The sequence below is a fragment of the Methanococcoides burtonii DSM 6242 genome (genome assembly GCF_000013725.1).
In the GTDB taxonomy this organism is placed as follows: Archaea; Halobacteriota; Methanosarcinia; order Methanosarcinales; family Methanosarcinaceae; genus Methanococcoides; species Methanococcoides burtonii.
This window is the reverse complement of sequence record NC_007955.1, coordinates 1,609,756-1,667,426: the sequence shown is the minus strand read 5'-3', so window position 1 is coordinate 1,667,426 and position 57,671 is coordinate 1,609,756. Positions and strand designations below refer to the sequence as shown.

At 41.5% G+C, this 57,671-nt stretch carries 55 protein-coding genes, 2 tRNA genes and 1 pseudogene (2 of these 58 only partly in view); 30 read left to right on the top strand and 28 right to left on the bottom strand.

Annotated elements, in window-relative coordinates; all coding sequences use genetic code 11:
- The 9 genes from MBUR_RS08190 to asnB all read right to left on the bottom strand — a co-directional run.
- Window positions 1-228, bottom strand: the beginning of a protein-coding gene (locus MBUR_RS08190) for an acetyltransferase (RefSeq protein WP_011499636.1). It extends 411 nt beyond the left edge of the window; the window shows 228 of its 639 coding nt (coding positions 1-228); its start codon is at window positions 226-228; the stop codon falls past the left edge of the window.
- 51 nt (window positions 229-279) lie between these two features.
- Window positions 280-1,389, bottom strand: coding sequence for a UDP-N-acetylglucosamine 2-epimerase (neuC, locus tag MBUR_RS08185; RefSeq protein ID WP_011499635.1), 1,110 nt, complete (start codon window positions 1,387-1,389; stop codon window positions 280-282).
- Window positions 1,386-2,420, bottom strand: coding sequence for an N-acetylneuraminate synthase (neuB, locus tag MBUR_RS08180; protein ID WP_198003720.1), 1,035 nt, complete (start codon window positions 2,418-2,420; stop codon window positions 1,386-1,388). Before neuB ends, neuC begins: the two co-directional genes overlap by 4 nt.
- Window positions 2,404-3,120, bottom strand: a complete 717-nt coding sequence (locus MBUR_RS08175) for a cytidylyltransferase domain-containing protein (RefSeq protein ID WP_011499633.1) — start codon at window positions 3,118-3,120, stop codon at window positions 2,404-2,406. The genes neuB and MBUR_RS08175 overlap by 17 nt, the downstream gene beginning before the upstream one ends.
- A 282-nt stretch (window positions 3,121-3,402) precedes the next feature.
- On the bottom strand, window positions 3,403-4,104 hold the full coding sequence (locus tag MBUR_RS08170; protein ID WP_048063605.1) for a nucleotidyltransferase family protein: 702 nt from the start codon (window positions 4,102-4,104) through the stop codon (window positions 3,403-3,405).
- 4 nt (window positions 4,105-4,108) lie between these two features.
- A complete protein-coding gene (locus MBUR_RS08165; protein ID WP_011499631.1) occupies window positions 4,109-5,101 on the bottom strand; it encodes an SDR family NAD(P)-dependent oxidoreductase in 993 nt (330 codons plus the stop codon).
- Entirely contained in the window at window positions 5,085-5,975 is an 891-nt protein-coding gene (locus tag MBUR_RS08160; RefSeq protein ID WP_198003719.1) for an NAD-dependent epimerase/dehydratase family protein, read from the bottom strand. Before MBUR_RS08160 ends, MBUR_RS08165 begins: the two co-directional genes overlap by 17 nt.
- Window positions 5,965-7,044, bottom strand: a complete 1,080-nt coding sequence (locus MBUR_RS08155) for a glycosyltransferase family 4 protein (RefSeq protein ID WP_011499629.1) — start codon at window positions 7,042-7,044, stop codon at window positions 5,965-5,967. The genes MBUR_RS08160 and MBUR_RS08155 overlap by 11 nt, the downstream gene beginning before the upstream one ends.
- An 18-nt stretch (window positions 7,045-7,062) precedes the next feature.
- On the bottom strand, window positions 7,063-8,967 hold the full coding sequence (gene asnB, locus MBUR_RS08150; protein ID WP_011499628.1) for an asparagine synthase (glutamine-hydrolyzing): 1,905 nt from the start codon (window positions 8,965-8,967) through the stop codon (window positions 7,063-7,065).
- Between the two features lie 172 nt (window positions 8,968-9,139).
- On the opposite strand from asnB, the gene MBUR_RS08145 reads away from it, so the two are divergent.
- The 4 genes and pseudogenes from MBUR_RS08145 to MBUR_RS08130 all read left to right on the top strand — a co-directional run bounded on the left by MBUR_RS08145 (window position 9,140) and on the right by MBUR_RS08130 (window position 14,057).
- A complete protein-coding gene (locus tag MBUR_RS08145) occupies window positions 9,140-11,614 on the top strand; it encodes an oligosaccharyl transferase, archaeosortase A system-associated (RefSeq protein ID WP_011499627.1) in 2,475 nt (824 codons plus the stop codon).
- A 78-nt stretch (window positions 11,615-11,692) separates the two neighbouring features.
- Window positions 11,693-12,184 carry a 3-isopropylmalate dehydratase small subunit gene (locus MBUR_RS08140; protein WP_011499626.1) on the top strand — a complete coding sequence of 164 codons (492 nt, stop codon included), beginning with the start codon at window positions 11,693-11,695 and terminating at the stop codon, window positions 12,182-12,184.
- The gene (locus MBUR_RS08135) at window positions 12,185-13,045 is read left to right on the top strand and encodes a DUF7714 family protein (RefSeq protein ID WP_011499625.1); all 861 of its coding nucleotides are present in this window, start codon (window positions 12,185-12,187) and stop codon (window positions 13,043-13,045) included. It begins immediately after the preceding gene.
- A gap of 16 nt (window positions 13,046-13,061) precedes the next feature.
- Window positions 13,062-14,057 (top strand): annotated as a pseudogene (locus MBUR_RS08130) (isocitrate/isopropylmalate family dehydrogenase).
- Between the two features lie 55 nt (window positions 14,058-14,112).
- On the opposite strand, the gene flaJ reads toward MBUR_RS08130, so the two are convergent.
- From flaJ to MBUR_RS08090, 8 genes are all read right to left on the bottom strand, one after another.
- Window positions 14,113-15,768, bottom strand: coding sequence for an archaellar assembly protein FlaJ (gene flaJ / locus MBUR_RS08125; RefSeq protein WP_011499624.1), 1,656 nt, complete (start codon window positions 15,766-15,768; stop codon window positions 14,113-14,115).
- Between the two features lie 9 nt (window positions 15,769-15,777).
- Window positions 15,778-17,427, bottom strand: a complete 1,650-nt coding sequence (locus tag MBUR_RS08120; RefSeq protein WP_011499623.1) for a type II/IV secretion system ATPase subunit — start codon at window positions 17,425-17,427, stop codon at window positions 15,778-15,780.
- Window positions 17,428-17,450: 23 nt separating this feature from the next.
- Window positions 17,451-18,146, bottom strand: a complete 696-nt coding sequence (locus MBUR_RS08115) for an ATPase domain-containing protein (RefSeq protein WP_011499622.1) — start codon at window positions 18,144-18,146, stop codon at window positions 17,451-17,453.
- A gap of 11 nt (window positions 18,147-18,157) precedes the next feature.
- Entirely contained in the window at window positions 18,158-18,661 is a 504-nt protein-coding gene (locus tag MBUR_RS08110) for a flagellin (protein WP_011499621.1), read from the bottom strand.
- Window positions 18,662-18,704: 43 nt separating this feature from the next.
- Window positions 18,705-19,145: a flagellar protein F gene (locus MBUR_RS08105; RefSeq protein ID WP_011499620.1), complete on the bottom strand. Its 441-nt coding sequence runs from the start codon at window positions 19,143-19,145 to the stop codon at window positions 18,705-18,707.
- On the bottom strand, window positions 19,135-20,421 hold the full coding sequence (locus MBUR_RS08100) for a FlaD/FlaE family flagellar protein (RefSeq protein WP_011499619.1): 1,287 nt from the start codon (window positions 20,419-20,421) through the stop codon (window positions 19,135-19,137). The genes MBUR_RS08105 and MBUR_RS08100 overlap by 11 nt, the downstream gene beginning before the upstream one ends.
- A gap of 184 nt (window positions 20,422-20,605) precedes the next feature.
- Complete coding sequence (gene pyrH / locus MBUR_RS08095) at window positions 20,606-21,310, bottom strand: UMP kinase (protein WP_011499618.1); 705 nt, start codon at window positions 21,308-21,310, stop codon at window positions 20,606-20,608.
- Window positions 21,311-21,448: 138 nt separating this feature from the next.
- Window positions 21,449-21,625, bottom strand: coding sequence for a 4Fe-4S binding protein (locus MBUR_RS08090; protein WP_011499617.1), 177 nt, complete (start codon window positions 21,623-21,625; stop codon window positions 21,449-21,451).
- Between the two features lie 371 nt (window positions 21,626-21,996).
- Here MBUR_RS08090 and MBUR_RS08085 point away from each other — a divergent pair, with 371 nt between their 5' ends.
- The 9 genes from MBUR_RS08085 (at window position 21,997) to MBUR_RS08045 (ending at window position 29,501) form a co-directional block, all read left to right on the top strand.
- Window positions 21,997-22,638, top strand: coding sequence for a type IV pilin (locus MBUR_RS08085; RefSeq protein ID WP_011499616.1), 642 nt, complete (start codon window positions 21,997-21,999; stop codon window positions 22,636-22,638).
- Between the two features lie 45 nt (window positions 22,639-22,683).
- Window positions 22,684-24,864, top strand: coding sequence for an ATP-dependent DNA helicase (locus tag MBUR_RS08080; protein WP_011499615.1), 2,181 nt, complete (start codon window positions 22,684-22,686; stop codon window positions 24,862-24,864).
- Window positions 24,865-24,981: 117 nt separating this feature from the next.
- Entirely contained in the window at window positions 24,982-25,374 is a 393-nt protein-coding gene (locus MBUR_RS08075; RefSeq protein WP_011499614.1) for a GerW family sporulation protein, read from the top strand.
- A gap of 41 nt (window positions 25,375-25,415) precedes the next feature.
- Window positions 25,416-26,066 carry a DUF2953 domain-containing protein gene (locus MBUR_RS13035; RefSeq protein ID WP_011499613.1) on the top strand — a complete coding sequence of 217 codons (651 nt, stop codon included), beginning with the start codon at window positions 25,416-25,418 and terminating at the stop codon, window positions 26,064-26,066.
- Between the two features lie 72 nt (window positions 26,067-26,138).
- Entirely contained in the window at window positions 26,139-27,098 is a 960-nt protein-coding gene (locus MBUR_RS08065) for a beta-ribofuranosylaminobenzene 5'-phosphate synthase (protein WP_011499612.1), read from the top strand.
- Window position 27,099: 1 nt separating this feature from the next.
- On the top strand, window positions 27,100-28,113 hold the full coding sequence (locus tag MBUR_RS08060) for an NOP5/NOP56 family protein (RefSeq protein ID WP_048063320.1): 1,014 nt from the start codon (window positions 27,100-27,102) through the stop codon (window positions 28,111-28,113).
- A complete protein-coding gene (locus MBUR_RS08055) occupies window positions 28,114-28,806 on the top strand; it encodes a fibrillarin-like rRNA/tRNA 2'-O-methyltransferase (RefSeq protein WP_011499610.1) in 693 nt (230 codons plus the stop codon).
- Between the two features lie 27 nt (window positions 28,807-28,833).
- The gene (locus MBUR_RS08050; RefSeq protein ID WP_011499609.1) at window positions 28,834-29,076 is read left to right on the top strand and encodes a DUF2769 domain-containing protein; all 243 of its coding nucleotides are present in this window, start codon (window positions 28,834-28,836) and stop codon (window positions 29,074-29,076) included.
- Entirely contained in the window at window positions 29,073-29,501 is a 429-nt protein-coding gene (locus MBUR_RS08045) for a rhodanese-like domain-containing protein (protein WP_011499608.1), read from the top strand. The genes MBUR_RS08050 and MBUR_RS08045 overlap by 4 nt, the downstream gene beginning before the upstream one ends.
- Window positions 29,502-29,508: 7 nt before the next feature.
- Here the strand turns inward: MBUR_RS08045 and MBUR_RS14415 are convergent, their stop codons facing one another.
- Together MBUR_RS14415 and MBUR_RS14410 are read right to left on the bottom strand one after the other, a co-directional pair.
- Window positions 29,509-29,859 carry a hypothetical protein gene (locus tag MBUR_RS14415; protein ID WP_232221886.1) on the bottom strand — a complete coding sequence of 117 codons (351 nt, stop codon included), beginning with the start codon at window positions 29,857-29,859 and terminating at the stop codon, window positions 29,509-29,511.
- A 6-nt stretch (window positions 29,860-29,865) separates the two neighbouring features.
- Complete coding sequence (locus MBUR_RS14410) at window positions 29,866-30,138, bottom strand: hypothetical protein (protein ID WP_232221885.1); 273 nt, start codon at window positions 30,136-30,138, stop codon at window positions 29,866-29,868.
- 442 nt (window positions 30,139-30,580) lie between these two features.
- Between MBUR_RS14410 and MBUR_RS08035 the strand changes: the two genes are divergently transcribed.
- A complete protein-coding gene (locus MBUR_RS08035; protein WP_048063601.1) occupies window positions 30,581-30,973 on the top strand; it encodes a response regulator in 393 nt (130 codons plus the stop codon).
- Between the two features lie 105 nt (window positions 30,974-31,078).
- Complete coding sequence (locus MBUR_RS08030) at window positions 31,079-31,777, top strand: HAD family hydrolase (protein ID WP_011499606.1); 699 nt, start codon at window positions 31,079-31,081, stop codon at window positions 31,775-31,777.
- Here MBUR_RS08030 and MBUR_RS08025 read toward each other — a convergent pair.
- Window positions 31,763-32,170 carry a PaaI family thioesterase gene (locus MBUR_RS08025; protein WP_011499605.1) on the bottom strand — a complete coding sequence of 136 codons (408 nt, stop codon included), beginning with the start codon at window positions 32,168-32,170 and terminating at the stop codon, window positions 31,763-31,765. The genes MBUR_RS08030 and MBUR_RS08025 overlap by 15 nt on opposite strands.
- Window positions 32,171-32,601: 431 nt before the next feature.
- On the opposite strand from MBUR_RS08025, the gene MBUR_RS08020 reads away from it, so the two are divergent.
- The 4 genes from MBUR_RS08020 to MBUR_RS08005 all read left to right on the top strand — a co-directional run bounded on the left by MBUR_RS08020 (window position 32,602) and on the right by MBUR_RS08005 (window position 35,643).
- Entirely contained in the window at window positions 32,602-32,952 is a 351-nt protein-coding gene (locus tag MBUR_RS08020) for a hypothetical protein (RefSeq protein WP_011499604.1), read from the top strand.
- Between the two features lie 112 nt (window positions 32,953-33,064).
- A complete protein-coding gene (modA, locus tag MBUR_RS08015; RefSeq protein WP_011499603.1) occupies window positions 33,065-33,865 on the top strand; it encodes a molybdate ABC transporter substrate-binding protein in 801 nt (266 codons plus the stop codon).
- Window positions 33,865-34,533 (top strand): molybdate ABC transporter permease subunit, encoded by a 669-nt coding sequence (gene modB, locus MBUR_RS08010; protein WP_011499602.1) that lies wholly within the window; start codon window positions 33,865-33,867, stop codon window positions 34,531-34,533. The genes modA and modB overlap by 1 nt, the downstream gene beginning before the upstream one ends.
- Before the next feature lie 9 nt (window positions 34,534-34,542).
- Entirely contained in the window at window positions 34,543-35,643 is a 1,101-nt protein-coding gene (locus MBUR_RS08005; RefSeq protein ID WP_011499601.1) for an ABC transporter ATP-binding protein, read from the top strand.
- A gap of 71 nt (window positions 35,644-35,714) precedes the next feature.
- On the opposite strand, the gene MBUR_RS08000 is transcribed toward MBUR_RS08005, so the two are convergent.
- From MBUR_RS08000 to MBUR_RS07985, 4 genes are all read right to left on the bottom strand, one after another.
- Window positions 35,715-35,789 (bottom strand) — tRNA-Arg (locus MBUR_RS08000).
- Window positions 35,790-36,014: 225 nt separating this feature from the next.
- A complete protein-coding gene (locus tag MBUR_RS13030; RefSeq protein ID WP_198003718.1) occupies window positions 36,015-38,381 on the bottom strand; it encodes a PQQ-binding-like beta-propeller repeat protein in 2,367 nt (788 codons plus the stop codon).
- 246 nt (window positions 38,382-38,627) lie between these two features.
- Window positions 38,628-40,598 carry a PGF-pre-PGF domain-containing protein gene (locus tag MBUR_RS13025; protein ID WP_011499599.1) on the bottom strand — a complete coding sequence of 657 codons (1,971 nt, stop codon included), beginning with the start codon at window positions 40,596-40,598 and terminating at the stop codon, window positions 38,628-38,630.
- Window positions 40,599-40,696: 98 nt separating this feature from the next.
- Window positions 40,697-42,304 (bottom strand): DUF4430 domain-containing protein, encoded by a 1,608-nt coding sequence (locus MBUR_RS07985; RefSeq protein ID WP_048063319.1) that lies wholly within the window; start codon window positions 42,302-42,304, stop codon window positions 40,697-40,699.
- A 333-nt stretch (window positions 42,305-42,637) separates the two neighbouring features.
- Between MBUR_RS07985 and MBUR_RS07980 the strand changes: the two genes are divergently transcribed.
- From MBUR_RS07980 to MBUR_RS07935, 11 genes are all read left to right on the top strand, one after another.
- Window positions 42,638-43,753: an ABC transporter substrate-binding protein gene (locus MBUR_RS07980; RefSeq protein ID WP_083754959.1), complete on the top strand. Its 1,116-nt coding sequence runs from the start codon at window positions 42,638-42,640 to the stop codon at window positions 43,751-43,753.
- 16 nt (window positions 43,754-43,769) lie between these two features.
- On the top strand, window positions 43,770-44,942 hold the full coding sequence (locus tag MBUR_RS07975) for a FecCD family ABC transporter permease (RefSeq protein ID WP_232221884.1): 1,173 nt from the start codon (window positions 43,770-43,772) through the stop codon (window positions 44,940-44,942).
- Window positions 44,935-45,741, top strand: coding sequence for a heme ABC transporter ATP-binding protein (locus tag MBUR_RS07970; RefSeq protein ID WP_011499595.1), 807 nt, complete (start codon window positions 44,935-44,937; stop codon window positions 45,739-45,741). The genes MBUR_RS07975 and MBUR_RS07970 overlap by 8 nt, the downstream gene beginning before the upstream one ends.
- Before the next feature lie 226 nt (window positions 45,742-45,967).
- Window positions 45,968-46,498: a hypothetical protein gene (locus MBUR_RS07965; RefSeq protein ID WP_011499594.1), complete on the top strand. Its 531-nt coding sequence runs from the start codon at window positions 45,968-45,970 to the stop codon at window positions 46,496-46,498.
- 101 nt (window positions 46,499-46,599) lie between these two features.
- Window positions 46,600-47,478: a branched-chain-amino-acid transaminase gene (gene ilvE / locus MBUR_RS07960; protein WP_011499593.1), complete on the top strand. Its 879-nt coding sequence runs from the start codon at window positions 46,600-46,602 to the stop codon at window positions 47,476-47,478.
- A gap of 48 nt (window positions 47,479-47,526) precedes the next feature.
- On the top strand, window positions 47,527-48,744 hold the full coding sequence (gene glp / locus MBUR_RS07955; RefSeq protein WP_011499592.1) for a molybdopterin molybdotransferase MoeA: 1,218 nt from the start codon (window positions 47,527-47,529) through the stop codon (window positions 48,742-48,744).
- Between the two features lie 50 nt (window positions 48,745-48,794).
- On the top strand, window positions 48,795-49,886 hold the full coding sequence (locus MBUR_RS07950; RefSeq protein WP_011499591.1) for an OBG GTPase family GTP-binding protein: 1,092 nt from the start codon (window positions 48,795-48,797) through the stop codon (window positions 49,884-49,886).
- 49 nt (window positions 49,887-49,935) lie between these two features.
- Window positions 49,936-50,008: transfer RNA gene (locus MBUR_RS07945), tRNA-Gln, on the top strand.
- Between the two features lie 140 nt (window positions 50,009-50,148).
- Window positions 50,149-50,295 (top strand): hypothetical protein, encoded by a 147-nt coding sequence (locus tag MBUR_RS13860; protein WP_157196682.1) that lies wholly within the window; start codon window positions 50,149-50,151, stop codon window positions 50,293-50,295.
- Window positions 50,296-50,817, top strand: a complete 522-nt coding sequence (locus MBUR_RS07940; RefSeq protein ID WP_011499590.1) for a GNAT family N-acetyltransferase — start codon at window positions 50,296-50,298, stop codon at window positions 50,815-50,817. It abuts the gene before it with no gap.
- Window positions 50,818-51,393: 576 nt separating this feature from the next.
- Complete coding sequence (locus tag MBUR_RS07935) at window positions 51,394-53,103, top strand: DNA cytosine methyltransferase (RefSeq protein WP_011499589.1); 1,710 nt, start codon at window positions 51,394-51,396, stop codon at window positions 53,101-53,103.
- Window positions 53,104-53,108: 5 nt separating this feature from the next.
- Here the strand turns inward: MBUR_RS07935 and MBUR_RS07925 are convergent, their stop codons facing one another.
- The 4 genes in view from MBUR_RS07925 to MBUR_RS07915 are tightly spaced (at most 7 nt apart) and all read right to left on the bottom strand, a layout consistent with a single transcriptional unit that may run on beyond the window.
- Window positions 53,109-53,516: a hypothetical protein gene (locus tag MBUR_RS07925; protein ID WP_048063317.1), complete on the bottom strand. Its 408-nt coding sequence runs from the start codon at window positions 53,514-53,516 to the stop codon at window positions 53,109-53,111.
- Between the two features lie 2 nt (window positions 53,517-53,518).
- The gene (locus tag MBUR_RS07920) at window positions 53,519-55,492 is read right to left on the bottom strand and encodes an AAA family ATPase (protein WP_011499588.1); all 1,974 of its coding nucleotides are present in this window, start codon (window positions 55,490-55,492) and stop codon (window positions 53,519-53,521) included.
- Window positions 55,489-55,650: a hypothetical protein gene (locus MBUR_RS13855; RefSeq protein WP_157196680.1), complete on the bottom strand. Its 162-nt coding sequence runs from the start codon at window positions 55,648-55,650 to the stop codon at window positions 55,489-55,491. Before MBUR_RS13855 ends, MBUR_RS07920 begins: the two co-directional genes overlap by 4 nt.
- Before the next feature lie 7 nt (window positions 55,651-55,657).
- Window positions 55,658-57,671: the 3' portion of a DEAD/DEAH box helicase family protein gene (locus MBUR_RS07915; RefSeq protein ID WP_011499587.1), read on the bottom strand. It continues 185 nt past the right edge of the window; only the last 2,014 of its 2,199 coding nucleotides appear in the window; its start codon lies off the right edge, out of view; the stop codon is at window positions 55,658-55,660.

Genomic DNA, 57,671 nt, shown 5'->3' with positions numbered 1-57,671 from the left:
CCTTATATGATTATCACCAATTGCAACAATTCCACGATCAATCTTATCAATAATATTCGAAACCATGGAAAAATCCCCAATGATGTGAATTCCATCCACACGTTTTCCGTGTAAATTGGAATTATCATCAATAAATCCAGTAATTTCTATATTTTCATTCTGCTGTAATACATCAAGCACAACTTTACCATGCCCGCTTGCCGCTATTATTACTGTTTTCAGAGTCACTTGACATCTCCGTTAATAAACAATCTTCTTTTGCAACAATTCAGGCGTTATCTATATACTTTCAAGAATTTCTGCAATTGCGGTGCCTGCATGACCATTTCCATATGGACTTATACACTTGCTTGCCTTACGTTTAAAATCTTTATCATATAATCCTACTTTAATTGCCTTTATAATCTCATCTTTGTCGTAATCCACATCAATTGTATTTTGTCCTCTCTGTCTGCCGGTTTGACGAGTGCCTATATTAACTACCGGTAAACCGAAAGATGGAGCTTCAATTATTCCGCTACTGGAATTTCCAACCATTACATTTGTGGTTCTCATCAAACTCAAATAATCAACATGCCTGATATTTTTAAATATCTTGATAAATGCATAATTTCGGTACTGTTCAATGGTTTCAATTATCTTTCGACCACCTGCATCGGCATTTGGATAAATTACAACAGTTTGTTCACCAAGTTCAACTACTGCATCCATGGTCTCACGGATATGTCGTTCAACAGCACCAACCTCGGTTGTAACAGGATGCTGTACAACCAGTATAATTGGTTTGTTTATGTCAATATCGAAAAAGTGTCCCATTTCTTCTTTAGGAACAAATGTTTCCGATAAAATTGTATCAAGTGCAGGTGCACCCACAACGTAAATTCTAAACTCGTCCTCGCCCAAATTCCGTATTCTTTCAGCACTTTCTTCGGTTGCCGGAAAATGGATATGTGATAATTTGGTTATGGCATGCCTAATCGATTCATCGACCGTTCCACTAACCTCACCGCCATGCAGATGTGCCACAGGTATATTCATGTAAATTCCTGCAATAGTCGTAGCCAGCATCTCTCCACGATCCCCTAGTACAAGAAGTATATCTGGCTTTATTTTTTTAAGAGCATCGGTTAGACCCAATATGCATATTCCGACATCAAGAGCCATAGATGCACCACTATCTTCTAACAATCCTAATGGGATTTTAGCATCAATACTAAATCCATCTTTTTCAATCTCATCCACAGTATGCCCGAATGTTTCAGATAAATGCATTCCTGTAACAATAAGCGATAAATCCAATTTTGAAGATCTCTGGATGGCTTTCAAAACCGGTAAATAAATTCCATAATCTGCACGAGTTCCTGTGACCACTGCAATTTTCCGCTTCATATTGTCTCAAACATTTCGAAATTGATTAAAGAATCTTTTTTAATTTCTGAAATTGGTACCTTACCAATTAGTCTGTCCAGATATTTTGGAGGCATCCCTACACCTGGACGCTTAAACGCTAGCAGATCCTCAGCGATGACAGTGCCCGCAGGAATGTTAACCTTTGCCACGATGCTCCTTCTTACAATATCCCGCACCTCAAGTTCCGACTCTACTGGAGCTTTTACTGAAGAACCCCGCGCCTTTTCGACCAAACGTATGCCGCGCACCATTTCCTCTAGTTCAGTGGGTTCCAATGATGCCATGTGATCTGGACCGGTGAGGTTCTTATCAAGTGTGAAATGTTTCTCGATCACACACGCTCCCATGGCTGCAGCAGCCAGTGGCACACAAATACCGGAAGTGTGGTCTGAATAACCAACCTGGACATCAAATACATCTGCCATGGTCTCCATGGTCAGTAGGTTGCAGTCCTCCACACGTGCGGGATAGCTTGATGTACAGTGGAGGAGGGTAAGATCCTCGCATCCTGCATCTTTTATAACCGATACTGCCTCTGCCACTTCTTCAAGTGTGGACATGCCGGTTGAAAGGATGATTGGAATTCCTTTTCTTGATATGTATTTCAGTAATGGATGGTTTGTGATCTCACCAGAACTGATCTTTATTAACGGAACCCCGAGTTCTACCAGCAGGTCAACGCTTCTCTCATCGAAGGGCGTGGAAAGAAACATGATGTTTTTTTGCTCAGCATGTTTCATCAATTCTTTATGGTCTGTTTTTGAGAGCTCCAGTTTCTTGATCATCTCAAATTGGGATTCGGAGGACTCAGTTGTATGCTTTTGGTATTCTGCTTTTGGGGTATTAATGCTTACGACATCTTCTGTGACAAAGGTCTGGAATTTTACGGCGTCTGCGTTGGATTTGGCTGCTACGTCGATTAATTGCTTGGCCAGTGCTATGCTGCCGTTGTGGTTCACGCCGGCTTCAGCAATGATGAATACGGGGGCATTCTCACTTATTCGATCCATTTTTTGCATTTTTTGTATACTCTTGGATTAGCAGTTCTGCAAGTTTGAAGTCGATTTCGTCATCAATGTCTACACTTCTTTCCGCTGGCATGATATATGGAATAATCTTATCGCAATAAAAACCATTGTTCTTGTAGAGGTTTTCGATTGTGGTTATGTATATTGCACCATTTGGTCGGTACACCTCAGGCAGTTCTTGCCTGCGCATTTGTAAACATTCGTTCCCGAAAAGCGATTTAAATTTATCACCCTCATATTTGAAACTCCAGTATGGTGAGTGCTCCACTTTGCACATGCTTATTACAGAATCGCAGTCCGTTTTCATGAACATGTCGAGTGCCTTATCAATATCAGCGGCATTTCTCAATGGAGATGTGGGTTGTAAGAGAATTATAATTTCGGTGTCATATGCATTTTTTATGGTATCTATAGCGTGAAAAATCGCATTAATTGTAGGGGATTCATCTTCGGCAAGTTCAGCAGGTCGATTTATGATTTTGGCACCACATTGCTTAGATATTTTTGCAATTAATGGATCATCAGTGGAAATGAAAACTCTTTCTAAGTATCTTGATTTAACTGCTTCTTCGATGGTATGGCAAATAAGGGGTTTTCCATTCAATGACCGTATGTTTTTACCTGCAATACCTTTAGAGCCGCTGCGGGCTGGAATTATTGCAAATATATTATTTTTGTCCATGATGTAGTTTCCCTTCCTTTCTCTATTAGCAATATTTGAAATGATGATTCACAGCTTCAATCAGATTACCCGCACACCACCAAGCAGGAATCAGATCGTGTCATCATATCCTTTAAGTTAATGCTAGAACTCGAACTGATCGGTCTCATCCACATCGAAGATACGGACTGTTTCAGGTTGCTCGTTCTTTAATGTGGCGCACCAGTTCCTTTCTAAGTGAATCGGTGTCGCTGGTTATGAGGCTCTTTTTATTATGAAATATATACATAATTTTCACCGAATTCACAACAATTCATCCTTCATACTCTCAAACTCTTCCAACACCTTAGAATAATCCTCATATCTACCAATATCCATCCAATATCCCTCGAACATATAACCGGAAACATTCTCATTTAGACTTATCAAATTCTTGATTAGATCCGGGAAATCCAAATACTCTCCTTTTTTAATATGTTCCAATATCTTCCGATTAAAAACATAGATTCCCATACTGACCTTGTATTTCAGCGTAGGCTTTTCAATATAGTCTGTGATCTTCCCATTATCATCTAATTCAAGAACTCCCAAGCTTATTGGAACATCCTTTGTATACACGGAAACTGTCGATAGTGCATCATTTTCAAGATGGAATCGCATAAGGTCAGAGTAATTAACATTTGTCAAAAGGTCCCCGTTCATCACCAGAAAATTCTCATCCAGATCATCAATTAGGGATAGGGGGCCGGCGGTTCCAAGTGGTTCGTCTTCAATAGAGTATGTGATGTTCACTCCCCACTTGCTCCCATCTCCAAAATATGCCTCTATAAGACCTGCAAGATGACCGACAGCCAGAACAATATCGGTAAACCCATTCTTCTTAAGTTGCCGGATAACAATCTCTAGTATCGGCATATCCCCTATGGGCATCAAAGGCTTTGGCAAAACTGTGGTATAGGGAGCCAGACGAGTCCCCTTTCCTCCTGCTAAAATAACTGCTTGCATATTATTAAATAACATACATATCTGGCTTATATAATTTTGTATATTCTTGCATCCACTCGATGGTCTCTTTCAATCCATTATCAAGTGAATATTCCGGAGACCAGTTAAGCAAGTCCTTTGCTTTCGAATTATCACATATCAATTCCATTACCTCACTTTTGCCTGGACGAACACGGTTTTGTTCCTCGATAACAGGAATGTCCTCTTTTCCAAGTATCTTAAGGATCTTCTCCAGAATTACTCCGATAGTAGCTCCTGATCCTGTTCCTACATTAATGGTCTCTCCAGATGACCTCTCTGAAAGTCCAACTTCAATAAATCCATTCACTGTATCTTTTACATATGTCATATCACGCACCGGTGTCAATGATCCCACATGGATCTCATCTCTGGTAAGCGCCTGTGATATTATTGTGGGAATTATTGCACGCGCAGACTGGCGTGGTCCAAACGTGTTGAAAGGCCTGATAGTCGCAACGGGAAGATCAAATGAACGATAATAGCTCTCTGCCATTTTATCCGCTCCGATCTTGGAAGCAGAATAAGGCGATTGCCCTTTGAGGGGGTGCTTTTCATCGATTGGTGTGTATTCTGCAGTACCATACGTCTCACTTGTGGATGTATGTACCATCTTTCCAACTCCATTGTCAAGACATGCCTGAAGAACATTCAGAGTACCTTTGACATTGACATTAACGTAATGCTCAGGAGCTACGTATGAATAGGGTATGCCAATAAGTGCTGCCAGATGGAATACAATGTCTGTGTCCTTTGTCACCGAATTGACAAAAAATGGGTCAGTAACATCTCCTGAAATAACTTCGACCTTATCAAGCAGATCCTTTTCTGCAAGCTCAAGTAATCCCCAGTCATTTCTTGAATTATAATGTACGAACGCTTTGACATTAGCACCACGACGGACCAGTTCTTCTGTCAGATGGCTGGCAATGAATCCTCCTGCTCCCGTAACAACGACATTCTTATTTTTTATACTCATTCAGATACGTCCTTAAGGTTTGTGCAAGTCCGGTCTTAATATCCGTTTTCGGTTCCCACTTGATTATATTCTTTGCTTTTTCTATATTTGCAATAGTGTCGGAAACTTCACTTTGCCGCTTCTCACATGTATAATCAATATCAGCTCTTTGACCTTTCTCAAAAAAATAAGTCTCTGCAAGCATATCTGCTATCTCTCTTACAGAATTGCTCTTCCCGTTTGCAATATTAAATACATTGCATCCACCAAGACCACTATCCAATGCACATTCAAAGGAATCTATAACATCGTCAATATACACAAAATCCCTTTTAGGCAAAGGGTCTTTCAGTGACACTTTTCCTGATTCGAGTTGACGTATTATATGTGGGATCAGATAATCTCCTTTCTGGTGGGGTCCATAGACATTGAATAAACGCAACGATATGACATCGATACCATAATCCCTGCAATAAGCGTTGCAAAGCTCTTCTCCTATCAGTTTGCTCTGGGAGTATGGGTTATTCGGTAGAGTTGGATGCTTTTCATCAACAGGTGTGTATTGTGGGTTCCCGTAAACAAAAGTACTGGCATAGATAAATCTCTTTACATCGTTCAAACGGCACCACTCAAGCATATTCAATGTGCCGAATGTATTTATCGTGTAAACATCTCGTGGATGGTTAAAGGATTCCGGTATATTTGTCATCCCGGCAAGGTGAACAAGCACATCCCTTTTTGGTATCGTCTTCACTTGTTCCCAATTAGTAATATCGATCGAATCTAACGAGTGTGAGATCTCAAGCAGGTCCAAGCCCTTTAAACGAAGTTGGGCGGTAAGCCGAGTCCCTATAAAGCCTCTACTTCCTGTAATTGCAATGCTATCATTGTTCATGTTCTTTGACCATATTCTCATAATCTAGTCTGACAGAGGACATAATGCGATACCAATCTCCTCTCTCATCTATGACCTTGTATGCCTGGTTCCCCAATCGTTCTCTTTCATCAGGGAACCTTGCCAGGTCCAATATCTTTTCTGCCAGGATCTCGGGGTTTCGCGGTGGTATTAAGATACCGTTCATTCCATCTTCTATCCACTCCTTAACACCGCCCACATCAGTTACAATGCAGGCTTTTTTGCATGCCATGGCTTCAAGGACAGAAACCGGGGTCCCATCTGATGTGGCGGTGGATACGTAAATATCGCCTTTATGCAAATACTTAGGCATTTCTTTGTATTCGATCCATCCAACAAAATCGATGAACTTCTCAATATTCAGATCTTTAGCAAGCTGCTTAAGTGAACTTTCAAGAGGTCCAGTGCCCTTTATTATGAAATTTATGTTCTCATATTTTTCAACAACAAGAGGTATGGCGTGAAGCAATGTCTCAATATTATATACTTCATAAAAGTTCCTGTTCGAGAGAACTTGTACTTTTTCATGAGGCCATTCTTTTTCATTTGGGCTAAATAGTTTGGAATCCACCCCGAAAGGAATTACTTCAACATGGTCTGCGGATATTCCAAAATCGAAAATGATCTTTTGTGCAATATCATCAGAAACCGCATAGATCTTATCCGCTCTCTTAAGACTTTTCTTTGTAAAATACCATAATACCTTTGACCAATATGGGATGATCAGTATATCATCTCCCCATGCACTCATCACCACAGGTCTGAAATTCAAAAATGCTGCATGGAATCCAAATTTCGATATAAAATGAGCATGAACGATATCAGGCTTGAGTCTCTTCACAAGTGAATATATCTTCAGATGCCTTGGTATGAAAGCAAGATAAAGACTGTCAAATCTCGATCTAATGGCATGTATCGTCACTCCGCTTATATCCTGGATAGGCGACTCATACGTAATTAGATGTACTTCATCCCCTTGCTGTGCAAAATATTCTGCCCAGCGAACAGTATGTACAGAAATGGCATCTGCAATTAAACAAATTTTCATATCTTCTGCCTCTCCCACTCACATCTTCATAAATCTTTCATGCCACATCTCGAACACCAGCAAAGCATACATCTGATGATTATACAACAATTCTGCTCTTTCATGTTTTTTCATGATGTCCTTGACAACTTCCGGTCTGAAATATCCCTGTTCCACGATTGATGACTCATCAAGCACCTGCTGTGACATTTCGTGAAGCTCGTCTTTGAACCACGTATCGATAGGTATCCGGAATGGTCGTTTCTTCCGGTTCTGTGCAGCAGGTGGTAACATGCCTTGACCAACTTTCTTCAATATATATTTCTCAGTCATACCACGAAGTTTCAATTCCTGAGGAATACTGGCTGCAAATTCAACGACCTTATGGTCTATGATAGGAACTCTCGCTTCAATGGAGCTTGACATGGTAAGCTTATCCGTTTCAAGCAGTATATGATCAACAAGATATGACTTTGTATCCGCATACATCATCTTTGAAAGAAGGTCTGTATTTTTAGCACTGCTCCGCTCATCTATTGCTCCTGAATACCTCTTTCCTCTGAATAAACTTGTAGTTGCCTTCTCGAATGTATTGTGGTGAATTTTATCTTTTATCTTATCTGTGTAGATATCTTCCTTATCTTCTTCACTGAACACAGATTTCGTAAAAAGAAATCCATGCTCTTCCACTTCCTGAGTGGCACTTTGTATCCCAACGTACATCTTGCTCGAAAGGTGGGGAGAGATCGCATTCACAAAAGGCCTAACGAGTCCCTGTCTAATGACCTTTGGAACTATCTTATGGTATTTTTGGTTCGCAAGACCCACTTTATAGCTGATATAGCCTCCAAATACCTCATCCCCGCCGGCTCCGTTGAGCACAACGGTCACATGTTTGCTTGCCATTTTCGAAAGCTGGAACATTGCCAGTGCAGAAGGGTCTGCTATTGGCTCATCGTTATGCCATATGATATCTTTGAGGTTTTGTTTGAAAGCACCCTGATCTACTATTATCTCATGATGGTTCGTTCCAAAAAAGTCTGCAGCTTCCTGAGCCTGGCTCAACTCACCTATCTCTCCCCGCTCCCCGAACCCAACAGAGAATGTTTCAATAGGTTCATCAACCATCTTGCTCATTAGTCCGGTAACTATTCCCGAATCTATCCCGCCGGAAAGATAAATTCCAAGGGGCACTTCGCTCATAAGTCGCATTTTAACAGACTCTTCCAGCAAAAGACGTGTCTTTTTAATGTAAAAGTCCTCACTTTCATTTCCAACAGTTACTAGTGGTACATCCCAGTACTCTGAAATATTTACTTCACCTTCCCGATATGTCATTACATGTCCCGGCAACAATTTCTTAATTCCGGCAAACATCGTTTCGGTTCCAAGAGCATGGCGGAATGTCAAATAATCGTGTAAGGTTCCTATATCAACGGCTTTTTCATAACCGCTATACTGAACTATCGACTTTATTTCGGATGCAAATAACAATCTGTTGTCTATGGTGGTGTAATAGAGTGGCTTGACCCCAAGTCGGTCGCGGGCAAGCAATAGTGTCCTGGTGTTTGAATCCCACAATGCAAAAGCGAACATACCTCGAAGATGATGGACAAGGTCCTTCCCATATTCTTCATAAAGGTGAACAATTACCTCGGTATCTGATGATGTCTGAAAACGATGACCTCGTTTTTCAAGCTCATCCCTTAAGCTCAGAAAATTATAGATCTCCCCGTTATATACAACATAGATAGTTCCATCTTCATTGCATACCGGTTGATGTCCGCCTTCAAGATCAATGATGCTCAATCGGCGATGTCCAAGACCAATCCCCTTATCCGTAAATGAGCCACTATCATCAGGACCACGATGAACGATAGCATCACACATTTTTCCAAGGAGGTCTTCATCATCAAAGCCTGCATATCCGCATATTCCACACAATTAATAGATCTCTCCAGTGTTGTAATTAAATTGTTCCTGTATTATTATTTACTTGACCATCAATAAATTTTATATGATTTCTTCCTTTATCTGTTCTCACAATACTTATATGATATCATACTTACTATCTTATAAATTTATAATGCAGGTCAATTGTTGAAGAGTTGAAGTCATGGCGGAAGAAAAGAAAAATTGGGATGTCAAAGGAAGCCTCCCCTATTTTGTAGGAGTGGTCATATCATTTTTGATCGCATTTGATCTTAGGACCATTCCAAAAGCGGGAGTCTTTATTTCAAGTGAGTTTGTTAGATTTGGGGGAAATGATCCATGGTATCACTTAAGGAACGTTGAATCAATTGTGCACAATTATCCGCACATGCTCTGGTTCGATGCGTATACAAATTATCCTATGGGGACAGGGCAGGTTTTTGCACCATTATACGATATGTTCCTAGCGACCATCATCTGGTTAATTGGTTTTGGGAATCCCAGTCAAGACCTGATCTATACAGTTTGTGCTTATTTCCCTGTGGTTCTTGCTGCACTTGTAGTGATCCCTGCATACTATATAGGTAAGTGGCTATTTGATCGCAGAGCAGGTCTGCTAGCTGCTTTCTTTGTATCAGTATCTTCTGGTCAGTTCCTTTCCCGATCAATGATCGGTTTTAATGATCACCACATTGCTGAGACCTTGCTCAGTACGGTAACAGCTATGTTCCTGATAATGGCGGTTAAGACTGCAAGAGACCATGATATTTCATTTGAGGGTCTTAAAAATGGTAAGTTCTCCTCTCTTAGATCATCTCTTCCATATTTCATTCTTGCCGGTATATCCCTTGGTGCATATACTCTGGCATGGAAGGGGGCACTGTTCTTCAGTTTGATAATTGGGGTGTATGTAACGGTACAACATATTCTGGACCATATGCATGGCAAAAAGACCGATTATATGGCAATTGGCGGAATGATCATTTTTGCTGTTGCACTTATAATGGTTGCGATGACCCCTTATCTCGGTGGTACAAAAGCACTACATTTAAAGGCTCTACTCGCAGGATTGTTTGCTTTCCCGATAATGACTTTGGTTTCTATTGAAATGAACCGTCGTGGCTTTAATAAATATTACTATCCTGGTTCTCTCATCGTTTCTTTTGTTGCGGTTGTATTAATATCCAAAATTGCACTTCCTTCAGCATATGACCTGATCATAAGTGTTTTCAGTTATTTCATGAGGACAGGTGGCGGTCTGTCGATTGCAGAAGCCGCTCCTCTTCTGAGCAGAGGTGGTGTTTTCACACTTGCACCACTCTGGTATAACTTTGCATTGTTTGGCTACGTATCATTTATAGCTCTTGCACTGTTCGCGTATGAAGCTACCAAAAAGAACTCTCAGGAAAAGACATTTCTCATTGTATGGACTGTAATGATCATCTGGGCTATGCTTCAGCAGAATCGTTTTGCATATTATTATTCCATAAATGCTGCAATCCTCTCTGCATATCTGGGAATTAAATTACTTGATCTTGCAGGATGGAGCAAACTTCAGGATGATGTCAGGACTCGGAAAAAATCAGTTACAACATACACATCCTTTATGGAAAATGTAAAACCAATTCATATTTTGAGTCTCATCCTGATCGTAGGGGCACTCGCATATCCAAGTTATGGTATGGCGGTACAGCAGGCACAAGGTGTAAGTGGGCCTAATGGTTACTGGATCGATGCAACTCTATGGCTTCGCAACAATACACCTGATCCGGGACTTGACTACTATGAAAATTATGATGTCCCTGTGTCAGGTGAGTCTTACCAGTATCCTGAAGAATCATACGGTGTGATGTCATGGTGGGATTATGGTCATTGGATAGAGATCATTGGACACAGGATTCCTAATGCAAATCCTTTCCAGCAGGGAATCGGTGGTCGTTCTTTCAGCATTGAGGAAGAGAACAGGCCAGGAGCCTCTACTTTCTTCACTGCCCAATCAGAAGAAGAAGCAACTGCTGTCCTTGAAGCGGTACATCCTGATCCTGATAAATCGGGTGCTAGGTATGTTGTGACCGACGTGGAAATGGCAACCGGTAAGTTCTACGCAATGGCTCTATGGACCCTTGATACCAACGATTATTTCTTCTTGGCACAGACTAATGAGGGCGATAGGATTGCACCGAATGAACGTTATTTTAACACTATGGAAGCAAGACTTCACCTTTTCGATGGTGATAGTCTTGAACAATATCGTATGGTCTATGAATCGCCTTCAGCAGCAACGGACGAAACTTGGTATAAGTATGTCTATAATGTTCGGCATGGTGGCTCAATTCCTGTTGAAGATACTGGTTATGTAAAGGTATTCGAATATGTAAAAGGTGCTACGATAAGGGGTAATGCTCCTGCAGACGAGAAGATTACGCTTAGCACAACTATACAAACTCCTCAAATGAGGTCGTTTTCTTATTCCCAGACAATGATCTCCGATGGTAGTTTCGAGTTCGTGGTCCCATATTCTATGACAGGTCCTATTGAAGGTGAGACTAATTTTGTTGTAAGGGCAGTTGAGCCTTATACAATAAGTTATGAGAATACTTCAGTACAGATCACTGTCTCCGAAAAGGCTGTTCTTGAGGGCGATGTGATCAACATCTGATCACATTTCCATTCAATTTTCTTTTTTTCCGCTACTTACTAATATCATTGTGTAAAACCTACTCTTCAGGTGACAACATTGGAAAGTAAAATTAAAGGAAAAGCTTGGGTATTCGGCGATGATGTCGACACTGATGTCATTATCCCTGGTAAATATCTCAGGACAACTGATATGCAGGTTTTCGCTGATCATGCGATGGAGGGCATAGATCCTGATTTTTCGAAGAAGGTCCATAAAGGCGATGTGGTCGTTGGGGGAAGCAACTTTGGTTGTGGGTCTTCAAGGGAACAGGCAGCTCTTGCTTTAAAATATGCAGGCGTTTCTTGTGTTATCGCTAAATTTTTTGGGCGTATCTTCTTCCGTAATGCTATCAATGTAGGACTTCCTCTCATGGAAGCTGATATTGAGTGCAATGAAGGTGATACTGTTGAGGTCGATCTGCAGGAAGGCCTGGTGACCATTAACGGTAAAGTATTCAAAGGCAACAAGCTTCCTGATTTCCTTCTTGAGATATTGACAGATGGCGGCCTTGTTGAACACAGGAAGGCTATGCAGAAAAAGGACCAATAAATGATATTTCCTGATGAGTACAAGTGTGTCGGTGTGACGGGGATATCCCCTGATGAAGTGCACGAGGATATTATCTATTTCCTTTCGGACTACATGATAGTTGAAGATAAAATAAGTGAGTCCGAGATCGAATATTCCGTTTATCATGTGAATAAGAAAGGAACTGACCTTCTACGTGAAATTGAGAGCATTGAGCTTATATCTTCGAAGGAACAGGTCATAAAATATGAATTGCAACTGAACATAAAGGACAGGACACTTCTTATCGATACAGCAATGGAATTGTGCAAAGGCGATGTGAACACTGTGATCTTCACAGGTGTTGATAATCACGTGACCTTTGTCCACTCCCCGTCATTATCTGAGGTAGTTGAGATTGAGATAGTCGATGTGATCCCCCCGGTCCCTTCGTGGCTTTCCCACGTTGTAAGACGGCTCGAAACGAGTGGCATTTTCGGGGATCTTGGAGTTCGTTTTACCGAGAATGTCATTGACCTTTCGCAGTTCGAGGGTGAGAACACTGTGTTCCCCTGCTCATGTTCCGGTCTGAAGGGCAAGTTCCTTGATTGCGATACTGTAATGGAAGATGGGGTATTGCTTGTTGGTTGTGAGATATCGAAAAAACTGTTTGAGACGCGTTTTCCTGATATCAGCTATTCAATGGTCAACATCTGTCCTTTCAAGTCTGACATTTTCAAACCGACAAAGCCTTTCATAACCAGGTGTTGCCGTTCGGAAAAGTCAGGCAGGGTCACCATCAATGATGTGGAAGGGGCAGTGGTCCACTGGGGTGCTTCGGAGTATTTCGTTTCAGAAGCTGTAAGGGATCTGGCACTTGATATTGTAAAGAAAAGGGCATGATCTTATGGTTAAAAAAATGAGGGTTGCGATAGTTGAAGGCGATGGTATCGGCAAAGAGGTAATTCCTGCGGCAGTATAGGTTCTTGATGCGCTTGCCCTTCCCATTGAAAAGGTCCCGCTTGAACTTGGATATGGTAAATGGGAAAAATGCGGCGTTGCCATTAATGAGAACGATCTGGAAATACTGAAGAGCTGTGATTGTGTTCTGTTCGGTGCGATCACCACTCCTCCTGACCCGAATTACAAAAGTGTTCTTCTTACCATTCGTAAAGAACTTGATATGTATGCTAATATCCGCCCGATAAAACCGCTTCCCGGGCTTATCGGTGTGACAGGAAAGAATGATTTTGATCTTGTTATCGTGAGAGAGAACACCGAAGGGATGTATTCTTCCATCGAAGAGATCCACGATGATGTTGCATATACAAAACGGGTCGTGTCACGTAAAGGGTCTGAGCGTATTGCAAGAAGTGCCTGTAAGCTGGCAAAAGAGAGAAAGAATCAGGTTACCATCGTACACAAATCCAATGTTTTGAAATCCGATACTCTTTTCCTTGGTGTTTGCCGGGAGGTTGCTGCTTCTGAGGGAGTAGAGTACAGTGATATGCTTGTGGATGCAATGGCATATAGTCTGATGTCATATCCGGAAAGATATGATGTGGTGGTGACCACAAACCTTTTTGGTGACATACTCAGTGACATGTCGGCAGCTCTTGTCGGTAGCCTTGGGCTTGTGCCCAGTGCTAATATCGGCGACAAATATGCTTTCTTTGAACCGGTACATGGCAGTGCTCCGGATATTGCGGGTAAAGGCATTGCAGATCCAATTGCAGCTATCCTTAGTATGAAGATGATGCTTGAATGGATGGGCTACGAAAGAGAAGCGGTTCTGGTAGAGAATGCGGTAAGTTCCAGCATAAAGGAGAACATGACAACTCCTGACCTTGGTGGTAGTTCCAATACTTCTGATGTAGGTAAAGTGATAGCTGATCACGTTCGGAATAATCTCTAAAAAAATAGAATTTAACCCCCTATCTTCAGGGGTTCTTTATCTTTAAATTATTCTTTCAGGAAGTTCCTAGCAAGGTTGCCACTCCTGAAGTTGTAAAGACTGCACTGATCGATGATATCCAGACCATTATCACGAAGTCCGTTGTGGACCTTAAAACGTGTCCTCCATCAACAAAGCGTATGAGGAGGGCTGACATTAATGAATGTGCGACCATTATGAGCAATATCATTGCTGAAAGTACCTCTATATTACCTATCTCTGTGTTCAGGATCAACCCCATTCCCATGCCTTCCGGCATGGTGACCGTTGTGAACATGTCTTGCATCAGATCGACAACTCCGATCGAAATGTACAATGTGAATCCTATACCGCCCGTGAGTCCATAAAGCACTCCTACAAGACTTGATGCGGACTGGTATCTCTTTTTTCTCAGATTCACAATGCGGTGGAAGTTGTTAGCTATCATATCCCCGATCACCTCCGGTTGTCCGCCGAGGTTAGTAGCTTCAACGAACATGGCACTGAAACGCTGGATAAGATTGCTTCCTGTATTAGCTGCAAAGAAATTCCATGATTTCGTTTTGTCCACACGGGTATTCAATCTTTTGTATAATGCGTTCACATCTTTTGTGAGAGGACCAAAATCATGTATTTGCAGGGATTTGAGTGCTTCATCTATAAGTCCGCCTCTTGCACCTGCGGAACTTCCGAGAGAACGTATAAGGGAAGGATAGTTTTCATCTTTCCTTTTGATATTCTTTTCTATACTGGATGCAACATGGCCGATATAGAAAAGAGGTGTTATTACCACGGCAACAGCGATTGCCAGTTCTAGTTTTCCATATAAGATTACTGCAATAGCTGCAATAATACATCCTGCAAATGATATCGGGATCGACTGATATAGTTTGATCTTCGATTTTGTCAATATTTTAGTCTGTTGCCAGATAGGATCCTTTGGCACTTTTGATTTTGTAAATGTTATCATTACCAGATCAGTGACAATAAAAACGACAACAACCACTGACATGAGCAACATTGCATCCATTCCGGTTATGACCGGCATGATGATCGCAAAGGACGCGAGAAAGATCAACGCCATGATAAGTGATATGAACAGCTCTTTGATAACTTCTATAGCGTAGAGGGCGCTGTCATACATTGATTCGTATTCATTCATTACCACGTTCTGTTCGGCTTTAAGGAATGATTTTATATCTTCTCCTGATTGAAGTCCGTGGGCAAACCTGTCAAGGAAGTCCTCATAAAGGATAGATGGTGTTCTTTTTGATGTAAAACGGCATGCATCAGACAAGCTCATGTTCCATACCGTGACCAGATCATATATCTTTTCACTTTCCTTTGCAAGAAATCCATAACTCTCATTCTGGGAAACGATCTTGATTATATCAAGTCTTGGTGTTTCTGCAGTTGAAATGACGCCCATGTGCGTGATGTAATAGTGCATATTATTGTCTATTTGAGCAGCTTTCCCTCCAAGTATGGAGAATGGATAATAGAACACAAAAATTATACAGATCACAGGGATAAGTGCCGGAAGCATCTTTGTGTTCCCTGTGAAAAGGTCAGGCAACAACACATAAGCTACAATTGCGAATATGAATCCAAAAGATACTACTGGAGCTGCAATTTTCCGTGCATAGTCCTTCGGATTCATTTCCATTGCATTGAATGCCTTTAGAGAATCCATTTATGTGCCTCATACTGCAAATGGTAATCCATCAATACCATGTTTATAGAAGTTCACAATTATCTCGAGCACATCGTAATAATCCTTGATGCCTCTCTCTTTCATCTCGTCCAGTATCCTTGCCCTTAACATCAGGTCCTTGTAAATATCCCTTTTATCTTCATATCCGAGTTGTGTGGCGATCTTGTTCTCAAGAATGTAACTGTTGTTCAATCCTCTAAAGCTATGGGTGTCGGTTTCCGGATCCCACTGGAATACAGCTCTTGTGACCACTCCGCCAGCATCTTCGTAGTATCCTTCTATTTCTTCAACTGCAAGACAACGTCTGAGGAATTTTCCTTTACGATATACAGCGGACAATATCATCGCAACATTGAGGTTGTCGATGAAGGTGACAGGAACGTTTATGGGGTCACCTGTCAGACGCTGTATCATCTTTGTTACTGCAGATGCGTGGAAGGTAGCCAATACCGGGTGACCTGTCTGCATACCCTGAAAAGCTACTGCTCCTTCTGCACCACGAATTTCACCAACGATAATATAGTTCGGTCTGGACCTTAGAGCCGCTTTTAGAAGCGCAAAAGTGTCAACTCTCGATTCGGGTGGTCCATCCTCACGTGTTATCAACTGCTGCCATACCGGGTGAGGAGGCTGGACCTCAGCTGTATCTTCTGCTGTGAATATTTTGGCGGTAGGGTTGACGAAAGGAAGACAAGCATTCAGCATGGTAGTCTTTCCACTAGCGGTCTCACCACTAAAGAATATGCTCATTCCATTCTCAAGACACATCCACATGTAAGCGGCCATTTCAGAACTGAGTGCTCCCCACATGATAAGTTCTATTATACTTACAGGAACTTCACTGAACTTACGCATGGTAAAACTGCTACCACGCTTACTTACATCAAGACTGTAAATGATGTTGATACGGGAACCATCAGGCAGTGCACCATCAGCAATTGGTTTCGCATCACTGACAGGTCTTCCTATCCTTTCGCTCATACTCCTGAGCCATTGGTCAAGGCCGGCCTCGTCTCCGAAGGAAAGGTCTGTCTTCATCATTCCAAATATCTTATGTACGATAAAAATACCGACCACTCCAATGCTATGAATATCTTCAAGATATGGATCTCTGATTATAGGTTCAATTGGTCCTGATCCGATAATGTTCCTTTCGATGTGATACTGGAGATGGTTAAGTTCCTGTTGTGTCACAGGTATGGTTTTTGTTTTTGGCAGTATTTTTTCGATGAGGCCCACTTTTTCTTCATCGATCTGACCGCCGGCACCAACATCTATTGCACTTCCCAATAGTTTAATAATAAGGTCTTTAAGTTCATCTTCATCCTTCGGGATCGGTTCGTTTGCGGATCTTTCAAGAATTAGGTCCATTATTGCGGCATATTTCTTTTTTTCAAGATCGTTAAGTAATGGTTCAATCGAATAGTATCCTATCTCTCCCATTTCCGGAGTTCCATAAATATGAATAAAGACCGGATCCCCAACGGGAAAGATCACGTTGACATAGTCCTCATCTTGCAGGTCCTTTGAGAGGCCAGCAACAAATTCCGGTTGATGTCCTGTTCTATTTACAAAGTTTTTGATATATACCCCAAGATGAGGATTTCTTTGTAATGCTTTCTGATACTCAGGTTCCACTTAGATCGCCCCTATTCATTGCCTCAGCCTACAGATGCAATTTCCACTACAAGGCCTACTTTTGTTTCGATCCTAAAGCCTATCATCTGTCCGACAGGTCCATTTGCACCAGTGAATTTGTTCACAACTAACGTACGTTTTACTTCAGCACCCAATGCTTTCGATTTCAATGTCATGTAGACATCACAGGAAGAGCGGAACATGGATGCGATATCTTCTCCAAGTTCACTTGGTTCTATTGTCAGTATTATGACTTTTCCCATTCCGTTGAGTTTTTTGAAAAATGAGATGAGGTCCAGACTTTTTTCAGTATTTGCGCTGTACTTTATTAGTGAGGATATCGTGTCTATTACGATAACATCTTTTTCGAAAAGCTCCTTTGCACCCATCAACCTTTCAATGAAATCGATCCTCGATTTTGCAGACTGTACCAAAGGTATGACTGGAATGTAGAGTAATCTCCCTTTCAAAAGATGAGGGGCTATGGGGTAATCAAGTGAATACATCTGATTGATGTATCCTTTTGTTGTTAACTGGGTTGATATAAATGTGACACTTGTGTCCTTTTCTATCATACCGTATGTTATACGCTGGCATATGGTACTTTTCCCGCCACCGCTACCGCCTTCGATAACTACAAGGGATCCTTTTGGGAATCCTCCACCAAGTTTGTCGTTTAATTCATCACGCTGGATCTCAAAAGAATAAACTGTTGCCATATTAACCTCTTTTATATTCTGAAATCCATTGAATCTGATCTGCCATTCTCTGCGGCTATAAGCAATCGGTGATCACCGTCACTTAATGGTTCAGTGACCGTTACATTGATCATTAGCAGATCCCCGGGTCGCCAAAGCACATCCTGATCGAACAATGAAATATCGAGCTCATCGGGATACACATATAGTCCATCGATGAGAACATCTAGGTATTCCGAATCAAGTTCGGTCTTTCCGGTATTTTTGGCGTAAAATGTGTATTGTTCCATGGTGGTGTCATAGGGTATCAGTTCAGGATCACTTATGATCGTAATGTCCGTTTTTAGCTGTTCGGACAGCACCTTGCCGTTTGATACAGTTGCACTTGTAAGGGATTGAACATTTGATGTCATGACCGCTACAACTGTCATGGCTAGCAGTATCGCAGTTATAAAAAAGATCATGTGGGTAATTGCAGTCTCTGCTCTTCTATCATCAGCAAAAGTGCAAATATGTAGCTTTTTTTTGAATGCCATTTATACACCTTATGTATGGGGGTAAAAATCCGATCATTTCTCTTTAAATTGCAGCCATGTCCGGAATACCAGCTTTATATGCAATTATGCCAATATCTGTTACAACCTTCACTCTTTTGTCCTTGAATCCTGAATCATCTGTTACTGAAAACATCTTCGTTTCATCTGGATACCATTTTCTTGTTTCAGGCGTATATGTGTAGTTTATCACTTTTCCGTCTAGCAGAATGCTTATTTCATCAGATGCAAGTACAATATTTCCATTGTTGGTGATGTTTATATCCAGGATTGAGCTCGTATCGTCCAATGCCATTGAATTTATGGTGATCTTACTGTTAAGTTTCTGATATTGCATATTATATTTCATATCTTCAGCATCTGTTACAATATCATTTGATGTGCTCATCACAGCATAGGAGTGCGTTCCAAGAACAAGGCTAGTTATGAAAAATATGGAGATCACAACCGTAGTCTCAAATCCCATAAAGTTCCTCCAATCCGTGTTTCACTTTTGCCATTTCTCTGTCGACCATGCTGAGCATATTCCTATCTATCTTACGCCCACAAAGCCTTTCGATGAAAAGAAGTGATTTTGTGTGGTCTTCAGGCAGAAGTCTCCATGTGGGCTTTTCCACATAATAATCAATTCCTCTCGCATAGGCCATTATTTCAGATCTGACCTCTTCACTTATCCATTCGATATCAACGTAATAATCAAGAGCATCCATAAGGTTATTTCTGCCTACTCGTTCCATAAGGAACTCTATCCAGTTCAGTAGAACGACTACGCTCATAGGATTCTTCTTAATAGATTCCAGCCGGACGATTGGGGACTTATCGTCATTTTCCTCAGTTCCATTCCCATATCCTGTGTTTTGTGAGTTGTTGGTCTTTTTGGATTGCTGGTTTCTTTCGAGAAACGTTTGTTCCAGTTTCTTCTCCAGTTCAGAAATATCAATTTTCTCAAGCTCTTCGATCTTTTCAGAAAACACACTTGTAGTTTGTGCTATATCATTGATGTTCGCTTCTATCTGATCCGATCTCTCTGAAATAACATTGATGTTTTCCTGCAAGGTTATCAGGGCGTCAGCAAAGACATCTATTTTTGTATCAATGTTGGATATCTTGGCTTCTGTCTCACCAGATATTCCAGGCATTTCCATGCTTTGATTAAGGGCATCGACATCGTTTTTGAGCATCATGGTATAATCAGCAACTTCTGATATCCTTTTCTCAGTTTTATCGAATCGCTCGATAGTCGCAGTACTGTTCTGTTCATCACCAACGAATGGATTGACCTGATTTGAAACGATTTCGTACAACGATAATAGTTCGAGTACACTTTGATCGATCTTCTCAACAGTAGTTTTAACATCCTGATTCTCTCTCTGTACCGATGAGATGGCCACATCTATCTTTGATAGCTTGTTTTCGAGTGCTTTTATTTTGTTTGCGTTCTCATCCACACGTTTGTCATCAACCGCTGGAGCCTGAGCTGGTGACTCGGTCTGGTTCATTCCAGGAGGTCCAAAAGAAGGGGGTGCACTTCCAAAAGGCGGAGCTGAAGGTGGTCCCGATGGTGTTCCGCCGGGGGGAATATTTGCATCACCAAAATTAGGGGGCTCTGCTCCAAAAGGAGATTGAGCTTGAACAAATGGAGACGGTTGCGCTCCAAAAGGAGACACTTCGCTCCCGATGCTCCCCTTTTTTCGAAGAATTCCGTTGGTGAGCTTCTTCAGGGTATTACTAAATCCCGCCATTTTTTTCACGGACTGGTGCAATTATAAATGTATATTATTTCTTAACATATATGTATTAATATACATTGTATCACGCTATTATATAAAAGATTCCAAAAAAGATGCTATCATGTGATGGATTTATAGTTTCTGATTTGTAAATATTATTAAAAAGCAGGTAAGATGAAAAAAGTGTATTTTTCTTTCATCCGATTATACGTGTTCCAAGACGAACACCTGTTACTTTGTCAGTTTTGACAGCTTCCTGAAGTACGACCTCAAGAACGTCCTGAGGATCGGTTCCGTCCATAATGATCGTGTCGATATTACAGCGCTCTATTATCTTTGAGGCAAGAGGGTCTACCGGGGATTTAGATCCTGCTTTCATCTCTGTTGATATAACAATGCCGACAAGTTCCTTTGCAGTCATAACATCGAATTTTTTGGCATTTGGATCTTCTCTGGGGTCACTTGAATAGACGCCGTCAACAGATGTCGCAATTACCATCATATCTGCATTCAGGTATTCTGCAAGGATAGCTGCTACAGCATCGGTGGTCTGGCCGGGTATAACTCCTCCCATCACAACGATCTTTCCTGATGCAAGGGCAGATTCTGCTTCCTTATATGTGGTCGGTGGTTCCGGATGGGCAGTGTTTCCAAGTGCAGCGATAAGAAGCTGTGCATTTAAACGTGTGATGTCAATTCCAATAAAATCACAGACTACTTCATTGGCTCCGACACCTCGGGCAACATCAATATAGTTCCTTGCAGCAACACCGCCACCAGTCACTACCACGATCTGATGTTTACGTGCCAGTTCTTTCAATGCTGAAGCATATGCGGAAAAATGCTTGGGGTCAAGATTTTTTGCGAGTATGGACCCGCCTACTGATAATACGATTAGCATGATGATCTTTCATCATAATGCTGTCAATGGTTTAAATCTATTGGCACTCTGTTGAAGATCGAAGCACAGCTGGAACACATGTGGATAACAAAAGAACGAATCAATATGAAAAATAAAAATAGTATGGAATAAGTTGGCTTATTCCATTGATATAGCATCTGTTGGACAACTGTCCACACATGCACCACAATCAATACATTCGTCAGCGTTTACGACAGCGATGTTCTCTCCGTCCATTGAAATTGCTTCAGATGGGCAATCGTCTACACATGTTCCGCATCCTACACATTCGTCTCTGTTAATTACTGCTACCATTATTCATTTCTCCTATTAAATTTGGATCTAATTATATGAGTGCAAAATTTGCAATATACCCATTAAATACGTTAGATAAAAAGGTATCGATTATCCAAAAAAAGTTTCTATTTTTTGAACAACTGCCAATTTATCAGATTTGGCATTTCAAAAGCAAACAATAATATTCTCTACAATTTTTGCTTTACAATTGTGTTTCTCATTGTAGTTCAATGGGTGGTTTCTGGTATGCATCTTGTTTGGATAATGTGGTAACGACCACATTTCATAGTTTATTTAAATATTGACTCTGCGGACAAATTATTATTTCCAACTTATTTTTTAACGAAATAATTTAATATATTCAAGATGTTTGATGTTTGGTAGATCATATGGTGGCGATCATAAAAAATAATAATGCAGTGACACCCGTACTTGGAGCAGTTCTGCTGGTACTCTTGACAGTTGTCCTTGCAGGCGCAGTGGCAGTAATAGTGATTAGCAATGGTTCTGCTCTATCCCTATCTTCCTCTACCCCGATGGCGATGATCGAAGTGAGTGATGTTGTGGGCTATGCAAGTTCATACAAAAATAATTTTGTGAGCCTTGAGCACAAGGGTGGAGATCCTCTTGATCTTGATTCTACTTTTATAGTTCTCAGTGGGGAGGGTAGCAGCTATGTCAGTCAGGTCGGTCAGGTTGGTCAGGTCGGACATGTGGGTTTCATGGCCTATGGTCATGTCACAGTAAAATATTTAGATCTTACTCCGGAGGGCTCGCTTCTTGCATACAAAAGAAACAATCCCTGTATTGACGATGGGGTGTGGTCGGCAGGTGAAATTCTGGTGCTGGATGGGGATGACAGCATAAATGGTACGGATGCTTCTACTGTTCATGTCAGTGTAGATGGCTATTCCAACACTTCCAACAATTATGGTTTCAACGACGGTGAAACTGTGACGGTCAAGATATTTGATAGTTTGACAGACCGTGTGATCTGTGAAGATGTTGTAGATGTAAGACGTGTTGAATAATTTCAATCAATACTATTAAAGTAGGGTAGCATCATAGGAGATGCGATGAGCGACAAGCCTGCATTTATGAAATATTTTACGCAAAGTTCATGCTATCCTAATCAACAGGAAGCAATGGACCGTATTCACAGTGCACTTATGCAGCAACAGCTAGTGCTGTTCGAAGGAGCATGTGGGACCGGTAAAACACTTAGTGCACTTGTTCCGGCACTTCATGTTGGTAAAATGTTAGGCAAGACCGTTATCATCGCTACCAATGTTCATCAGCAAATGGTACAGTTCATTAATGAGGCACGTGATATAAAAAAGGTTCAGGATGTCAAGGTCGCGGTCATAAAAGGCAAGACCGCGATGTGCCCCCAGGAAGCTGATTATGAGGAATGTTCTGTTAAAAGGGAGAACACCTTTGAACTGATGGAGACGGAGCGAGAGATCTATCTTAAAAGACAGGAACTGAATTCCGCACGCGACAGTTACAAAAAGTCCCACGACCCGGCATTCGTGACACTTAGGGATGAATTGTCAAAAGAGATCGATGCTGTGGAAGAGAAAGCAAGAGGGCTTCGTGATCGTGCATGCAATGACCTTTATGAGGTTTTACGCTCCGATAGTGAGAAGTTCAGAGAATGGCTTTACAAAGAAGTACGCTCTCCTGAGGAGATCAATGATCATGCTATCAAGGATGGTATGTGTGGTTACGAGTTGGTGAAAAGGGAGTTAAAGCATGCAGATCTGCTGATATGTAATTACCATCATGTTCTGAATCCGGATATTTTCTCAACGGTGCTGGGCTGGATTGAAAAAGAGCCCCAAGAGACCATTGTTATTTTTGATGAGGCCCATAATCTCGAATCCGCTGCCAGATCCCATTCGTCTTTATCCCTTACCGAACATTCAATTGAAAAAGCAATAACTGAACTTGAGGCAAATCTTGATCTTCTGGCAGATGACAATATTCATAATCTTTTCAATATCTTCCTTGAGGTGATCTCTGATACCTACAATTCAAGGTTCAAGTTCGGTGAACGTGAACGTGTCAGAAAGAACTGGTATGATATACGCATAAGCGACCCTTATGAACGCAATGACATTGTTCGTGGTAAGTTCCTCCGTCAGGCGAAGGGGGATTTTGGTGAGAAGGATGATATACAGATATTGCTTTCTGAAGCAAGTGAGCTTGGTGCTAAACTGGACGAGACATATAGGGACCAATACAAAAAAGGCCTTAGTAGTGTCATGAAACGTTCACATATAAGATATGTTGCGGATTTTATGTCAGCTTATATCGAACTATCTCACAATCTGAACTACTATCCCATTTTGAATGTCCGCAGGGATATGAACGATGAGATATATGGACGTGTCGAGCTTTTTACATGCATCCCGAAAAACGTGACCGAACCGCTTTTCAATTCTCTGTTCTCAGTGATCCTAATGTCGGCAACGCTTCATCCATTCGAGATGGTGAAAAAGACACTGGGTATCACGAGGGATACGTGTGAGATGTCCTATGGTACTTCTTTCCCTGAAGAAAAAAGGCTTTCGATCGCAGTTTCTATTCCTCCTCTCTTTGCCAAGAACCGTGATGATCGGCATGTAACCGAACTTCTGGAACAGGTGCTTCTGGATTCTATCGAAAATTCGAAGGGCAATGTTATTCTTTTTTTCCAGAGTGCATTTGAGGCCAAACGGTATTATTCAAAGATCGAACCCCTTGTCAATGTGCCGGTATTCCTTGATGAGGTAGGCATATCATCACAGGATGTACGGGAAGAGTTCTTCTCAATAGGAGAGGAAAACGGCAAAGCAGTGCTGCTCTCATATCTTTGGGGTACGTTAAGCGAAGGAATTGATTATAGGGACGGTCGTGGCCGGACTGTTATCATTATAGGTGTCGGCTATCCTGCACTCAATGACAGGATGAATGCAGTGGAATCAGCGTATGACCATGTTTTCGGCTACGGTGCAGGCTGGGAGTTTGCGATCCAGGTCCCGACGATCCGTAAGATCAGACAGGCCATGGGGCGTGTGGTACGTTCTCCGACCGACTATGGTGCTCGCATCCTTCTTGATGGGAGGTTCCTCACGGATTCAAAGAAGAGGTTTGGTAAGTTCTCGGTATTTGAAGTGTTCCCGCCGGCAGAGAGGAGTGAGTTCGTGGATGTTGATCCTGAAAAAGTGAAGTATTCTCTTATGAACTTCTTTATGGATAATGACGAGCAGTAACTTCTGTTCTATTCCCTTCTCATGGGGCTAATTTTTTAACTGTTCATCAACATAGATATTCATAGTTATCTTTCATTTGAATATGTGCGGTCTCAGAACTAATATGGGGGTTTATTTATGGGTCTTGAAGATGTTATGAAAGAAGTTACCAGTGAACTTGAACGTCTGGTAAGTGCTAAAACAGTTGTTGGTGAACCGGTCATTGCCGGGGATAAAACTATCCTTCCTATCACCAAGGTTTCCTTTGGGTTTGGAAGCGGCGGGGGTGAAGGTTCCAAAGGTGGGTCTGAATCCGGTTTCGGAGGTGGCGGTGGTGGCGGTGCTAAGATCGAACCAGTTGCTTTTCTAGTGATATCCGATGAAGGTGTAAGGCTGATGACCCTTGCCGGAAATAGTGATCTTGGCAAACTCCTCGATGCAGTTCCCGGGGTTTACGAAAAGATAAGGTCTGTAAAAGGCAAAATGAAAAAAGACGATAAAAATAAGGATGCATCTGAGGATGCTGAATAAACTTCCTTTTTCTTTTATCGGCAAGTGATAGTTTGGAACTGATGTTCTTCCTTTACGTAATAGTTCTGATCATTCTCTTCTTGCTGGCACTGATCCTGCTGGCACCTATAGCTGTAGCATTTGATGTTAATGGTGGTCTTTCCGGGGTCCGAAGCAATGTCAGTTTGAAGTGGATGTTCCTGTCTTACAGTTTTTCAGGTCAGCCTGATTCAAAAGAGGTTCCTGTCACGAATGGCACAACTTCGACAGAGGAGGGCACTACAAAGGAGAACACTACAAAGGAGAACACTACAAAAGAGGATACAGATCTTCCTCCGAAAAATACGTATGAAATGGCAAGGAAAGGGTATGCTATAAAGGGGCAGTTCCTCCATTTGATGAAGGGTCTTCTTTTTCAGTTACACATAAGGGACCTCGTATTCGATCTTACGTATGGATTGTCTGACCCTGCTGACACGGGAATGTTGTGTGGCTATCTACATACGCTGGCTTCCATAGTTCGGGGAAGAGCCCGAAGTTTCAGTTATTCTTTATATCCGGTGTTCATGGAAGAGGCGTTCGATATGCACCTGTCAGGTTCAATCCGTTTCAGGATAGGTTCTTTTATTCCTCCGCTTTTGATGTTCATATTCAATGTAAAGGTGCTGAAGACCGGCTGGTGGTTTGCGAAAAACAGATATTCTTCCAGTTAACTTTCCGGGGCTTAACAGCCTCATTTTTCAATAGTGTTAGGTATTTAATAATATGAACACAGATAACCGACCATGATCAAAATAAGGTCTCCATCCAGATTGCATCTATCATTGATAGATCTGAATGCAGAGATCGGCAGAATAGATGGCGGTGTAGGGATAACTCTTGACCATCCCAATATTGTGCTTTCTGCTGAAAAGGCAGATGGGGTCGAAGTGACGGGTAACTGCAGTTTTGCAGACCGTATGGTCGAAGCAGCAAAGGCTGTTCTTTCTGTGGGGGAGGGTGTCCTCATACATGTCGAAGAGGATATGCCTGCCCATGTGGGTCTTGGTTCCGGGACACAGTCTGCGTTGAGTGCGGCAGCGGCAGTGAACGAGCTCTATGGTCTCGGGCTGACCGTGAGGGAGCTTGCTATCGCAGTTGGCAGGGGCGGTACTTCTGGAATTGGAGTCGCCTCCTTTGAAAGCGGTGGCTTTCTTGTTGATGTCGGGCATAAGTTCAGTGAGAAAGGTTCTTTCTCTCCTTCCTCTGCCAGCAAAGCAGCACCTGCTCCTGTCGTTTTCAGGCATGATCTTCCGGATTGGGACATTATTCTCGCAATTCCTGATTCTGTTGGTGCACATGATTCGCAAGAGGTCGATATTTTCAAAACGGAATGTCCTATACCTTTGAGCGAGGTACAGGAAGTCTGTCATGTGGTGCTGATGAAGATGTTGCCTGCTATACTCGAAGGCGATATAGAGAATTTCGGGTTTGCCGTGGACCATTTACAGAATGTTGGTTTCAAGAAGCGCGAAGTTGCTTTGCAATCCCGGCAAGTAAGGGACCTTATGGAATTTATGCAGGACCTTGGTACATGTGGGGCAGGGATGAGCTCCTTTGGTCCTGCGGTATTTGGATTTATTGATAACAGAAATATGGCTGAGCAAATAAGGGATGAAGTGCAACATTTCCTTGATGAGACAGGGGGCGGCACCGTTGTCCTTACTAAAGCGAACAATTCCGGTGCAATGGTATGGAAGGATTGATTTGAAGATCATTACTTGGTATGGTATACTGACCATCGGTGACGATGGTGTTAGTGAATGTGAACCTTTCAACAAAGATGTTGATGAGCTTGCGGAACTTCTGCTCCGGAAGGACGTTGTCGCATATTCTCCCGGCAGTGGTTTCGATATACGTACAGTGGCCATTGAATGCGGGTTCGTGGAAAACGATGAGGAATACAATTCTCTGTTAAGGGATGTGTCTATTCGTGCTGCGAAGTTACAGATATCGAGGACGAATACTCCGGATATGCAAATAATTCAGGCGGTAGAGGCGCTGGATGATATCGATGATGTTGTCAACGTGCTTTCCGAACGTCTGTCCGAATGGTATGGTCTGCATTTTCCGGAATTGGGTCTAAGTTCTGAACCGCTTGCACGTTTCGTTAGCGAGTTCGGTTCACGCAACAACGTTCCTGCCGAACATCCTATGTTCGAAAAGGCAACCTCTTCCATGGGTTCTGAACTCCCTTCTGCTGATGAGGAACTTATAAAGGGCTTTGCTTCCAATGCTTGTGAACTTTATGACAGTCGGCACAGCATTGAAGCGAGTATAGTCAGGAATATGGAAAAAATGGCACCGAACGTTACATTGATCACAGGGTCTCTCATCGGTGCCCGTTTTATTAGTATGACAGGTGGCCTCGCAAGGCTTTCTCAATTGCCATCGAGCACAGTTCAGGTCATGGGTGCCAATAGGGCACTTTTTAAACATCTTCGTGGGCGAGCACCGTCCCCAAAGCACGGTATAATATTCAATAATCCTCTGGTCAAGAACTCTCCCTGGTGGCAGAGGGGTAAGATCGCACGTGCGCTGGCTGCAAAGATAAGTCTGGCAGCACGCATGGATGTTTATTCCGGTGAATTGCATCCTGAGATAAAGGTCGACCTTGAAAAGAAGGTAAATTCTATAAAAGCTGCCAATCCAAAGCCTCCCGTTAAACAAAAACCCGCTGGTAAAGGATACAAGGGTAAAAATAAAGGAGGCGAGAGATAAATGGATGTGAATGAGATCTCAGAGGGCATATTCGAGGTTCGAAAAGGTGGTAAGAAGATATTGGCTACAAAGAATGCCAACCCCGGCTCGAACGTCTATGGTGAGAATCTGCTGGAGGAAGAAGGTGAGGAATATCGTGCCTGGGATGCTCGCAGGAGCAAACTCGCGGCAATGGTTATCAAGAAGATGAAGGTGCCCATAAAAAGCAATTCAAGGGTATTGTATCTTGGAGCCGCATCCGGCACTACTGTAAGCCACGTTTCAGATATGCTTCCCAATGGTATCGTCTATGCGGTTGAGTTCTCTCCACGTACGATGCGGGAATTGATCCAGCTTTGTGATACAAGGTCCAATATCGTGCCAATACTTGCAGACGCCTCCCGTCCGAAACTTTATGCTCATATCGTTGAACAGGTCGATGTGATCTTCCAGGATGTTGCTCAGCCGAATCAGGCGCAGATCGCTGCGGTGAATGCGGGGCAATTCCTTAAGGAAGATGGGTATCTGCTTCTTTCCATTAAGGCCAGAAGTATCGATACGGTGGCGAATCCTTCCAAGGTCTTCAAAGAGGAAGTGAACAAACTGGAAAAGGACTTTGATACTCAATTCAAAGTTATTAAGAAATACGATCTTGCACCATTCCATGAGGACCATTTGGGACTGATTGCAAAAAAGAAGCTTAAAGAAAACTAAATATTTTCTCTATGTGGGGGGCTGCGAATGTCAGATACTGAGAAAAGACTGTCCGGTGGGAAATATTTTGGGGTATGCCCATCTTTCCACCATTCAAAAGCTTGCAACTGCAAACGTTGTCCTTCATATCCCGGAGATGGTTATATGTTCTGTGCACGCGGTAATGATCGCCCGCTTCCGGAAAAAAAGGAATGTCTTTGCAGGGAATGTTATGTTTACAAGCAGTTTGGCTTCGAAGGAGATTTCTTTTGCCGGGGTGATGTAAAATGAGCATTCTTTCAAATAATATCACTATGTTGGTGATCTTATTGGTGATCGCATGCATTGCTTTAGGATTTATTGGATATGATAAATTTGCACCAAATCAAAATGGGACAGATGTGAGCTATACTGATGTCTCCGTTCATGAGGCTAAAGATATATTCGATAAGGGAGATGTTTTTCTTCTGGATGTGCGCACGGAAAGTGAGTTCAATTCAGGCCATCTCGAAGGTGCAGTAAATATCGAAGTCTCACAATTGGGGACACGGCTTAATGAAGCTCCAGCGGACAAGGTCATACTGGTCTATTGCCGTACCGGGGTAAGAAGTGTCAGGGCAAGTAAAACACTTGTTAACGCCGGTTATACGGATGTCTATAATATGAAAGGCGGTATTATGGCATGGATGTCAGCAGGTTATCCTTACGTAAGCTGATCCCTTTTTATTTTTCACTCTTTTCCCTATATCCTTTGGCAAGTTCGATGTTCACGGAAACTACATCTCTGTTGGTCCTTTCAAAGAAATATCCTTCGAATATTTCCGGCAGAGCGTCTGCATCTTCCTGTTTGGTGATCATCATTCCTGCGGGGACATACCTGTTCTCTGGAATTTCCACGCCAAAAGCACCGGATTTGGGTTCAAGCACGGAGCCCTTACCAACATTTGCATTGAATACCAGTGTCTGCATTGCGAGAAATGCATCATCACAGACTGCAGCCGGGCCGTGGATCTGTGATTGGTGAGCAATTGAAACTCTTTCTCCTACATATACTGAATATGGTCTACCTTCCACATTCACCTAATTCGCTTTAATTGGATTTCCTTTGATGTCAATTGTCTTCATGCCATGCACGATAACTCCATCCTGAACATTGCTGTTGTCACCAATGCTGATGGGGCTACCTTCATCGGCTCTTATGGATACAAAGGGGGATACCATTACTCTTTTTCCAATGGTTACATCTCCGATCACAATTGCTTGTGGGTGAATATATGCGGTATCGTCAATTGATGGAGCTTTCATCTCAGGATTCCAGGATGTCAATGGTGTGTGTTCTATATTTTCCGGCATTGTTATCTACAGATGAACTTCTTATTTATACAAATTTCGTCAACATTTTTAAAATAATGGTATATTAATCTTATTTATGAAAAAGTTTAAAAAAATATTTCATATCATTTGAAATGGTGAATTTCCCTTTTCCGAAATGTTGTTGCAGATCTTTCAGCAAATACTATTTATGCTCTGTTACTAACACAATTCACCTACATTTGTGGTCGAATTTAGTAAAGATCTTATGTTCATGAACAGGTAATGAAAATAAATTTATACTAATCGCGACTGGTTATAGTATAGGTATCTCAAAATGTATCTATATTAAGAAAACTACTTCGTTAAGTCCATAGTTGTTTAATTCATTTATTGACGGCAGCAGCACAAATTTCATGGACTATACATATGTTAAAGTTTTTAGGGGCACGTTTACTAAAAGTTGGGGAGTGAAGGGCGCATGATGAAAGGGACAAACATTTTAGTCGTCGAAGACGAGAATATTGTGGCGCTGAGCATCAAGAACAAGCTCGAAAGCTTGGGATATTCAGTTCCGAGTACTGCTTCATCCGGGGAGGAAGCAATTACTAAAGCAGACCTTTTTTATCCCGATCTTGTATTGATGGATATTATGCTGAGAGGAGACATGGACGGCATTGAAGCTGCAAATGAGATTCGTACCAAATTTGATATTCCTGTTATCTTCCTTACAGCATATACCGATGATAATACACTTGAGAAGGCTAAGGTCGCAGAACCTTATGGGTACATATCTAAGCCGTTCAAAGAACAAGATCTCAAATCTAATATTGAGATCGCACTTCACAGACATGAAAAGGAGATCCGTTTAAAGTAAATCCTCCGGATTTCATTGCTTTTCATGTTCTTGTTCTATTGTAATTGATTGTAACTATTTTCAATATATGTTATTCTGCAATACAGTTTTATTCGAGGGTAAATTATGCTAAAAGCTCTGATATTCGATATGGATGGTGTTCTGGTAGATTCTATGCCTTATCATACCGAAGCTTTGAGCCACGTTTTTGCTGAAATGGGTTTTTCCATGGATGCTCGGCATGTCTATAATATGGAAGGCTCAAAGACAGTGGAGATCGTAAGGTTCCTGCTGGAAAAAGATGGTATCGATCTTCTGGAAGTTGATGTAGATGAATTGATACACAGATATCGGGATGAGTTTGCCAGAATTGTAGAACTGAAGGCTTTTAGTGAGGTCCTCGAGTGTCTTCCTATTTTAAAAGAGCGTTTTATGCTTGCGGTGGTTTCCGGAGCTGACCGGAATATAGTGCAAGATATTATCACTAATCTTTATGGTGGTATTTTTGATGTTGTCATAAGTGGGGAGGATGTTGATAATGGTAAGCCTGCCCCTGATCCTTTTCTGAGTGCTGCTGATATGTTCGGATTGGATGCAAATGAATGTCTTGTTGTGGAAAATGCAGCAATGGGTGTTGAAGCTGCAAATCGGGCAGGTATGTTCTGTCTGGCTGTTCCGACCTATGTCAGTAAGGAAAGCCTGAAAAATGCAGACCGTTTAGTGGATGACCATCGGATGCTAAGGGATTTCCTTCTTGAACTTGATCATCTGGAAAAGGAAGCTGTTGAGTTTTTACGCCTGAAATTTAATTTAGCTCATAAATGAATCTACACTCATTTTTTTCCTGTATGCCATTCCCTGGAATATTGCGATGGCATTTCCTTCTTCGTCTGTAATGTCTACTGTATAGGTTGCTATCTTTGGATTTTTTGAATTTTCGCGCGCCTGGGCATATAGGGTCCCGGATGTTGTGGAAGTTACGAACGATATATTGGCATTTATTGCGACTGCAACCGTACCATGAGAATTGGAAGCGGCAGCAAATGCGAAGTCTGCAAGGGTAAATATTGCTCCTCCCTGAACGATACCCACACCGTTCAGGTGATGTTCGTGGATGTCCATTTTTGCTTTTGCATAGCCTTCTGAGACTTCCAGAAGTTTAATATCGATGTGTTCTGCAAATCTGTCCATTTTGAGAAATTCTTTTATTTTTTCCATTGTATCGTACCAATTTAGTTCTTTGATCAGATGTGTATCTTCTGAATCTACATTATTTCTTCTTTTCTCTGAGTTATATTTGCAAAATAATAATATGTAACATTTGGGAAAGTACTGTCCATAAACGAGAATAAGGCGTATTAGTGCAATACCCCCTTAGTTCCAGTGGAACATTAGCGTTGTTTATGTATCTATTTTAATATCTATTGGCTATGATCGAAGGATCTACCATATTTTATGCACAATAAGGCAAATAGAAGGTCTTTTAAATAGTGGCTTCATAGATTATTTATATATTTGTTTGGAACATGTTGTTCAATCTAAATATATACACCGTTTTCAATTGTGGGGGTCATTATAATGGAAAATACCTATTCGAAGTTTTGGGATGCAGATGAATTCATTCTTGTTAGTGATGGAAAAAGCCTGCAATGAATTGGGCGGTCAAGGAACTCAGGAAGAAAGGAAAAACGGTTCATTTTATTGATCTTTCTGATAGGCCCGAACTCGATGCAATCAAATCTATAGGTGAAGCTCCGGAAGGTGTGGAAAATGTGGTTATAGGTCTGACAAAGACCGAACCTGCAGATGCTATGAAAGGACTGTTCGAGAAAGGCGTGGTCAATACATGGGTTCACTGGAAAACGGATACTCCCGCGGTGAGAGAACTTTGTGCAGATCATCAATGTTACACTGGCAGATGTCCGATGCTGTATCTTGGAAACGATCTAAGCATACATGGTGTCCATAGGATGTTCGCCAAGATCATCGGAAAATATTAATGTTTAGTTCTTTTCTGTCGTCTGACAATAAATTTTTTATGCAAGCAATCCAATCACATTTTGTTATGTTTTATTAAACATAACGGTATATTATGGTGACTAGGGGTATTGTATGGATAAAAATCGTTTGTTAATGGCAGCATTGATCATATCGGTACTGATCATAGCACTAGGTGCTTTCGTGATATTATTGCCCTCGGATAATGATGCGAGGTCCAAGGTCACTGTTTCAGCTGCTGCAAGCTTGACAGAGAGTTTCACTGAGATTGAAAATAAGTTCGAAGAGGGGCATCCCGATATTGATATCGTTCTTAATTTAGCAGGATCGGGTACTCTTCGTATGCAAATTGAAGCGGGTGCTCCGATCGATGTTTTTGCTTCGGCTTCCCAGAAACACATGGATCTCCTTGGGTCCGAGAATTTGATCTATGCAGATACAAGGAATGATTTTGCTGAAAATTCTCTTGTGATGATAGTTCCTGAACCAAGTAGGAATGATATAAAGTCCCTTGAAGACCTTGCAGATGGATCTATTACAAAGATAGCTATTGGGGATCCGGAGATCGCACCTGTGGGTAGATATACGAAAGATGCACTTGAGACTGCTTTTTTGTGGGATGATGTTAGTGATAAGTTAATTTATGCGGAGAGTGTGAAACAGGTGCTCGTCTATGTTGAGAGCGGGGAAGTTGATGCGGGATTTGTTTATATGACCGATGCGATGTCCTCAGATATGGATAAGATCGATGTTGTTGCTCAAATTCCGGTGAGTACCAGTATTAGTTATCCTATTGCGGTCGTTTCCTTCTCTGATAAGACGATAGCATCTCAGGAATTCATCGATTATGTTATTTCGGATGAAGGAAAAGATATATTCGTAAAATATGGCTTTACTGTAATGGATGATAATTGATGCTTGAAGATGCCTTGATCCCCCTCTCGATCACTTTAAAGGTGGCTGTTCTGTCCACCGTTCTGGTTGCTGTATTTGGTATTCTCATATCTTATGCACTTGCAAGAAGAGATTTCAGGGGGAAATGGCTGGCTGATATCCTGGTAACTCTTCCGCTTGTTCTTCCTCCAACTGTTACGGGATATCTTCTTGTTGTTTTGTTGGGGAGGAACGGTGCAATAGGTAGTTTTCTTTTTGAGATTACAGGCTGGTCACTGCTTTTTACATGGCATGCTGCGGTGATCGCAGCTTTTGTTGTGTCACTTCCTCTGATGGTGAAGACCACTGCTTCTGCTATCAGTGCGGTGGATCGCGAACTGGAGTATGCAGCTTATACTCTTGGACACAGTGAGCTTGAGACCATGCTCTTTGTTACCCTCCCCCTTGCTAAAAAAGGCATACTTGCAGGGATCGTGTTAAGTTTTGCAAGGGCTGTGGGAGAGTTCGGTGCTACCCTTATGGTTGCGGGCAATATTCCGGGAAAAACGAATACCATGTCGCTGTCTATCTATACGGCATTCCAGTCAGGCAATGATGCTCTTGCCAACATTCTTGTAATCACTCTGGTCGTTGTTTCATTGGTATCCATGGCAATGGCTGCAAAGTTTGTGGATCGTTGGAGTGTGTGAGGTCGTCAAATGGGCATTAAAGTGAGTTTGTCAAAGAAATATCGGTCCCATGGCAGAAAGGGTAGTGGGGATGATATTTTTTCCCTGGATGTCAGTTTTGAGGTAGGGGATGAGCTGGTGGTCCTTTTTGGTCGCTCCGGTTCAGGTAAGACTACGACACTTCGGTGTATCGCAGGGCTGGAAACCCCCGAATGCGGAAATATCGTTGTTAATGGGAAAACATATTACGATAGTGAGTCAGGAATTGATCTTAAGCCACAGTACAGGAGGCCTGGGTATGTTTTCCAGAACTATGCTCTTTTCCCGCATATGGATGTGGGGAAGAACATTGTTTATGGTCTTAAGGGTTGGAGTCCGGAGAAGAAGAAGGAGCGGTTATTCGAAATGCTTCGGCTGTTGCATATCGAAGGGCTGGAAGGTCGCTATCCTTCTCAATTGTCCGGTGGTCAGAAACAGAGGGTAGCCCTTGCGCGTGCCCTTGCGCCAAGTCCCGATATTCTGTTGCTGGATGAGCCTTTCTCTGCTCTTGATATGGTTGTCAGGATGCGTTTGAGGGAGAGAATAAAAGTTATTCAGAAGGAGCTTGGTATTCCTATCATGTTTATCACCCATAGTCCCGAAGAAGCGTTTTCACTTGCAGACAGGGTTGTGGTTCTTCATGACGGGCAGGTTCACCAGTCAGGCAGTCCGCGGGATGTGTTCTATTCTCCTGTTGATAGAGATGTGGCAGAACTTGTGGGTGTCAGCAATATCTTTGGGAATGGGAATGTGGTCGACAGTTGTCCTGCCGGTTTTGTTCTTGAAAGCAGAGGTATACAATTTGTTACAAGTTCTGATGTGGCGGGTCTTGATAATGTTTCATGGGGAGTAAGGCCGGAAAACATACATCTGATGGTCTATAACGAGGATTCGCTTTCAGATGAGGGTAATGTGTTTGCAGGCACTATCCTTGATGTTACTGATAAGGGTAGCAGCAAATTGATGGCAGTTGAACTTGATGGAAGTAATGTGGTTCTATTTTGTGATGTTCCAACACGGCTTCTGGATGATGTTCAGGGATCACGTGTCATTGTGAAGATCGCAGCGAACGATGTGCTGGTCTTTGAGTAAGGTGTATATGTTTTTAAAATTCAAAAAAGCAAATAACAGCCCTTAAAAAAGAGCTATCAAAAGAGTTCTAACGGACCCGGTGGGAGTTGAACCCACGACCCCCGGGTTAGAAGCCCGGTGCTATATCCTGGCTAAGCCACGGGCCCAAAATTGTTATTCTGGGCAGATGAGATGTGACATGGCTGTTTATGCATAAAAGCCTTTTGTACGGGGGCTGATGTGAGGTGCCAAATCTTGGTAATAATACGATTTTTTGTTCTTGAAAAAAACATTTAGTGATTCATATATCATTATACTTTTTCCATATATGGCAATTCAAATGACATGAAATAGGGATGGTACTGTCGTCCTTAATGGTGGGTAAATTTGGTTTACCCACCGACCTTAAATATCCTCCTCCTTTCTTTTCTTCTTGCAATGTAAATGGCCGAGATGGAAAATGTAACTATTGCAAATAATGATCCAAATCCGGGTAACTTCAAGTTAGCTTTTTCATCGATGTTTGATCCCTCGCCAAAAGCATAGACCTTCCCATCTGCAATAGTAAATACCATCTCATCTGCAACAGCAGGTGACGATCCTCCGAATGGTGAGTTCCATATTAGTTCCCCGGTAAATGCATCCAGGGCACATGTTCCATTCAGTCCGGTATAATCATCCTCTGTCTCAAAAGCAGTACCTACGAATATCTTCTCGTCTGCAATTGCAACTGAGCAAAGCCAGCCTCCAATTCCATCTTCTGGAGTTGTGTTCCACTTAAGTTCTCCGGTTATTGCATCAAAACAATATGTTTGCAGATCACTGTAACCATAACATCCGCCAGCAACATAGACGTTACCATAGGCAACTGCCGGGGTAGAATCTGTTGAATGGATATCTTCTTTCCATAAAATGGAACCATTGTTCTTGTTCAGTGCGTAGATCTCGCCTTCACCATAGAAATTGTAGGTGGTCACATAAACAATATCACCATAGATAGTTGGAGAGCTACAGCAGTTGTTGATAATTTCGTTCTGGTCCCAGAGAAGTTCGCCAGTATTCGCATCAACGCAGTAGACATTTCCACCGTAGGTCTGGCCGTAGATCCAGGTTGTAAAATATACCCTTTCATTATCATACGCAGGGGTTGCTTGTGCATTTCCTTCTGTACTAAAATTCCATATTTCTTCTCCGGTAACTTCATCGAAGCAGTAATAGTTACCATCCCACTCACCCTCGAAGAGTTTCCCGTCTGCCACCGTTGTGGCACTGTTGACTGAATCAGGTAATCCACACCACACATTTCCATCATGGTATGCAGGAGATGCGATAGATTTGTATTTAGTGCTTCCATTGCTGTGATTTGACAGGAATTCACCTGTATACTGGTCAAGAGACCTGACATAGTCTCCGCAGTTCACGTACACTTTATTGTTGGCGATCACGGTTGATGATCCTTTTACAGCTCCAATATCTTCGCTGGCCCACAACATATTGTTCGTATCCGGGGTATTTGATGGGGAAAATCCGGTATTTCTGGTATCTTTGTGAAACTGTTCCCAACCTTCAGGGATCATTTCCTGAATGCAGTAGAGGTATCCGCCATCGGTCCCGAAGTATATCTTCCCATCGGAAATTGCTGCGCCTTGTAAGATGTATCCAACGTCATCCGTGGGGTCATATTCCCATGCAAGAGTTCCATCTTCTTCCAGGCAGTAAAGGGAACCATCACTCTCTGCACCTGTAAAGTAAATATAAGTTATTTCGTTCTCCACGGCGAGGACCGGAGAGGATTTCACGCCGGCATCAACGAAATAGGACCATAAGACATCCCCGTTCGAATCATCCAGGCAGGTGAGGTGGCCTGTGTATCCATGTTCCCCCTGTCCTACGTAGACTTTTCCATCATGGACCGCAGGGGTTGATGTGCTGAATCCGTTCTGGGTACACCATCCTTCATCGATGAAATACCCATTCTCGAACCCTATTTTCCATACATAACCTAAAGCCTGTCCTCTTTCTGAGGTTGTATATATGTAGCCATCGTGATATGTAACAGATGAGCGGAACATTCCCGGATCCTCTTTTGAAAACCTAATGTCTTCGGAACCGAGGTCTATCTCATCTGTAAGCTCCCCGGTTTCTTTATCGAGGCTTAACAATTTGCCTTCGTGTGTGGAATATACAAGGAAATCCCCTATGACAGATGCACCATTCCAGAGGAACCCCGCTGAGTTCCCATTAGCATATTTCCAGAGCAATTGCCCTGTGTCATCGTAACAATAGTAATATTTTGTATCTATGCCACCCCTTAGGCCATCTCCGATGTATAGTCTGTGATCGAAGTAGGTTATAGGGCACTCAAAATTACTGTCTGTAACATGCTCACTCCACAGTTCTTCCCCGCTGGAAGCATCGAATGCAAAAAGGTCACCGCTGTTGCTGGCAACAAAGAGCTTTCCATCCCCATAAGCTGGTGTAGATGATTGAAGTGCACTTCCCCCTGAAGTTTTGCTTCTCCATATCAGTGCCCCATTATGCTTGTTGAATGCCCAGACGGAACCATTCGTTGTGTGGGTGTACACAAGGTCCCCTGCAATTACAGGTGGAACATTGATCCCATTGTCTCCATTAGCAGAAGTGTGTTCGTGCCAGAGCATTTCCGGTTCAGTTTTCACTGCAGGTCCGGGTTCCAATGCGTTATTTTTCCAATCTGACTGGAACTGGGGCCAATCAGATGCGCTAGCAATGCTAGCCATTGAAGTTAATAAAATGAGACTTAATAAGATCATGAACGATCTAGATATTTTTATTTTATACATTTGATATTCATCCTTCCTATACTACTTTTGAAAGGTCTGCGCTCCCAGTTACTATGTTCGAGTCCAAGCTGAAGTCTGATCTTCACTCCAATTTAGATAAAAACAATTCTGAGAAATGTGGGTCCTTTAATAAAAATAAAAAGCAGATGGCAGGTGGCCATCTGATGTGTTTTAAGGGTTCTATCATTGTCCTTTTTTCTTTATGCAAAATACCGATAGCAATAATCCGATCACCATAAAGATACCTTCAAATCCAGGGTTCTCTTTAGGTGTATCAGCTTGCTCTGCGGAATCGGCCTCTTCCAGGCTCTCCTGCTCAGCCACGTCATTCTCAATTGCAGTTTTAACGATCTGGACCTTTTCACCGGTTATCACAAATGGTGAGAATCCCGGGGTTTCTGCACTAAAATATAAGCTATCTTGATCTTCTCTTTCTGTAATTTCGACCGTGTTCAGAGAATTCCATTTCTCATCGTGGTACCTGTTTAATTTGATCGAAGACCTGTCGATATTGTTCTCATTGATCCAAGATCTCAGGACTTTAAATTCAACATTTATGTTCTCCATGTTCTCAGGTGTTGCAAACCCGACCTTACCAACCCAGATATTCATATTCTGGAAAACTTCTCCTGATATTGGTGTTGCATAAGAGGACGTGGATTTTAATATCTCGATCTTTGCAGCTTTGTATCCTGCATTCATTTTTGGGTCAAATGATATTGACATGATGCAATTACTCGGGTTGTTGAACTCATAATTAGCCCTGTTCCCAACAGTTATTATCGTTTGAAGGTTGTCTTCCAACACGATGTTTTCTGGTGCCTCTCCGGTAGCTCCACCAGATGATCCACTGGATGATCCGGAACTGCTACTATCCGTATCTTCAACTGTTTTCTCTTTATTTGTTAGCCCGAACAGGTAATTTGAGTCGGTTCCGTAGTATACCCATCCATCAGATATTGACACTCCAGCAAGGGAATATGCGGTTTTATCCGGATTTCCGTATGACCACTTCAACTCAGGATCATTATTTTCACCATCGTCTTTTATACAATAGACCTTGCCTTCGGCAGTGTTCGTAGTGAAATATATGTACACGTCACCATTTCCAGCATCATCGTGGCTAGATATGGCTGGGGATGATTGTACTGCACCATCTGTTGAAAAATCCCATATACTTGTCAGATCGGATGCTTTCAGACAGGAAAAACCGTTGCTGTGGCCAACATATATCCTTTCTTTGTAGATTACCGGCGTGGATGTACTTATTCCTATGTTTGCTTTGTGTTTGTCCGTTGTATCGAAAAGACCGGTACTTGATTCAAATCCAAGAGCATAGCAATATCCGCTTTTAGAAGTGAAGTATATTTTGTTGTCATCGTACATTATAGAGGATCTGATGTTCCCTACATCTATACCGTATACTGAGGATGCATCGATCTCATCAACGGTATCTCCCGTATTCTTGTTGACAGATGTAAGGTTTGAACCATCATCCCCATAGATCAGATACTTTCCTTTTACGGCCGCACCTGCCCAGTAGTATCCAGTACCGCTGTTAGATGTACGGTTCCAAACCTCTTTGCCCTCGTCATCATAGCAATAGTAAGTACCTGCACTAGAAGTTTCACTGGCACCACCGACAGAACAATCTCCAAAGAATATCTTGTTATTGTCGTATTTAACAGGTGTATTCAATTGAGCATCAGATACTTTTGCGTTCCATTTCTCATTTCCGTTGTCAGCATCGAAAGCATATATGTATCCGTTCATTGTAGGTACAAATATCATATCATTTCCATATGCTAAATTTGATACAAGGAATCCGCTGCCACTAGATGAGCTCTCCCATTCAATTTCACCTGTTTTTTTATGAATTGCAAATACTGTGTTATCGCCGGTTGCCACGTAAACAAGGTCATCGATAACAATTGGAGTACAGTCTATACCGTCTGACAACTGTTTTTCCCATGACATAGAATTATCATCCCATGGATCTGAAATTGGTGATTCATCACCTGTAACTCCTGAATTGGCTTCATCCATCTGGAACTGGTACCAGTTGGATGATGCACATGCCATCGATGGCAGGATTAAAATTATCAGTATTACGCCCGAAAGAAGAGCAATTCTCTTTTTATTCATTTCTTCCATTCAATTACCTCTTAACATTTTTCAATATGCTTAATATTTTTAAAAAGTGCGTCGGGAGATGATTTTCCCGACAATTCCGTTCATCAAATTCTCCGGATTCACAAACTTCTTTTCATGATGAACATTGCTGAGAGCAATAGTCCGGAAACTGCAAATATTCCTTCAAATCCGGGTGTATCATTTTGAGCTTTTTCAGTCTCAACATTTGATTCAGTAACCGGCTCGAATTTTTGTGGTTCCGATGTTGTCTCTTCCTCAACTGCTGGAGTGTCCTCTACAGCCTGCGGTTCTTCGGTAGTAACCGGTTCTTCTTCATCGACAAGTTTCGCAATAGTAGCATGACCTGTTCCACCACCACTACTTCCACTACTTCCACTACTGACAGTTTCAATTGCTACAGATATGTTCATGACCCTGGTCGCTTCTCCGGTCAGGGGTGCATATGACGTGGCATCCGTTGGACAGTACCAGAACGTGATCTTATCCCCGTTACTCACTGAGTTTCCTCCCAGTCCCATGGGAGCTGGTACGCCATTGATAAAAAGGGACCATCCTCTGGATATACCTCCAACGTATGGTTCATTGCTTGTTCCATTGAATGCATTCATGGAGAACGACCCAAATGATGAAAAATACGTATCTGATATGTTGTAACTGATCCCCTGGCTCTCATTCACAAACATGAATGCACCGAGATCTGTAAAGTTATTGATTTCGTAACTTGCAGAATGGTTATTAGTAGGTGTGAAGTTCGCAGTTCCTGATGGAAGTTCTATCTCTCCCTCCCAATAAACCACTGGAGCTTTCAAGGTGATGTTCATGACTCTGGTCGCTTCTCCGGTCAGGGGTACATATGACGTGGCATCCGTTGGACAGTACCAGAACGTGATCTTATCCCCGTTACTCACTGAGTTTCCTCCCAGTCCCATGGGAGCTGGTACGCCATTGATAAAGAGGGACCATCCTCTGGATATACCTCCAACGTATGGTTCATTGATCGTTCCATTGAATGCATTCATGGAGAACGAACCAAATGATGAAAAATACGTATCTGATATGTTGTAACCGATCCCCTGGCTCTCATTCACAAACATAAATGCACCGAGATCTGTAAAGTTATTGATTTCGTAACTTGCAGAATGGTTATTAGTAGGTGTGAAGTTCGCAGTTCCTGATGGAAGTTCTATCTCTCCCTCCCAGTCAACCATTGGAGCTTTTAAGGTGACGTTCATGACCCAAGTAGCGTTTGCAATATCATTCATATATGTAGTAGTGTTCGTTGGGGCGTACCAGAAACTGATCTTATCTCCATTACTCACTGGGTTCCCTCCCAGTCCTCTGCTGGCGTACACATCATTGATATAAAGGTACCATGAACTGGAATTACCTGTTCCCCATGGTTCATTGTTCGTTCCATTGAGAGCATTAATGGAGAACGAACCAAATGATGAAAAATATGCATCTGATATGTTGTAACTGATCCCTTGGCTCTCGTTCACAAGCATGAGTGCACCGAGATCCGTAAAGTTATATGTCGAATAACTCGCGGAGTGGTTGTTGGTAGGTACAAAATCAAATGTACCTGATGGTAACTCAACCTCTCCATCCCAAATGACTGTAGCTTCTGCTCCTGCCATTGATGGTGCCAAAAAAACTGCACTTGCAAGTGCGATCATACATATTATCCATATTCTTTTATTCATCATGTTCACCACATCTCGCTTTTTTTATAAAAAAAATGTCAGCTATATAGACTGTTGTATAAATTAGTGAACTTGCGGTATGATTTAATTGCATATAATCTTCTTTATTTGGATTATACATGTTAGCTGTATGGATACCATTAAAAATAGGTGTGATCTGAATATTGGGGTATTATATGGGTGAAGAACCAGGGAAAGTATTGAGATTCTTTTGTGGAAATATATGATGCTAAAAGAAGATGTATGGGATTAATTTAAAATCATATTACCTATAACGATTACAATCGTAAGCACATCCCATAAACCTTTTATGGGTATATTTCATTACTTGGCATCATGAATGATCATGAGGGATGGAATATGTCAAAGATAACTCCTATTATCCTGTTTATCTCAATCTTATTGCTGATGTCGAACGTGCAGGCAGCTGCAGGCAATACGGTGGAATATCCGATAACTATCACAGATTCTTCCGGCGCCAGCGTGACGATCAAAAATGAACCTGAAAGGATCGTATGCCTTATGCCAAGCATCACAGAGATCGTTTTCACTGTGGGTGCTGGTGACAAGGTAGTTGGCGGGACCGAGGATGACAACTATCCGCCGGAAGCTGAGAACCTGACAAAGGTTGGCAGGTACACCACGATCAACTATGAAACGGTCGCAGGTCTTGAGCCAGATCTCATCCTGCTCGATGAAGCTAATGGGGAAGATACTATCAAACGCCTTGAAGAGCTCAACATACAGACTTTAATGATCAATCCAAAAACAATGGACGAGATCATAGAAAGCATACTCCTTGTAGGGACGATCACGAACAATGAGGACAATGCACAGGAAATAGTAGATGGGATGAGACAAACTATCAGTAACATCACGGACAGTACCAAAGGAATAACTGATGAAGAGAGGCCAAGAGTATTGTACATAGTATGGGACGATCCTATCTATTCAGCCGGAAAATATACATACCCAAATGATCTGATCACCATGGCCGGAGGACAGAACATAATTGAAGCAAACGGGTGGCCTACCATCAACCTTGAAAGCGTCGTCAGTGCTGACCCGCAGATAATAATCTGTTCAGGAATGGGAGGATTGTCCTACCAGATCGCGAACAACACAAGGAACAACGATGCTCTTCAAACAGTATCTGCTATTAAGAACGACAGAGTATACTCTATAAAGGATCCGAACGTCATCGAACTGTCCGGTCCGAGAATAGTCGAGGGCCTGGAAGTACTCCACTTATATATGGGAGATGACTGGGAGCAGAAGGATTACACTAGTTTGAATGACGTAAGCCAGCTGCAAGTAGATGCAGCCCAAGGTCCTGATGAGGGGAGTTATGCGCAGGATGGTGGAAATGCAACTGCAAAGACACCTGGGTTCGGAGTATTGCTTGCCATCAGCATGATGGTCCTTGGATATATGGGAATCAGACGATCCTAAAGCATTAATCGGGGGAATGGATAACATGCCAAAGTATAGTGGTTCCGTAAGAAGCTTAATTATTGCACTGGCAGTGATCCTGCTGATCGTAGTTGTCAGCAACACTGCAATTGGGACTACCAATATTTCACCGGTACTGACCGCTAAGATCATTTATATGGGCCTGCTTGAATGGGTTCAGGGGACAATATTATGGACCTTATCCCTGCTAGGCATCCCTTTTGATGGTTCAGCATTGTTCAACAGCATCTCTCCTGATCGTACATGGACCGACGGTCAGGAAATGATCATTATGGGAATTCGCCTCCCGCGTGTGCTTCTCGCTGCACTCGTGGGAGCTGCACTTGCCACAGCAGGTTGTTCCATGCAGGGTCTTCTGAAGAACCCACTGGCAGATCCTTACATCATAGGAATGTCCTCTGGTGCAGCCCTTGGTGCAGCTATTGGTTTTACACTACTGTTACCGGTACAGCTCATATCTTTTATCTTTGCCACAATTACTATCTTCGTCGTGTATAACATATCTAAGGTTGGCGGGAAGGTTCCTGTCGATACCCTTCTTCTTGCAGGTATAGCTATCAGTTTTTTCTTATCGGCACTTACATCTTTTTTCCTCTTCTTTTCGGAGTCGCTTCATCAGATAATTTACTGGATGATGGGGGGATTCTGGAATGCGAGCTGGGATAAGGTAAAGATCACAATGCTCGTAGTATTTACAGGTATATTATTTTCATATCGGCACTCCTGGATCCTGAATGTGATGTTGCTGGGAGAAGAGCAGGCACAATCCCTGGGTGTAAATATTGAAAGTGTGAAAAAGCAAATACTGGTGATATCTGCATTGATTACAGCTGCTGCAGTATCCGTTAGTGGGATCATAGGATTTGTAGGTCTCATCATTCCTCACATAATGCGCAACCTCATAGGGCCGGACCATAGAGGTCTCCTGCCTGCCTCTACATTAATGGGTGCGATCTTTTTGGTTATCTCTGATACGTTTGCAAGGACATTTCCCTCCATGGTGCAGGCGGTATTGGAGTCAAGCGACATTATGTTGTTCCAGGTAATACTCGAAAGGGTCGGGTCCCTGCAAGGGGTGGATCTTCCAGTAGGCATAGTTACCGCTCTTTTTGGTGCTCCTTTCTTTGTATATCTTCTAAGAAAAAGGAGGAAAAGCCTCTATGCTTGAAGTAAATGGTGTAATTGTAAGATATGGGAGCCGGCAGATACTCAATCAGGTGGACCTTCGTGCAGAAAAAGGAACATTTGTAGGGATCATTGGCCCGAACGGCTCAGGAAAGACTACACTGGTAAAGACTATCAACAATATCATAAAACCAAATTCCGGAAGCATAACTATCGATGGAAGAAGTCTTGATACGATGGGCAGTGTCGAGATCGCAAAGAACATAGCCATGGTCTCGCAGGTAATATCCATTAACTTCGAGTTTACCGTAGAAGACGTTGTCTTGATGGGTCGAACCCCATACATCAAAGGTGCTGAGACGCATGAGGATATGGAAATTGTTCAGGATGCGATGAAAAAGACAAAAATACTTCATCTAAAGGATAGATTCGTTACACAATTAAGTGGTGGAGAATTGCAAAAAGTGATCATTGCCCGTGCGCTTGCTCAGGATCCAAAGATACTGATCCTGGATGAACCAACCTCCCACCTGGACATCACCAATCAGATAGACATACTTAATCTCGTAAAAGAGGCTTCCAGAAAAGGAATGCTTGTCATAGCGGTTATCCATGACCTGAACCTTGCAGCATATTATTGTGACAAGATCTGCCTTATCCGGGATGGAGACTTAATATCCAGTGGTATTCCCGAGGAAGTTCTGACCCCATCCAACATAAAGACCGCATATAACATTGATGTGGAGGTTATCAACAACCAGATCACGAACTCTCTTTATGTTATACCCCGTCTGGAACCATTGAGCAAACAAGAACCTGTTGTTATTTCAGAGTTGATCTGATGGTCTTCTTAATTGCATGCAAACTGATTTGCCGGCTAAGCAACAGCCCCTAAATTGCTATTCTGGATGGAGATATGTGACCTGGCGGTTTATGCATCAAGCCTTTTGTAAGGGGGGCGATTATATTTGCTTTGCACACACTGGTAAAAAATATTGACTCGCAACATTTATTTGTTTTAATGACTTCTATCTGTTTGAATATAGGTATGAAACAGGAAGTTATTATATGGATGAAGCAATTTTGATTATTGGTATTATTTTCTTTGCAGCTATCAGCCTTTACAATCTTGTGCATTCGATAAGGCATAAGAAAAGTTACCTTCCATCTGTTTTTGGGATACTTATGGCTTTAGCAACGGCTCTTATTCTTTTTGATCGGCCGTTAATTGGTGGGTTTGCATTTGTAATTATATTTTTGCTGGCTATCTTTTCATCCGGTAAGATATTTGGCATAAGAAAACGGTCATTTTTAAAAGCAATGGAAGGTGTTGAAATTAATTCTAAATTCTCACTCAGGTATGTTACCAATATTAAATACTGGGCAGCTTATGCATTAAACAACGGCCCGAAAAAAGCTGCTGTGGGATATTCCCTGATCCAGACTGTCCTCATTGCTTTGGTTCTGGTTATTTTTACTTATGTTTTTCCAAGACCTACAAATTTTCTGACATTGGTCCCATTCATACTCGTTTTGTTCCTGATGAGTTTGAGAGAGTATGTTATAATATTCAAGGAGTTTAACGAATCAAAACTCTGATCTCGTTTGGTGCTACAAATATTGATATATATTAGCGATAACATGTTGGGTACAATATTTACAAACTATACCTTTTCCGGTATACTCAATGAGGATCCATTATGAGCGAATTACTGATCTACTACAACGGCGAGTTTGTCCCTAAGGGCAAAGCAACAGTTTCCATTTATGACCACGGTTTCCTTTATGGAGACGGTGTTTTTGAAGGTATCAGGGCATACAACGGGCGTGTCTTCAAGCTCGATGAGCACGTTGACAGGCTCTATGATTCAGCAAAGGCAATTGCTCTTGAAGTTCCCCTCACAAAGGCTGAGATGACAGAGGCCATCCTTGAGACATTGAGGAAGAACAATCTCACTGATGCGTACATCCGCCCTATAGTTACACGTGGTATTGGTGACCTTGGTCTTGACCCACGCAAGTGCCCAATTCCAAGCATCTACATCATTTCACAGGAATGGGGTGCAATGTATGGCGACCTCTATGAAGTCGGACTTAAAGCTATCACAGTCGGTATCAGGCGTAATGCCCCTGATGCACTGTCCCCTAACATCAAATCATTGAACTATTTGAACAACATCCTTGCCAAGATCGAAGCAAATGCAAAGGGTGGGGATGAGGCTATCTTCCTTGACCAGAACGGTTTCGTTTCCGAAGGTTCCGGTGACAACATCTTTGTTATCAAGAACGGCAAGATCTACACCCCTCCGACCATCAACAATCTGAAAGGTATCACAAGGGCAACTGCAATCGAACTTCTTGAAGAGCGCGGATATGAGGTAGTTGTTCAGAACCTCGGTCTCTTCGATATGTACACTGCAGACGAGATCTTCGTTACAGGTACAGCAGCAGAGGCGGCACCTATCACATTGCTTGACGGTCGCAAGATCGGTGATGGTTCAGTCGGTCCTATCACAAAAGCTGCAGTTGCTGCGTTCGAGGAAGTTACTGGCACCATCGGTACACCTATCTTTGAGTGATCTTAAAGGATCATTCTCACTTCCCTTTCTTTTAAAATAGAACTTACAATGTCACGAAAAATATTGCGGGATCTTCTTTCGATTGAAGATGCGAGAACCCTTTTCAAAGGGGTAAAGGTTAGGACACACATAGTGTTTATTCCTATCGAGAGGTCGACCGGTCGGGTCCTTGCAGAGGATGTTGTATCGACCATCGATGTGCCTGGGTTTGATAAGTCTCTCAGGGATGGTTATGCTGTGCGGTCGGAAGATGTTGCTTCTGCAGGTGATGCGCCGGTCAGTTTAAAGTTGGTAGGTTTTTCTCCGGTGGGTAGGCCTCCGCAGTACAGTGTCGGTAAGATGGAGGCTGTCGAGGTTGCAACAGGCGGTCCGATCCCGGATGGTGCGGATGCGGTTGTGATGGTCGAGGATACCGAACTTAATGGTGATACTGTCCTTGTGAAAACATCTGTAAAGGCAGGAAAATTTTTGATATTAGCAGGTTCCGACATATCAAAGAATACTTGCTTGCTTTCCAGGGGCTTGACCATAGGTGCCCGGGAGGTTGGTGTTCTTGCAGCGATCGGCATGCGTGAGGTTGCTGTCAATACTATGAAGGTGGGAATTATTTCCACAGGCAATGAACTTACTATGCCCGGAACAAGTCTTCAACCTGGAATGGTCTATGACACTAATTCTTATTCACTTTATGCGGCAGCAACAAAATTAGGCGTTGATACGATTGCTTATGGTCTTATTAAGGATGATCAGGATACGGTAAGTGGTGTAGTGAAAAAGGCGATTGGGGAATGTGATATTGTTCTGACCTCTGGCAGTACGTCAGCAGGACCCGATGATTTCATGTATGATATTATTGAAGAGCAAGGAAATGTTCTTGCTCACGGTCTTAATTTCAAGCCGGGAAAACCGGTAATCCTGGGGATGATCAATAAAATCCCGATCGTTGCATTGCCCGGACACCCTACATCTTCACTTACGGTCTTCTATGAGTTCATATTGCCTCTTATCAGAAGGAGTCTGGATGCTCCGATGGCTAAAAAGCAGACTCTGACTGCGGTTCTTGGTGAGGATGTTATATCAGGCACCCGGCATGAGCTGCTGGCGGTCAGGCTGGAAAATGGTGTGGTGTTCTCGACCAGCAGGTCTTCAGCAGCAATTACGACCCTTGCGTATGCGGATGGTTTTATTGAGATCCCGGCGGATGTTCCTATGGTCAAAAAAGGAATGGAAGTTGTGGTAAGTTTTTTCGATGATGCGTTCAAATGAGGCTCTTCTAAGGAAACTCTTTTTTATATTGAAGTTGTGGTAGGGAACAGATGGGAATACAGGAAGATATTCAGGCAGTCGAGGACGAGATACGTAAAACGTCTTACAATAAAGCTACTTCACATCATATTGGTAGATTGAAAGCTAAACTCGCACGTTTGAGGGAAGAGGTTGTAAAGAAGGCTTCTACCAAATCCGGCGGTGATGGGTATTCTGTGAAGAAGTCTGGTGATGCTACTGTTGCTCTTGTGGGTTTCCCTTCTGTGGGTAAGTCCACGTTACTGAACAAGATCACAGGCGCCAATTCCGAGGTAGGTGACTATGAGTTTACCACTCTTGATGTCATTCCCGGTGTGCTGGATTATAAGGATGCGACCATTCAGGTGCTTGATGTACCTGGTCTGGTAAGGGGTGCGGCAAGTGGTCGTGGCCGCGGGAGAGAGGTCATAGCTGTTGTGCGTAATTCCAATCTGGTACTGTTCCTGCTGGATGTTTTCCAGCCCGAGCATTATAAAGTGCTTATACAGGAGCTTTATGATGCCGGGATAAGGTTGAACACAACCCCTCCTGATGTAGTTATCAAGAGGAAGGACCGTGGCGGGGTCACTATAAGTACTACGATGGAGCTGGAGCTCACTGATGATCTTATCAAGGCAGTACTTGGTGAATATAAGATACATAATGCCCATGTTCTGATAAGGGATAACATCAATGTGGACGAGCTTATCGATGTTATCATGGGTAACAGGGTATACGTTCCTTCAATCATTGTCGTGAACAAGGTAGATCTTGCCAATGAGGATATCCTCAATAAGATGGAATACTTATTCCCTGACGCAACGTTCATTTCCGCTAACGAGGAGAAGAACCTCGAGGCTGTGAAGGACCTCATATACGATTCCCTGGATTTCATCAGAGTATATCTAAAACCGCAAGGCGGCCTTGCAGACATGGATGAGCCTCTTATAGTGACGGACGGTGTTACCGTTGGTGATATCTGTGAACGTCTGCACCGCGATTTCAGGGATAAGTTCAGGTATTCTCAGGTATGGGGTGCCTCAGCTAAACACCCCGGCCAGCGTGCCGGCCTTGACCATTATCTTGAAGATGGTGATCTTCTGACCCTTATCATTCAAAAATAAACATTTTTTGCATAACAAATAAGTATCATTATGCATATGCAAGGTGTGAAGTCCCGTTGAGTAGCGGTCAATCTTTCAAGCCTTTGGAGCTTGAGACCCCGGTTCGAATCCGGGCGGGACTATTACATTTATTTTAGCAATCCTATACTTTTAACAATAGACTCTAATAGGATAACGTCAGTTTTTTATATGGCGATACACAGTGAGTACATGCTGGGTACAAATGTATTCACAAAGTATAATCTAAAAAAAGGTGAAAAGTATGGCAAAACCAATAGAACTGGGGCTGGTTTTGGAAGGAGTTGACGCAAAAGCCTTTTGGGAAAATGAAAAACACCCGAAAGTAACCCCTGAACAGGTTGAAATGTTCAAAAAAGCAAAAGACTTGTCTAAAAAGGTTAGATTTTAAGTGGTAGATATAGACACCAGCGATCTCCTCGTTTCAAAATTGACTAAAAACGATGACTTATCAGCATTTGATTCCGAAAATGCTGAGCTAAACGGTTTTTTAATTGAAGATGCATTGGACGATCAAGAACAGATGGTCAGTGCAACCTTTGTTTGTTATCATGAGGATTATTTAGTAGGCTATTTTACATTGACAACCGACACACTTGAGGTAGTGGCCGTGGGTGATGGGGATGGTGTCGATGAATTCGAGTATGCTAAGTATCCAGCATTAAAGCTTGCAAGGCTAGCAGTAGATATGGATTATGCATGTAAAGGTATCGGAAGACACCTCCTCACAACAGCTATCGGTTTGGCGCTCGATGTTTCAAAAACAGCAGGTTGTAGATACCTCACTGTCGACTCGAAGTCATGTTCAATTGGTTTCTATAAAAGAAATACTTTTATTTTAGTTGAAAAATATAAAAACCGCGAGACGCCAAAATTATACCTTAATATGAAACCACTAGCTGATCAATTGTGAGCACGTTAAAGAGAATTACTTGATGATTCCTACTTTAACGTGGGCAGATTTTCTGCCTAATATTTTTAGTCATTTCATATAGAAAAATTGTCTATCCCTCTTCATTCCCCATGTATGATCACAATCCCCCTTCTCCCATACTATGCTTCGTCCCACGTGACGATTTCATGCATTAAGCAAAGCTGCCAGTTCAAATTCTACAATTGATGATTTTTTCATCTGACTTTCCGCAGTTAAATTTTCAATCTAAATTTGGAAGTGTTGCTGGAACATTTGGCGAACTAGGTGTTGCAGACGATGTCGATTCTTGCTTTCCGGAAAATCGCGATTATAATTTCACTCTATTGCACTCATGGCTATGTGATTGAATGGGTTATGATTTAACGAGAATCGGTTCTATTATGGAGCAATGTTCTTACTCAGTTATAAAATATTTAAAACAAGAATGGTGTTAAACTATCGAGTTGTAAAAAGAGGATATTTGTGGATTTTCCCATCTTAACAAGTTAACGCAATGCTTATATACGATCTAAAAGATTTTAATACATTATTTTGATCGATCTGCATGAGGGATACATGGTAAAAAGATTTACAGTTGCCGATTTTTTCTGTGGAGCAGGAGGTTCCTCGGAAGGATTTAGACAAGCGGGGTTCGAAATAGTTTTTGCTCTCGACATCTGGAACCCGGCAAGAGAAACACACAAATTGAACCATCCGAACTGTGCACACTTCGGTCTTGATTGCTATAAAGATAAAGATGGAGATATACTCAAAATAGAAACAACTGATATTGATGATGTTATCCCGGATGTAGATGTGATCGTTGGGTCTCCTCCGTGTGTCTCTTTTTCTTCATCAAATCGTGCAGGAAAAGCAGATAAAACGCATGGGATCAGACTTATTAAAAAATATCTTCAGATTATTTCAATAAAAAAACATAAGCCTGGTTCAATTCTCAAATATTGGTTGCTAGAGAATGTCCCAAACACCATGAAACAACTCCAAGAGGAATATACGTTCAGAGAGTTAGAACTAACAAATGAAATACTTCTATCCCTCGGCATCCAGAAAAGGGAGACCGATATTGCATTAAAGATCGATATTTCTGACGAGAACATATATAATGCTGCAGATTATGGAATTCCGCAAAGAAGAAAAAGGCTTGTTATCGGCGATTACCCCCGACCCGATCCTACACACAAAGATAAATGGATTTCATTGAGTGAAGTAATCAATGCATTCGACTATGACATAACCGATCCAAATTTTGGTTTTTCAATCGATACTGAAGAACTGACCGATCATTTTTATGATACTTCTATCCATGAGTACGACTGGTTACAAGCTCGAGATAGAAAACAACAAGCAAGATATTATGGGAGGATGGCTTTCCCAGAAGAAACATCCGTACCCAGCAGAACGGTTATGGCGATGAGAACTACTTCATCAAGAGAAGCGATGATATTTGAGGGAAATAATCCAGGTAGCTACCGTGCTCCAACCATAAGAGAGATTGCAACCCTCATGTCGTTTCCCATAACATATCTATTCCAAGGGAAGAGCGAAGGTATAAAGTACAAACTTGTTGGCAATGCGGTCTGTCCCAAGCTTGCGTATGCATTTGCGGAAGAGATACTAAAAAAAGAAATGATCGAAGTCAAACAAGACTTTGACCCCAACTCGGATAAGAATAAATTAGAGTTCGACCTGACCGGCTGGGATTCCCGTAAGATACCACAGAATAAACATGAAAAAGCTAATTTCACTGAGATCGTTCCCAACATGAAATATAAGAACTTTAGGGTAGAGTTGGATAACAGTCGACCTAGGTACACAGATGATTCTATAGTATGGTCTGCAAGTATACATCATGGAACAGGTAAAAGTAATATGAAGGTGGCAAGACCATCAAAAGAAAATGTGCTCACCATGTTATATCAATTCGAAGACGGAGATAAAATAGATTCTTTCATCAAGGCTAATGAAGAGGTCTTTGATAAGAAAATACCATGTGCAGAGGTCTTCCAATCACAATATCGCTTGGTAGAACCAAATAAAGATATCTTCACTCCAAGGGATGCCCTTGGAAATGCCAAAATACTTGTAGATCGTTTCTTTCCAAGGAACGAATATGAAGACATGTCATTGTCCAACATGAGCAACGAAAAGGATGGACGGATAATTAAGTTCAGTCCCCGTGATATTCTCTATAAGAACATCCCAATTAGGATCGTAGCAGCGTTGTACTCTGTGATACATATAACTGAACTAACGGTGAGATTATAAAATAATCAATTGTTTTCTAAGATTGAACTAATAACCAACTTATCATTTTTGTTTTTAAAGGTGTTGAACATTACTTGTATGCCATATTCTGCATACATCTCAACTTCTGCCCATAGATATTTAGGGTCATTTATCTGTGGCTTTCGTTTGAGAACTAACAGAACCATTAGTTCTTTTACACTCCTATCAATACTTACCAGATTCACATGATTTATTGCATTTTTCCTATCAATAGGTGTTTGCTCATCGAAATGATAACCTATGCTAAATGCAGTATTGAATAATCCAGTTATCCCAGTTTTTTTAAATAGTCCATAATGGTCCTTCTCGCGGATAACATGGTACATGGAATCTCTGTAGGCCGAGAGAAATTTTACGTTCCCTGCGTCTACAAAGAGATCTAAGTTCTTCATATTCACACCTCTTTAAAACTTGATTTGTATTCATTCCTTTCAACGGTGAACTCTTTTACCACTGATGGTTTCATATTTTTGTAAATATCACCAGCAAGTTCTTGGGGTTGAGCTAAAAAAATCACTTGGTTATTAAGGTTCGCCAAGGCACTTCCAATACCTGCACTATGGACATCATCCAAACTCGCAACAGGAGTATCCATCAATATCACATTATTCCTTCCAGTATATTGGTTCAATCCGAGCAAGAAGCTCATTGCAAGCACTTGTTTTTCACCCCTTGAGGGGTTTTTAACAGGGCTATTGTCCTTTGTTTTGATAATGAAAGCATAACTCTCTTCATCTTCGAAACCAATTCCACTGTATTCATCCGGTTTATTGGTAATCTCATTGAAAAGTTCATTTGATTTCTTTAGGATTTGATGTCTCTTTGATTCCGTCCCTATTTCCAATGCCTCATCTAGCAGTCTAATCAATTTTGAGAGATAATCTATATTTCTAGTTATTCTAACGGTATTAGTGTCATCATGACCAAGTCTTTTTATATCTCTTGTAATATCCTCTTTCTCTCTTTTTGATGATTTAATATTATATTTAGCGATCTTTATTTTATCCTCATTTTTTGTGTTTTGTATTTGTAATGAGCTTATTTCTCTGTTGATTTTAGCCAGATCGCCATATTCTTCTCTTTGACTTTCTTTATCTAAGTCCTTTTTAGCTTTTTCCAGATTATGAATCTTGTTTTTTAGCTCATCTAAGTTATCCATTTCCAATCCAAAATCACACCCATCCAGTAACCTTAAAGAGCTCATGAACTGCTGGTTCTCATCTTTGAGATTATCACGTTCATTTTTGTTCTTTTCAAACAACTTTAAAGATTCACTTATTCTTTCTTGTTCGTCTTTTAACTTTGAGATCTCTGAATCACTCAATTTGTGACCACATACTTCACATTTTGGAATACTTTTCTTTAGTATGTCTTCTTTAGCAGACTGGGTATCTGCTTGCATATCACTTAATCCACAAATATCTTGAAGGTCTCTAATCTTGTTATTGTTCTCATCGATGTACCTTTTTAAATCTCTCTCGATAAATTTTATGAAAAAATTAGTAGAGCTTGATGATAATTTACTTTCTATATCAGAACTTCTTTTATCTTGCTTACGTATGTCTTTATTTATTTTGTCTAAGTCTTCCATAACCTTAGGTAATTTTGCATAGCGAGTTCGTTGTTCCTCGAGTTTTTCGATATAATTATCGTTTTGTTCGATGGATTCATTGTGCTTTTCGATTTTTACGTCTTCATTATTTATATCTTTATTGAGTCTATTTATTACCTTTTTCTTTGTTTCTACGTCTTTGTTAGTTGATTTTTGCTGGGTTAGCTCGTTATCATATCTCTTTTCAAGCTTTGATAGGTCATCTTTTAATATTTGTATCTGTTTCAGACCTAATAACTGTAGAATGCTGTCCCTATAGTTCTGCTCTATGTTCTTTTGTGCGGTCATAAATCGGCTGAGTTGTTCACCATCGAACATGAAGAAATCAGCAAAATTTTGTGGGTTTATGTGATTTAACATCTCTTGAGCTTCATCGACATCAAGGATGTCATCCTGACCTTTGGATAAGGAAAGTTCAGAAGTTTTTTTAACACCGGGTTGATATTTCCTTTTAAGAGTATAAGTCTTGTTTCCGTATTCAAATGTTATCTCCACAAAACACATATCTTTAGAGGGGTCCAGCCTGTCATTGAGAAAATCTTTAATAGATATCTTGTCGGAATCCTTAAAATACTCTATGGACTCACCATAAAACCCCCACTTAATCGCATGAAATAGAGTTGTCTTTCCAGAACCATTTGGGACATTGAACAAAAATATATTTTTATCGGTTTTAGTGGTAAAGTCCAATGTGTTCTCACCATAATAACAGGCAAAGTTGAACAAAGTTATTCTAATTAACTTGAAATCAATCATTCTTTTACGTCCTGAAGTATTTGGTCGATTTCATTGATCACTTTTAGTTTGTGCGCATCTGAAATGTTCCTATTTATCACATCTAACATCTGTTCTACCACAGCTGCATCTTGGACTGTGAACACCCGATCAATAATATCTTTAATATCATCATCCATTGAACAGTCACTCCATAGAATCTATAATAATATCCCCATATTCAAGTTTTTTAATCATATTTTCAGCCCCATTAATAGCATTATCCATGAATATGGATATTCTTTGAAGCTGATTCTTTATAAGTGTAATCTCATAATCCGATAGTTTGCTTTTACCAGACTTCAGTTCATCGACAGGACGTGGAAATACAAACATATCATGTACAATGGCAAATTCCTTATTTTTATGTAATCTAAGAATCCGACCCCTTCTTTGAATGTACTCACGGGGGTTACGCGAACTTGTAAGAATTATCGCAGAATTGCAAACGGGTATGTCGATTCCCTGATCAAGACATTTTATTGCAACAAGGAATTGTAAATCCCCGTTCTTGAACGAATCAAATACATGCTCTTTATTTTTTGGGTTCAGGTCTCCATAAAATTTTCGGCACTTAAATCCTTCTCTTTCGATCATCTCTGCAACTTCGTTCATATGGTCCTTATCATTACAATATACAAGACATTTGTTCAGAGAATCAGACTCCTCTACAAGTATCTCTTTAAGGACCCTGAACTTGTCTTTGCATTCTTTTATTATGTCTGCCCTCTGATTCAACAATATCTGTAAATAAGTTCCATTTTCAATATTTTGTATATCTATATGACCGCCGTTCGTCTTTATCGCAATTTGCTTCTTTATCTTTTCAGACAGTTCTTCGTATCTATCTAATTCATCCCCTGTCAAAGAACAATCGTGAAGATGATACTTGTATTGACATAGACAGGGTTCATATCCATCAGGAGGTCTTATTGCTTTTTCCATGTCCCAAACGAATATTGGCTCCTTTCCAAAATATTCCTGTATCGCACTGTTACCTTCTTCATCCCATGCCCTTTCTGGTGTCGCACTAAGACCTAACCGGTACTTTATATCGGTGAACTGGGACAATATTTTTCTATTTTCAGAAGAACCAATCTCATGAACTTCGTCAATGATTAGATACATATTCTCTCTCAACAAATTGCCAATCTTACTTACGAACTCGTTCCCCCTCATAGTACCAAATACAACGATTATTATGCAAAGTGCCTTCTCTCTTTTGGATTGACGAATTTCTCTTTCAATGTTCATCTTCCATCCAGTATTAGAATAGCAGAGTATCATTCTATTTGGGACATCCCCAAAAACAGATTTGCACTCTTCCGTCCACTGATTAGCTAGTTCTCTTTGTGGTACACCAATAAGTAATAACTTCGATTTCAAGTCAAGTTGTTTTATTGCATTCAAAGCGGTGAATGTTTTACCAGTACCTGTTGCCATCTCCAAAATTCCGCGATATTCATTGTCAACCCATGCTTGAATCGCTTCTTCTTGATAATTTCTTAAGGACTTTTTTGTGCTTTGATCGCATGCATCTGTACTTTCATGGAAACTACACCCACCATAGCTGGAACCTTCATCGTATTTTGCGTTTAACTCTTCGTAGGTGAAATCGATTTCGTCATGAGGATTTGGAACATTCTTTGGTCTTATGGAAATTAGGTCTTTCTTTAAAGCAATAGGTAAATCCATCACTTCACTAGTATTATCCTGATTTGACCAAATTTTGTTAAAATCATCCATTGCTGAATTTATAAATTCCTTATGTCCTTTTTCCCAACTTCTATGAACACAAAAAGATTCTCTATTTTCTCTCCAAGCTTTCCCTGTTTCATTGATAGAACCATCAATTTGAATTCTGTTACCATCGTAATCTTCAAAAATTAGAACTTTTTCATGGAACAATGAATCTTCTGAGGATAGATAGTTACCATTTTTATCTTTGTTAACTCCTATTTTTATTTCGAGTTTATCATTTGCGATCAACCATGCTAAAAGCTCAAATCTTTTTTTGACAACATTATTCTCAAAATCTTCCTTACATACATCCCATTTTTCATACAATGTTGCATCGATTTTCTTAGTGCCAGTATTTATTGCATCAACATCTTCTTGGGAAAGTTGACTACCTATAATCAAATACATCTTTTCCCCATTT

What these genes read in the sequence shown, in the direction of transcription:
- neuC (WP_011499635.1), bottom strand. Translation starts at nt 1,389, where the DNA reads ATGAAGCGGAAAATTGCAGTGGTCACAGGAACTCGTGCAGATTATGGA.
- neuB (WP_198003720.1), bottom strand. Translation starts at nt 2,420, where the DNA reads ATGGATCGAATAAGTGAGAATGCCCCCGTATTCATCATTGCTGAAGCC.
- MBUR_RS08175 (WP_011499633.1), bottom strand. Translation starts at nt 3,120, where the DNA reads ATGGACAAAAATAATATATTTGCAATAATTCCAGCCCGCAGCGGCTCT.
- MBUR_RS08170 (WP_048063605.1), bottom strand. Translation starts at nt 4,104, where the DNA reads ATGCAAGCAGTTATTTTAGCAGGAGGAAAGGGGACTCGTCTGGCTCCC.
- MBUR_RS08165 (WP_011499631.1), bottom strand. Translation starts at nt 5,101, where the DNA reads ATGAGTATAAAAAATAAGAATGTCGTTGTTACGGGAGCAGGAGGATTC.
- MBUR_RS08160 (WP_198003719.1), bottom strand. Translation starts at nt 5,975, where the DNA reads ATGAACAATGATAGCATTGCAATTACAGGAAGTAGAGGCTTTATAGGG.
- MBUR_RS08155 (WP_011499629.1), bottom strand. Translation starts at nt 7,044, where the DNA reads ATGAAAATTTGTTTAATTGCAGATGCCATTTCTGTACATACTGTTCGC.
- MBUR_RS08145 (WP_011499627.1), top strand. Translation starts at nt 9,140, where the DNA reads ATGGCGGAAGAAAAGAAAAATTGGGATGTCAAAGGAAGCCTCCCCTAT.
- MBUR_RS08135 (WP_011499625.1), top strand. Translation starts at nt 12,185, where the DNA reads ATGATATTTCCTGATGAGTACAAGTGTGTCGGTGTGACGGGGATATCC.
- flaJ (WP_011499624.1), bottom strand. Translation starts at nt 15,768, where the DNA reads ATGGATTCTCTAAAGGCATTCAATGCAATGGAAATGAATCCGAAGGAC.
- MBUR_RS08115 (WP_011499622.1), bottom strand. Translation starts at nt 18,146, where the DNA reads ATGGCAACAGTTTATTCTTTTGAGATCCAGCGTGATGAATTAAACGAC.
- MBUR_RS08110 (WP_011499621.1), bottom strand. Translation starts at nt 18,661, where the DNA reads ATGGCATTCAAAAAAAAGCTACATATTTGCACTTTTGCTGATGATAGA.
- MBUR_RS08105 (WP_011499620.1), bottom strand. Translation starts at nt 19,145, where the DNA reads ATGGGATTTGAGACTACGGTTGTGATCTCCATATTTTTCATAACTAGC.
- MBUR_RS08100 (WP_011499619.1), bottom strand. Translation starts at nt 20,421, where the DNA reads ATGGCGGGATTTAGTAATACCCTGAAGAAGCTCACCAACGGAATTCTT.
- pyrH (WP_011499618.1), bottom strand. Translation starts at nt 21,310, where the DNA reads ATGCTAATCGTATTATCAGTAGGCGGGTCCATACTCGCAAAAAATCTT.
- MBUR_RS08090 (WP_011499617.1), bottom strand. Translation starts at nt 21,625, where the DNA reads ATGGTAGCAGTAATTAACAGAGACGAATGTGTAGGATGCGGAACATGT.
- MBUR_RS08085 (WP_011499616.1), top strand. Translation starts at nt 21,997, where the DNA reads ATGGTGGCGATCATAAAAAATAATAATGCAGTGACACCCGTACTTGGA.
- MBUR_RS08080 (WP_011499615.1), top strand. Translation starts at nt 22,684, where the DNA reads ATGAGCGACAAGCCTGCATTTATGAAATATTTTACGCAAAGTTCATGC.
- MBUR_RS08075 (WP_011499614.1), top strand. Translation starts at nt 24,982, where the DNA reads ATGGGTCTTGAAGATGTTATGAAAGAAGTTACCAGTGAACTTGAACGT.
- MBUR_RS13035 (WP_011499613.1), top strand. Translation starts at nt 25,416, where the DNA reads ATGTTCTTCCTTTACGTAATAGTTCTGATCATTCTCTTCTTGCTGGCA.
- MBUR_RS08065 (WP_011499612.1), top strand. Translation starts at nt 26,139, where the DNA reads ATGATCAAAATAAGGTCTCCATCCAGATTGCATCTATCATTGATAGAT.
- MBUR_RS08055 (WP_011499610.1), top strand. Translation starts at nt 28,114, where the DNA reads ATGGATGTGAATGAGATCTCAGAGGGCATATTCGAGGTTCGAAAAGGT.
- MBUR_RS08050 (WP_011499609.1), top strand. Translation starts at nt 28,834, where the DNA reads ATGTCAGATACTGAGAAAAGACTGTCCGGTGGGAAATATTTTGGGGTA.
- MBUR_RS08045 (WP_011499608.1), top strand. Translation starts at nt 29,073, where the DNA reads ATGAGCATTCTTTCAAATAATATCACTATGTTGGTGATCTTATTGGTG.
- MBUR_RS14410 (WP_232221885.1), bottom strand. Translation starts at nt 30,138, where the DNA reads ATGCCGGAAAATATAGAACACACACCATTGACATCCTGGAATCCTGAG.
- MBUR_RS08035 (WP_048063601.1), top strand. Translation starts at nt 30,581, where the DNA reads ATGAAAGGGACAAACATTTTAGTCGTCGAAGACGAGAATATTGTGGCG.
- MBUR_RS08030 (WP_011499606.1), top strand. Translation starts at nt 31,079, where the DNA reads ATGCTAAAAGCTCTGATATTCGATATGGATGGTGTTCTGGTAGATTCT.
- MBUR_RS08025 (WP_011499605.1), bottom strand. Translation starts at nt 32,170, where the DNA reads ATGGAAAAAATAAAAGAATTTCTCAAAATGGACAGATTTGCAGAACAC.
- MBUR_RS08020 (WP_011499604.1), top strand. Translation starts at nt 32,602, where the DNA reads ATGAATTGGGCGGTCAAGGAACTCAGGAAGAAAGGAAAAACGGTTCAT.
- modA (WP_011499603.1), top strand. Translation starts at nt 33,065, where the DNA reads ATGGATAAAAATCGTTTGTTAATGGCAGCATTGATCATATCGGTACTG.
- modB (WP_011499602.1), top strand. Translation starts at nt 33,865, where the DNA reads ATGCTTGAAGATGCCTTGATCCCCCTCTCGATCACTTTAAAGGTGGCT.
- MBUR_RS08005 (WP_011499601.1), top strand. Translation starts at nt 34,543, where the DNA reads ATGGGCATTAAAGTGAGTTTGTCAAAGAAATATCGGTCCCATGGCAGA.
- MBUR_RS13030 (WP_198003718.1), bottom strand. Translation starts at nt 38,381, where the DNA reads ATGGCTAGCATTGCTAGCGCATCTGATTGGCCCCAGTTCCAGTCAGAT.
- MBUR_RS13025 (WP_011499599.1), bottom strand. Translation starts at nt 40,598, where the DNA reads ATGGAAGAAATGAATAAAAAGAGAATTGCTCTTCTTTCGGGCGTAATA.
- MBUR_RS07985 (WP_048063319.1), bottom strand. Translation starts at nt 42,304, where the DNA reads ATGATGAATAAAAGAATATGGATAATATGTATGATCGCACTTGCAAGT.
- MBUR_RS07980 (WP_083754959.1), top strand. Translation starts at nt 42,638, where the DNA reads ATGAATGATCATGAGGGATGGAATATGTCAAAGATAACTCCTATTATC.
- MBUR_RS07975 (WP_232221884.1), top strand. Translation starts at nt 43,770, where the DNA reads ATGGATAACATGCCAAAGTATAGTGGTTCCGTAAGAAGCTTAATTATT.
- MBUR_RS07970 (WP_011499595.1), top strand. Translation starts at nt 44,935, where the DNA reads ATGCTTGAAGTAAATGGTGTAATTGTAAGATATGGGAGCCGGCAGATA.
- MBUR_RS07965 (WP_011499594.1), top strand. Translation starts at nt 45,968, where the DNA reads ATGGATGAAGCAATTTTGATTATTGGTATTATTTTCTTTGCAGCTATC.
- ilvE (WP_011499593.1), top strand. Translation starts at nt 46,600, where the DNA reads ATGAGCGAATTACTGATCTACTACAACGGCGAGTTTGTCCCTAAGGGC.
- glp (WP_011499592.1), top strand. Translation starts at nt 47,527, where the DNA reads ATGTCACGAAAAATATTGCGGGATCTTCTTTCGATTGAAGATGCGAGA.
- MBUR_RS07950 (WP_011499591.1), top strand. Translation starts at nt 48,795, where the DNA reads ATGGGAATACAGGAAGATATTCAGGCAGTCGAGGACGAGATACGTAAA.
- MBUR_RS13860 (WP_157196682.1), top strand. Translation starts at nt 50,149, where the DNA reads ATGGCAAAACCAATAGAACTGGGGCTGGTTTTGGAAGGAGTTGACGCA.
- MBUR_RS07935 (WP_011499589.1), top strand. Translation starts at nt 51,394, where the DNA reads ATGGTAAAAAGATTTACAGTTGCCGATTTTTTCTGTGGAGCAGGAGGT.
- MBUR_RS07925 (WP_048063317.1), bottom strand. Translation starts at nt 53,516, where the DNA reads ATGAAGAACTTAGATCTCTTTGTAGACGCAGGGAACGTAAAATTTCTC.
- MBUR_RS07920 (WP_011499588.1), bottom strand. Translation starts at nt 55,492, where the DNA reads ATGATTGATTTCAAGTTAATTAGAATAACTTTGTTCAACTTTGCCTGT.
- MBUR_RS13855 (WP_157196680.1), bottom strand. Translation starts at nt 55,650, where the DNA reads ATGGATGATGATATTAAAGATATTATTGATCGGGTGTTCACAGTCCAA.